This window comes from Actinoplanes sp. NPDC023936, assembly GCF_040639325.1.
Lineage (GTDB): Bacteria > Actinomycetota > Actinomycetes > Mycobacteriales > Micromonosporaceae > Actinoplanes.
This window is the reverse complement of sequence record NZ_JBEZZR010000019.1, coordinates 115,344-161,025: the sequence shown is the minus strand read 5'-3', so window position 1 is coordinate 161,025 and position 45,682 is coordinate 115,344. Positions and strand designations below refer to the sequence as shown.

Sequence of the window (45,682 nt, the reverse complement as noted above, 5' to 3'; positions counted from 1 at the left end):
GTGAGCAGCATGTCCGGGTGATAGCCACGCCGGCCGACCCCGCCCAGCTTCGCCCGGGCGTGGAACGCGGTCGTGTCGAGTTGACCGACCGCTTCAATCACGAACCACACCAGGTGATCCTCGGGGAGCCAGTCCGTCATCGACGGCGGCAGCAAGAACGCTTGGTCACGATCGACCGGCCGATACCACTTCGCCACCCCTAAATGATCACAAACATGGATCAAAGTGGCTAGTCACCCGTAACCACCGTAGCCAAAAAGCAACAGGCTCCATAACCGAGGTGTCGGCGCACAGACCGGATCGGTGGGACCTCATCCATGCCGGCGCGGGCTTCCGTGTGCTTTCACCGCCGTGCCGCACCGCATCGTGCGCCCTCACAAATGCCCCTACCCGAACGGTCCCACCGCAGGGTGTCGACTTCAGATGCCGAGCGCACCCGAGTGCGACCCACGCCGATCGCGAGACGGCGCAGCGGCGCACGGCGCGGACGGCGGGAGCGGGAGCGGCGGGAGCGGCGGGAGCGACGGGAGCGGCGGGAGCGGCGGGAGCGGCGCGGACGGCGGGAAGCAGCGCGGACGGCGGGAAGCAGCGCGGCCGGCGGGAAGCGGCGCGGACGGCGGGAAGCGGCGCGGACGGCGGGAAGCGGCGCGGACGGCGGGAAGCGGCGCAAATGCCCGCGAGACGGCCCGGACGGCGGCGGCGGCGGCGGGAGACGGCTACGCCCCGGCGCCTGTGCGGCGGCCGGGGCGTTGCGTGTTTCGGGGCTGGCGGTGCGCGTTCGGGCTAGAGGCGGCTGACGATCGCGTCGGCCAGGCGGGTGGCCGCCGCCGGGGACGTGCGCAGGAACAGGCTCGGCTCGGTCAGCTCCAGCTCGATCAGCGTGGGCGTCCCGTCCGGCCCGGGAATCAGGTCGACCCGGGCGTAGAGCAACTGCTTCGTGCCACCGGGAATCGCGGCCAGGACCTTCGACGCGACCTCCAGCTCGGCGGCCGACGGCGTACGCGGGCTGATGTGTTCGTCCCCCGGCTGAATGGTGCCGTCGGCGGGGCCGGTCAGCATCGGACCCTTCCGGATGGCGTGGCTGAACGTCAGCTCACCGCTCGCGTCGGGGGTGCAGAGGACCGCGGTCTCGCCGGCGGTGTCCACGGCCGTCAGGTACGGCTGGATCATCACGGTGCGGCCGGCGTCCAGCAGCCGCCGCACGTGTGCCTCGGCGAGCGGGAGCTGCGCGGGCAGCGCGTACCGCCCGGTGTCCTGGCTGCCGGCGCTGATCGTCGGCTTGACCACCCACTCCCCCTCGGACGGCGGGGTCCACGTCGCGCCGGGCGCGACGAACTCGGTGGGGATGGTCGGGATGCCGGCCTCGCTGAGGTCGCGCAGGTAGACCTTGTCGGTGTTCCACTCGACGATGCTCGCCGGGTTCACCAGGCGCGGCACGCGCTGCGCCCAGGCGACGAAGGCGTCGCGCCGCTCCACGTAATCCCAGGGCGAGCGGATCACCGTGAGGTCGTAACGGGACCAGTCCGCGGACTCGTCGTCCCAGCGAACGGCCTCGACGACCACCCCGCGCTCACGCAACGCGTCGCGCAGGGGGTGGTCGTCGTCCCAGAGGTCAGGAAAGGTCGCGCACGTCACGAGCGCGACCTGGCTCACAGCGCTCACTAGCGGGCCATGCTCCGGCGCGCCATCGAGCGCCACAGGTCGTTGCTTGGCCGCATCTGTTCCAGGAGCTCCCGCTCCCACTCGTTCTCCACGGTGACCCCGGCGTGCTCGCAAGCCTCACGTGCGACACCGGTGTCCTGGGCGAACTGGTCGGACCACTCGCCGTCCTCACCCACGAGGACGATACGGGCGCCGCGCTTACCGACGTACTCGATCACCGCCTTGGCGCCGCCGTGCCCGGCGGCGAAAGACTTGATCTCGGAGGTCAGTGTCGTAACGGAACCTTCTGCCATAGGGGGCAGCCTAAGCAGTCCGCCACGACACGCGGGGCACTCCACACTGCTTTTGTGACTCCAATTACCAGCAGGTTTCGAAAATTGGCGCACTGTTATGCGGAGATTTCGTCCGAATTGCCGGATGCAACGAAGTCAATCCAACGGGTGACGGACAGTAGTCGGAAGTGATCACAATCCGGACATCCGGTGCGACGAACCGCCGGTCCGTGACGGTTAGATCAACGCATCGACGGCGACCGCCATGAAGACCACCGTCAGGTACGTGATCGACAAGTGGAACAGCCGCATCGGGTTCACCGGCGAGCCGGCCTTGGTCAGGTAGGCGAGCCGGATCGCCTCGGCGAGGAACGCGGCGCCCATCACGATCGCGGTGACCCCGTAGATCGGGCCGAGGCCCAGCGGCCACGCCACGAACGAGGCGGCGAGGGTCAGCACCGTGTAGAGGACGATCTCGAAGTTCACCCGGTTCATCGAGCGGACCACGGGCAGCATCGGGATGCCGGCCCGCGCGTAGTCGTCCTTGTACTTCACCGCGAGCGCGTAGAAGTGCGGCATCTGCCAGAAGAAGACGACCGCGAAGAGCGCCCAGCCCATCGCGCTGATCGTGCCGGTGACCGCGGCCCAGCCGATGATCACCGGAGCCGCGCCGCAGACGCCGCCCCAGAACGTGTTCGCCGGGGTCCGCCGCTTCAGCCACATCGTGTAGATCACGTCGTAGTAGAAGATCGACGCCGCGGTCAGCGCGGTGGCCAGCCAGTTCGTGAACACGGCCATCAGCACGACCGAGATCACGGCGAGGGTGAGGCCGAAGATCAGCACCGCACGCGGGGTGATCTCGTGGGCCGGCAGCGGCCGCCGCTTCGTGCGCCGCATCAGCTGGTCGATGTCGCGGTCGATGTAGCAGTTCAGCGCGCTCGCCGCGCCGCCCGCCAGCGCACCGCCGATCAGCACCACCGCGAACGTGATCCAGTTCGGCCATCCCCCGGCCGCCAGCATCATCGTCGGCACGGTGGTGACGAGGAGGAGCTCGACGATCGCGGGCTTGGTCAGAGCCAGATAAGCCCTGAGAACCGCGGTCCGGTTGCGTCGAGTCTCACGTGGCGCACGCTCCGCCACGCCGGGCTCCCGTCCATGGACGGGACGCTCGGTGATCATGCTCACGGACAGCCACCTTCCGGCATCGGCTTTATTTCGCGGCCGTTGCCGGGTATTCACCCAGCGGCCCGCCCGGACAGCCTACGCGCAGCCGTCTCCGCTGCTCGGGGCACCCAGTACGGGTGCATACCGTCACACCACTTGATCCGGCGTGTCCGCCCACAGCGTATGTGTCTAGGGCGTTCACTGCGCACGTGTTTAGCCCGACTGGATAGGGTCAAGCCGAAAAGGGTTCCATTATTTTTGCCCGAGGAGCACAACCGACGTGGCTGCCACAGATCCCGCTCTCAACTGGTCCGACCTCGACCGCAAGGCGGTGGACACCACCCGGGTCCTGGCCATGGACGCCGTGGAGAAGGCCGGCAACGGCCACCCCGGTACCGCCATGAGCCTGGCGCCGGCCGCCTACCTGCTCTTCAACCGCGTCATGCGGCACGACCCCACGGACCCGGAATGGGCGGGCCGGGACCGCTTCGTGCTGTCCTGCGGTCACTCGAGCCTCACTCTCTACGTTCAGCTCTACCTCAACGGTTACAGCACCTCGCTGGATGACCTGAAGTCGCTGCGCCAGTGGGACTCGCTCACGCCCGGTCACCCGGAGTACGGGCACACCCCCGGCGTCGAGATCACCACCGGCCCGCTGGGCCAGGGCATCGGCAACGCGGTCGGCATGGCGATGTCCGCCCGCCGCGAGCGCGGTCTGTTCGACCCGGACGCCGCCGCCGGCCAGTCCCCGTTCGACCACCACGTGTACGCCATGTGCTCGGACGGCGACATCGAAGAGGGTGTCAGCCACGAGTCCAGCGCCATCGCGGCGGTGCAGAAGCTCGGCAACCTCACGGTGATCTACGACGACAACGAGATCTCCATCGAGGACGACACCCGGATCGCCAAGTCCGAGGACGTCGGCGCGCGCTACGCGGCGTACGGCTGGCACGTCCAGACCGTCAACTGGCGTGGCGAGGACGGCTACCACGAGGACGTGGAGGCTCTCTGGAACGCGATCCAGACCGCCAAGTCGGTCACCGACAAGCCGTCGTTCATCGTCCTCAAGACGATCATCGGCTGGCCGGCGCCGAAGAAGCAGAACACCGGCAAGATCCACGGCTCCGCGCTGGGCGCCGACGAGATCGCCGCGACCAAGGAGATCCTCGGCTTCGCGAACGAGCCGTTCGCCATCGACGACGAGGTCGTGAAGCACGCGCAGCAGGTCGTCGAGCGCGGCAAGGCGGCGCGTGCCGAGTGGCAGAAGGCGTTCGACGCCTGGGCCGCCGGCAACCCCGAGGGCAAGGCGCTCTTCGACCGCCTCGCCACCCGCACCCTGCCGGACAACTGGCACGCCGCGCTGCCCGAGTTCCCCGCGGACCCGAAGGGCCTGGCCACCCGCGCCGCGTCCGGCAAGGTCCTGGAGGCGCTCGCGCCGGTGCTGCCCGAGCTCTGGGGCGGCTCGGCCGACCTGGCGGAGAGCAACAACACCACGATGAAGGGCGAGCCGTCCTTCATCCCGGCGGAGTACGCCACCAAGGAGTTCCCGGGTCACGAGTACGGCCGCACGCTGCACTTCGGCATCCGTGAGCACGGCATGGGCTCGATCCTCAACGGCATCGCGGTCCACGGTGGCACCCGCCCGTACGGCGGCACGTTCCTGGTCTTCAGCGACTACATGCGCGGCTCGGTCCGCCTCTCCGCGCTGATGAAGCTGCCGGTCGTCTTCGTGTGGACGCACGACTCGATCGGTCTCGGCGAGGACGGCCCGACGCACCAGCCGATCGAGACGCTGACCGCCCTGCGCGCGATCGTCGGCCTCGACGTGGTCCGCCCGGCCGACGCCAACGAGACCGCGTACGCGTGGCGGGGCGCTCTGGAGCACACCGACCGGCCGACCGCGCTGGCGCTGTCCCGGCAGAACCTGCCCACGATCGACCGCAGCAAGTACGCGTCGGCCGAGGGCACGCTCAAGGGTGGCTACATCCTCTCCGAGGCGTCCACCGGCGAGCCCAAGGTGATCCTGGTCGCCAGCGGCTCCGAGGTCTCCATCGCGCTCACCGCGCAGGAGCGCCTGGAGGCCGAGGGCACCCCGACCCGGGTCGTCTCGATGCCCTGCCAGGAATGGTTCTTCCAGCAGGACGTTGCATATCAGCAGCAGGTTCTTCCGCGTGGAGTGAAGGCACGGGTCTCGGTCGAGGCCGGCATCCGGATGAGCTGGGACCGCATTCTCGGTGACGCCGGCGAGGCCGTCAGCATCGAGCACTACGGCGCCAGCGCCCCCGCGAAGATCCTGTTCGAGCAGTTCGGCTTCACCGCGGACAACGTCGTCGCGAAGGCCAATGCCTCCCTCGCCAGGGTCGGCGAGATCACCGGCCACAAGACCGGCAACTGAGACGTTTGTTAAGGAGCAAGGCAATGACGGACAGGCTGGCTGAGCTCTCCGCCCAGGGCGTGGCGGTATGGCTCGACGATCTCTCTCGGGTACGTCTCACCAGCGGCTCGCTGGACAAGCTGCGCCGCGAACAGCACGTGGTCGGTGTCACCACCAACCCGAGCATCTTCCAGAAGGCGCTCTCCGACGCCGACGCCTACGACGAGCAGGTCCGTGACCTCGCCGTCCAGGGCGTCACGGTCGAGGAGGCGATCCGCCTCATGACCGCCAAGGACGTCCGCTGGGCCGCCGACGTGTTCCGGCCGACCTACGACGCCTCCAACGGCGTCGACGGCCGGATCTCGATCGAGGTGGACCCGCGCAAGGCGCACGAGACCGAGTCGACGGTCGCCGAGGCGAAGACCCTCTGGTGGCTGGTGGACCGCCCCAACCTCTACATCAAGATCCCGGCGACGCTGGCCGGCCTCCCCGCCATCACCGAGGTGCTGGCCGCGGGCATCAGCGTCAACGTCACGCTGATCTTCTCGGTCGAGCGCTACCGGGCGGTCATGGACGCGTTCCTGGCCGGCCTGGAGCAGGCGAAGGCGAACGGCCACGACCTCAGCAAGATCGGCTCGGTCGCGTCGTTCTTCGTCTCCCGCGTGGACACCGAGGTCGACAAGCGGCTCGACAAGATCGGCTCGGACTCGGCCAAGGCCCTCAAGGGCAAGGCGGCCATCGCCAACGCCCGGCTGGCGTACGAGGCGTACGCCGAGGTCTTCGGCAGCGACCGGTGGAAGGCCCTGGCCGACGCCGGCGCCCACCCGCAGCGTCCGCTGTGGGCGTCCACCGGCACGAAGAACCCGGACTTCCTCGACACCATCTACGTCGAGGAGCTGATCGCGCCCGGCACGGTGAACACCATGCCGGAGTCGGTCATCTTCGCGTTCGAGGACCACGGCACCACCCGCGGCGACACCGTCAGCGGCAACTTCGCCGACGCCCACAAGGTCTTCGACGACCTGGCCGCGGCCGGCATCGACTTCGCCGACGTCTTCAAGGTCCTGGAGGCCGAGGGCGTGGAGAAGTTCGAGGCGAGCTGGAACGAGCTCCTGGAGCACGTCGCCAAGTCGCTGAAGGTCGGCACCGGCGCCTGATCGGCAGCACCATCTGCGGCCTGTCGCGGGACTCCCGCGACAGGCCGCTCCATCTTCGAAAACCTGGCAGGATGGCAACGTGGGTAATCCGCTGCGTACCGCACAGGACCGTCGGCTTCCGCGGATTCCGGAGCCCTGCGCTCTGGTGATCTTCGGGGTCACCGGTGACCTGTCCCGAAAGAAGCTCATCCCGGCCGTGTACGACCTGGCCAACCGCGGTCTGCTGCCGCCCGGCTTCGTGGTCGTGGGCTTCGCCCGGGCCGATTGGGGAGACGGCGACTTCGAGTCGCTGGCGTACAACGCCGCCAAGAAGGGCGCCCGGACGCCGTGGCGGGAGGACGTCTGGCAACGGCTCAACAGCCAGTTCCACTTCGTGCCCGGCTCGTTCGACGACGAGAACGACTTCGACAAGCTCTCCGAGACTCTCGACGAGCTTCGCGAGCGCAATGGCATCGCGGGCAACACCGCCTTCTACTTCTCGATCCCGCCGGCGGCGTTCCCGCTGGTGCTCAACCAGCTCAACCGCACCGGGCTGGCGGACAACGCGAAGCTGGGCGGCTGGCGCCGGGTCGTGGTGGAGAAGCCGTTCGGCCACGACTACGCCTCCGCTGTCGCTCTCAACGAGCTCGTGGACGACGTGTTCAACCCGAACGAGGTCTTCCGGATCGACCACTACCTCGGCAAGGAGACGGTCCAGAACATTCTGGCGCTGCGCTTCGCGAACAGCCTGTTCGAGCCGGTCTGGAACTCCAAGTACGTCGACAGCGTGCAGATCACAATGGCCGAGGACGTCGGCATCGGCACCCGGGCGGCGTTCTACGACGCTTCCGGCGCCGCGCGCGACGTGCTGCAGAACCACCTTCTCCAGCTGCTCGCGCTGGTCGGCATGGAAGAGCCGACGAGCTTCGACCCGCATGAGATCCGGGCCGAGAAGCTGAAGGTCCTCAAGGCGGTCAGTCTGCCCGCCGACATGGCGAAAGGCTCGGTCCGCGGGCAGTACCTCCCGGGCTGGGTGGCCGGCGAGCGGGCCGTGGGGTACCTGGAGGAGGCGAACATCCCGCCGGGCTCCACGACCGAGACGTACGCGGCGGTCCGCCTCGGCATCCAGAACCGGCGCTGGGCCGGCGTCCCGTTCTACGTGCGGGTCGGCAAGCGGATGCCCCGCCGGGTCACCGAGATCGCGATCCTCTTCAAGCGGGCGCCGCACCTGCCGTTCGACCCGGCGGACGTGGAGATGCTCGGCAACAACCAGCTGGTCATCCGGGTGCAGCCGGACGAGGGCGTGGTGCTGAAGTTCGGCTCGAAGGTGCCCGGCACCGCCATGGAGGTCCGCGACATCGCGATGGACTTCCAGTACGGCGAGGCGTTCACCGAGTCCAGCCCGGAGGCGTACGAGCGACTCCTGCTGGACGTGCTGATCGGCGACCGCACGCTCTTCCCGGACGCGGCCGAGGTGGAGCAGTCGTGGCGGGTCATCGACCCGCTGGAGGCCGCGTGGGCCGGCACCGCCCCGGAGCCGTACCGGGCCGGCGAGTGGGGGCCCCGAGCCTCCGACGAGATGCTGGCCCGCGAGGGCCGTGCTTGGAGGCGAGCATGATCGGCCTTTGGGACACCACCGGCAACGAGGTCGTCAAGGCACTGGCCGCCGAGCGGCGCAGCGCCGGCGGCGTCGCCTCCGGTCTGGCGCTCACCCTGATCTCGGTGGTCGAGGAGAAGAAGGTCCGCGAGGCCGAGGCGGCGGCGACCATCGCCGCGGCCGCGCACCCGTGCCGGCTGCTCATCGTGGTCCGCTCCGACCTGGAGGGCCGCAGCCGGCTGGACGCGGAGATCGTCGTGGGCGGGCGTCTCGGCCCGGCCGAGGCGGTCGTCATGCGGATGTACGGCCGTCTCGCGCTGCACGCCGAGTCGGTGGTGATGCCGCTGCTCGCCCCGGACGTCCCGGTGGTCAGCTGGTGGCACGAGGAGCCGCCGAACATGATCGCCAACGACTTCCTTGGCGTGGTCGCCGACCGGCGGATCACCGACAGCGCGCAGGCGCCCGACCCGGTGGCGGCGCTGCGCCAGCGGGCCATCGACTACTCGCCCGGCGACACCGACCTGACCTGGACCCGGATCACGCTCTGGCGCACCCTGGTGGCCGGCGCGTTCGACACCGCCGAGGCCCGCGTCACCGGCGCCCGGATCGTCGCGCCGCAGCAGGACCCGACCGCCTGGCTGATGCTGGGCTGGCTCAAGTCCCGCCTCGGCATCGAGCCGGTGCTGGAGCACACCGACCGGGCACCCCGGATGCACTCGGTGGAGCTGCAGTGCGCGAACGGCGACTTCGTCCGGGTCACCCGCGAGGAGGGCACGGCGCTGTTCAGCCGGACCGGCCAGGAGGACCGGTACATGCCGCTGCCGAAGCGGCCGGTCGGTGACGAGCTCGCCGAGGAGCTGCGCCGGCTCGACGCCGACCAGATCTACGCGGACGCGCTGGGCGCCATGGCCGGGGTTCCGGACCTGGACAAGCGCAACCCGATGCGCGTACACGTCTGGAAGGACCCGGCGCTGGCGGCTCGTGCGGCAAGCGCCGCCGCCTGATTCTGATCGGATCGACCGGGCCGTCCGCCGCATCGCGGCGGACGGCCTTTATAAGGGAGACGTCAATTGAGTGAGACCGTGGTCGTGGTGGTGCCGGACGCCGACATCCTGGCGTCGACGGTGGCGGCACGGCTCGCCATCAAGATCATCGACGCGCAGGCGGTGCACGGGACGGCGAGCGTGGTGCTGACCGGCGGCCGGGTCGCCGCGAAGGTGCTGCACGCGATCCGCGAGCTGCCCGCCTCCGCCGCCATCGACTGGTCCCGGGTGGACCTGTGGTGGGGCGACGAGCGGTTCCTGCCGGCCGGTGACCCGGACCGCAACGAGACGCAGGCCCGCGAGGCCCTGCTGGACAAGCTGCCGCTGGACCCGGCACGGGTGCACGCCATGCCGGCGTCCGACGGCCCGGACGGCGATGACGCGCTCGCGGCCGCCGCGCGGTACGCCGAGGAACTGGGCGCGCCGCTCCCCCGCTTCGACGTGCTGATGCTGGGCGTCGGCGAGGACGGCCACGTGGCGTCGCTCTTCCCGGAGCACCCGGTGCTCGCCGAGACCGGGACGACGGCGGCCGCGTTCAACAGCCCGAAGCCGCCCCCCACCCGGGTCACGCTGACGCTGTCGACGATCCAGAGCGCCGACGAGGTGTGGCTGATCGCGGCCGGACCGGACAAGGCGAAGCCGATCGGCGCCGTCCACGCGGGCGCCCATCTGCCGGCGGCGAGTGCTACCGGCGTACGCAAGACTCTCTGGCTGCTGGACCGGGCAGCCGCCGCAGAGATCCGCTGAGGTTTTCCGGGGAAGGGCGCCCCGCGCCCTTCCCTCTACACTGGCCGCCGTGATGATCCGCAGCTATCAGTCCAGCGACCTCGACGCGATCTACGACATCTGTGTGCGGACCGGCGCGGCCGGGCAGGACGCCCGCGGACTGCACAGCTCGGACCGTCTGCTCGGGGAGATCTGGGCGGTGCCCTACGTGGTGCACGAGCCGCAGCACGCGTACGTGGTGGACGCCGGCGACGGCGCCGCGGTCGGGTACGTGCTGGGCACGGCCGACACCCCGGCGTTCGTCGAGTGGTACCGCACCACCTGGCTGCCCGCCACCGCGGACCGCATGCCCGCCGGGGATCCGCGCGACGAGGTGATGCTCGGGCTGCACCACGATCCGGAGCGGATGCTCCTGCCGGAGCTGGCCGACTATCCCGCGCACCTGCACATCGACCTGCTGCCCGAGGCACAGGGCAAGGGGCTCGGCCGTGGCCTGATCGCGGCTTTCCTGGGCGGCCTGCGGGCGGCCGGCGTGCCGCGGGTGCATCTCGGCATGGCGCCGGAGAACCAGGGCGCCTACGCGTTCTACAAGCGGCTCGGATTCCACGACATCCCGACCCAGGACACCGGCGCCCTCTTCCTGGGCAGGGACACCGAGATGTAGCCGGCCGCCCCCGTACGGCCGGCTTACGATCACTCGCCGCGTCGCTGGCGCAGCTTGGCGAGCGCCTCGGCGAGGATCGCCTGGGCGTCCTCCTCGCTGCGGCGCTCCTTCACATACGCGAGATGCGACTTGTACGGCTCGACGCGTGACCGGCCCGGCGGGTTCGCCCCGTCGAGGCCGGCCGGCTGCCCGCAGCGCGGGCAGTCCCACGTCTCCGGCGTCGCGGCCTCGGCCGCGAACCAGATCTGGCTGTCGTGACCGGCCGCGCAGAAGTACGTGATCTGCCGGCGCGGTGCGGGTTCGGTGCGCTCGTCGGGCCGCATCGGGCTGGACCCGACCCGGCTGCCGCGGATAGCGCTGCCACTGGACACGGACGTCACTCCTGTCTCGAGGGGCCTCAAGAAGCCGTCCCGGCGGGGGTCTTGTTTCGAGATCACTCAAAACGGACGGGTGGAAACGGCTCGGAAACGGACTGCGGGGACAAAAAACCGCGCGGCCGGAAAAACCGGCCGCGCGGCAGATTGTACGACTGAAGGCGCCAGTCAGGAAGCCAGCGCTCCGTGTGCTGTCATGCCAGCTGAAGCTTGAGCCAGAAACCGAGCCCGACGATGCAGGCGAACCAGATGATGCCCACCAGCACGGTGTACCGGTCCAGGTTCTTCTCGGCGACCGAGGAACCGGCCAGGCTCGAGGTCACGCCGCCACCGAACATGCTCGACATGCCGCCGCCCTTGCCGCGGTGCAGCAGGATCAGCAGGGTCAGCAGAATGCTGGTGATGATCAGCAACACGATCAACGTGTAAGCGAACGCGATCGGCATGGTCGGGATCATTCCTCTCGAAGGGCACAGCAAGCCGTCCCACAATAGCGGGTGCCCGGCCGTTTACCACGGCCGGGCACGCACAGTCTTGACCGAAGATCAGCGGGCGACGTGCTCCGGGAAGCGCACGATGGAGGCGAACTCCTCGGCGTCCAGGCTCGCGCCGCCGACCAGGGCGCCGTCCACGTCCGGCTTCGCCATGATCGAGGCGATGTTCGCCGCCTTGACCGAGCCGCCGTACTGGATCCGGACCGCCTCAGCGACCTCGGCGCCGAACTTCTCGACCAGCCGCGCACGGATCGCGCCGCAGACCTCCTGGGCGTCCTCCGGCGTCGCGGTCTTGCCGGTGCCGATCGCCCAGACCGGCTCGTACGCGATGACGATCTGCTTGACCTGGTCTTCCTTGAGCCCGTCCAGGCCCGCGTCGACCTGCGCCGTGCAGTGGCTGACGTGCGCCGACTCCTCGCGGACGGACAGGCCCTCGCCGACGCAGAAGATCGGGGTCAGGCCGGCCGCGAACGCCGCCTTGATCTTCGCGTTGATCAGCTCGTCGGTCTCGTTGTGGTACTCGCGGCGCTCGGAGTGCCCGATCACGACGTAGGTCGCGCCCAGCTTCGCCAGCATCGAGCCGGCGATCTCGCCGGTGTACGCGCCGGACGCGTGCTGCGAGATGTCCTGAGCGCCGTACGCGATCGCGAGCTTGTCGCCGTCCACAGCGGTCTGCACGGTGCGCAGGTCGGTGAAGGGCGGCAGCACGACGGTCTCGACGGCCTCCAGCTGAGCCGGGGTGAGGCTCGCGGCCAGCTTCTGGACCAGCAGATTCGCCTCGAAGTGGTTGAGGTTCATCTTCCAGTTGCCGGCGATGATCGGCTTACGGGGGGTCGTCGTCATCACTTCTCCAGTGCGGCGACGCCCGGCAGCGTCTTGCCTTCGAGGTACTCCAGGGACGCGCCCCCGCCGGTGGAGATGTGGCCGAACGCGGACTCGTCCAGGCCGAGGGTCCGCACCGCCGCCGCCGAGTCACCGCCGCCGACGACCGAGAAGCCGTCGATCTTGGTGATCGCCTCGGCGACGCCGCGGGTGCCGGCGGCGAACGGGGCGAGCTCGAAGACGCCCATCGGGCCGTTCCAGAAGACCGTCTTGGCGCCGGCCACAGCCGAAGCGAAGAGCTCTGTGGACTTGGGACCGATGTCCAGGCCGAGCCGATCCGCCGGGATGTCCGCGACATCCACGACGTCGTGCGTGGCGTCGACGGAGAACTCCGTGGCGGCCACGACGTCGACGGGCAGGACGATCCGGCCGTCCGCCTGCTCCAGCAGGTCGGCACAAACCGAGATCATCTCGGTCTCGAGGAGGGACTTGCCCACCTCGTGACCCTGCGCCTTCAGGAAGGTGAAGCACATGCCGCCACCGACGAGCAGCTTGTCGACCTTCGGCAGCAGCGCCTGGATCACGGCGAGCTTGTCGGAGACCTTGGAGCCGCCGAGGACGACCACATAGGGCTGCTCGGGGGCCTCGGACACCTTCTTGAGGACCTCGACCTCCTTGAGCACCAGGCCGCCGGCGTAGTGCGGCAGGCGGGCCGCGACGTCGAAGACCGACGCGTGCTTGCGGTGCACAGCACCGAACGCGTCATCGACGTAGCAGTCCGCGAACTTCGCCAGCTCGTCGGCGAAAGCGCCGCGCTCGGCGTCGTCCTTCGAGGTCTCGCCCTTGTTGAACCGCAGGTTCTCCAGGAGCAGCACCTGGCCGTCCTGCAGCTCGGCGACCGCCTGGGTGGCCTCCGGGCCGACCGTGTCGTCGGCGAAGACGACCGACGAGCCGAGCAGCTCGGCAAGCCGGGTCGCGACCGGGCGGAGGGTGAACTTCGGGTCCGGCTCGCCCTTCGGGCGGCCCAGGTGCGACATGACGATGACGCGGGCGCCCGCGTCACGCAGAGCGATCAGCGTCGGCAGCACCGCGCGGGCGCGGCCGTCGTCGCTGATAACTCCCGGGTTCTTCTTGTCGAACGGGACGTTCAGGTCGGCGCGCACCAGGACGCGCCGACCCGAGACCCCCTCGCCGAGCAAGTCGTCGAGAGTCTTCAAGGTAGATCAGGCCCCGACCAGCTTGACCAGGTCGACGAGGCGGTTCGAGTAGCCCCACTCGTTGTCGTACCAGCCGACGACCTTGACCTGGTTGCCACCGATGACCTTGGTGAGGCCGGCGTCGAAGATGCAGGAGGCCGGGTCGGTGACGATGTCGGCCGACACGATGTCGTCCTCGGTGTAGACCAGGATGCCCTTGAGCGGGCCCTCGGCGGCAGCCTTGATCGCGGCGTTGACCTCCTCGACCGACGTGTCACGGGCGGCGGTGAAGGTCAGGTCGGTGGCCGAGCCGGTGGGGATCGGCACCCGCAGCGCGAAGCCGTCCAGCTTGCCCTTGAGCTCCGGCAGCACCAGGCTGACGGCCTTCGCGGCGCCGGTCGAGGTGGGCACGATGTTCAGAGCGGCGGCGCGGGCGCGACGCAGGTCCTTGTGCGGGCCGTCCTGGAGGTTCTGGTCCTGGGTGTAGGCGTGGATCGTGGTCATCAGACCCTTTTCGATCCCGATCGTGTCGTTCAGGACCTTCGCCATCGGGGCGAGGCAGTTGGTGGTGCAGGAAGCGTTCGAGATGATCGTGTGCTTCGCGCCGTCGTACAGGCCGTCGTTGACGCCCATGACGATGGTGATGTCCTCGTTCTTGGCCGGAGCCGAGATGATGACCTTCTTGGCGCCCTTGTCGATGTGCGCCTTGGCCTTGGTGGCGTCGGTGAAGAAGCCGGTCGACTCGATGACGACGTCGGCGCCCAGGTCGCCCCACGGGAGGTTGTTCGGGTCACGCTCGGCGAACGCCTTGAACGTGTTGCCACCGACGGTGATCTCGTCGGCGGTCGCCTTCACCTCGTGGCCCAGACGGCCCAGGATGCTGTCGTACTTCAGCAGGTGGGCGAGAGTGGCGTTGTCGGTCAGGTCGTTGACGCCGACGATCTGGATGTCGGCGCCGGACGCGAGAACCGCCCGGAAGAAGTTACGACCGATACGGCCGAAGCCGTTGATGCCAACCCGGATGGTCACAGGTGGTCTCCTCGTTTCGGTCCGCCGGGTTCTGCGACCGGCGGAGGGTCTGCATGCCCGCCAAGTGGAGGGCTGCGTCCAAGGGCGCCCGGCCGCCGCGCCCGAAGGAGCGTGGAGCGCCGCGACCTGAGTCGGCGGCGTCACAGCGGGGGGTTCGGCCGAACTGCCGGCACCGTCGCCGTCACCAGTGACCCTAGCCGAGACCGGGTACTCGCAACGCAGCGGGGCCGCGACCTGAACGTTATCTAAATCGGGGCCCCGCACGGAGGGCCGAAAGTCACTAGCAGGCCATCATCTCCGGCGTTACGGCCGCTTCGGTGTCGGGAATGCCGAGGTCACGGGCCCGCTTGTCGGCGAGGGCGAGCAGCCGCCGGATCCGCCCGGCGATCGCGTCCTTGGTCAGCGGCGGGTCGGCGAGCGCGCCGAGCTCCTCCAGCGAGGCCTGCCGGTGCTCCAGCCGCAGCCGGCCGGCCGAGGTCAGGTGGTTCGGCGCGTCGTCGGCGAGGATCTCCAGGGCGCGGGTGACCCGGGCCGCGGCCGCGACCGCCGCCCGCGCGGACCGGCGCAGGTTCGCGTCGTCGAAGTTCGCCAGCCGGTTCGCGGTGGCGCGCACCTCCCGGCGGACCCGGCGCTCCTCCCAGGCCAGCACGCTGGAGTGCGCGCCGATCCGGGTGAGCAGGGCCGCGATCGCGTCGCCGTCCTTGATCACCACGCGGTCCACGCCGCGGACCTCGCGCTCCTTCGCGGTGATCCCGATCCGGCGCGCCGCGCCGCGCAGGGCGAGCGCCGCCTCCGGGCCCGGGCAGGTGATCTCCAGAGCGCTGGACCGGCCCGGCTCGGTGAGCGAGCCGTGCGCCATGAACGCGCCCCGCCACGCCGCCACCGAGCAGCACACGTTGCCGTTCACCACGTGCTGCGGCAGGCCGCGCACCGGCCGTCCGCGGACATCCAGCAGGCCGGTCTGCCGGGCCAGCACCTCGCCGTCCTTGACGATCCGCACGATGTAGTGGCTGCCCTTTCGCAGGCCGCCGGAGGCGAGCACGTGCACCTCGCTCGGGTACCCGTACACGTCTGCGATCTCCCGCCGCAGGCGCCGCGCGACAGCGCCGGTGTCCAGCTCGGCCTCGACCACCACCCGCCCGGACACGATGTGCAGGCCGCCGGCGAACCGCAGCAACGCCGCCATCTCGGCCCGCCGGCAGCAGGGCTTGGGCACGTCGACCCGGCTCAGCTCGTCCTTGACTGCTGCCGTCATCGCCATCGTCTCGTCACCTCATGCGCCGGATCTTGAACTGAGCCTCAGTGTGTGCCGCACTACGCCACCAACTGCACTACGCCAGTAACTAACGAGCGGAGCCCAATACTGGCACCAGTGCAACACCCAACGACTCAGGATCATGCCGTGGGCTGCCGTCCGCGACGGCGACGGGGGCCAGGACCAGTTCCGCGCCGAGTGCCTGCGCGGCCGCCCGGACCGGTTCCGGTTCCCCCGCCCACTTGGCGTCCGCCAGCACCGTGTCGACCCGCAGCTCGGGAAGGTACCAGTGCAGGGCGGCCAGATGATCGGCGGTGGAGAGGCCGGACGTCTCCTTGTCCGCGCTGAGGTTGAGCGTGACCAGCCGGCGCGCCGGGCTCGCCACGATCGCCGCGGCCAGGTCCGGCACCAGCAGGTGCGGCAGCACGCTGGTGTACCACGAGCCCGGCCCGAAGATCAGCCAGTCGGCCTCGCGGACCGCGGCGAGCGCCTCCGGACAGGCCGGCGGGTTCGCCGGATGCAGCCGCAGGGCGGTCACCCGGCCGTCCGCCACGGCGACCGAGTGCTGACCACGCACGGTCACCGACTCGCCCGCCGGTCCCACCATGTCCGCCTCGATGCCCACCGCGTGCAGCGCCATCGGCAGCACCCGGCCCCGCGCGCCGACCATCTCGGCGGCGTGGTCCAGCGCCAGCACCGGGTCGCCGAGCATCTCGATCAGGCCGAGCAGCAGCAGGTTTCCCACGGCGTGCCCGGCCAGGCTGTCCACCGACCGGTCGGCGCGCCGCTCGGCCTCCGGCGTCCGCCGCTGCGACGGCATGGCGGCGAACCGGTGCTGCATCAGGTGCGCCGTGCGCTGCGCGGTCGGGTGGTCGTCGGCCAGCGCGGCGAGCGCCTGCCGCAGATCGCCGGGGGGCAGCAACGCGTCGCGCTCCACCCGCAGACGGCCGCTGGAACCGCCGTCGTCACCCACCGTCACTATCGCGGTGATGTCCAGCTCCAGGTCCCGGGCACAGTGCCGCAGCGCCCGCAGCGAGGCGCTCAGGCCGTGCCCGCCACCGAACGCCACCACCCGGATCGGCGCCGCCCCCGTCACTCGCGCCCCAGGTCGCGGTGCGAGGTATGGGCGGAGAGCCGCATCCCGTTCAGCCGCGCGGTGAGCTCCTCGGCGATGGCGACACTGCGGTGCTTGCCGCCGGTGCAGCCGATGGCGACCGTCAGGTACCGCTTGCCCTCGCGCTCGAAGCCCGGCGCGGTCGCCGCGATCAGGCCGGCGTACGTCCCGACGAACTCGCCGGCGCCCTCCTGGCCCAGGACGTAACCGCTCACGCCCTCCTCCAGGCCGGTGTGCTCGCGCAGCTCCGGCACCCAGAACGGGTTCGGCAGGAACCGGGCGTCCAGCACGTAGTCGGCGTCCGGCGGCAGGCCGTACTTGAAACCGAACGACAGCACGGTGATCCGCAGCCGGCGCGAGTCGTCGCCGCTGAACAGCTCCTCGACCCGGCGGCGCAGCTGGTTCACGTTCAGATGGCTGGTGTCGATGATCACGTCGGCCTGGTCGCGGGCCTCCTCGAGCAGCTTGCGCTCGGCCGCGATGCCGTCGGCGAGCCGCCCGTCACCCTGCAGCGGGTGCGAACGCCGCACCGACTCGAAACGCCGGATCAGCACCTCGTCGTCGGCGTCCACGAAGACCACGCGCGGCGAGAAACCGCGCTCCTTGAGCTCCCGGACCGCGCCGGCCAGGTCGGTGGAGAACGCGCGGCTGCGCACGTCCAGCACCATCGCGGTCCGCCGGGCCGCGCCGCCGGCCGCGAACGCCAGCTCCGCCATCTCCAGCATCAGCGCCTGGGGCAGGTTGTCGACCACGTAGAAGCCGACGTTCTCCAGCGCGCGGGCCACCGTGCTGCGCCCGCCTCCGGAGAGTCCGGTGACCACCACCAGGTCGGTACCGGCCTCATCGGGTTCCACTATCTCGTCCACGCACGCCTCCCGCGCCGGTTTCCTGCATCGATCGAGTTTCCGCCCACGCGAGCGCGTCGGTACCGCTCCGGCGAGAGCTCAGGCGAGCGCCTCGCCCGACAACCAAGCGGACACAACATCCTAGGCCGACACCTACCGGGCCGGCCGCCGGACAGCCTGTCCGCTACCGATCCGGGTCGACCGCCGGGCTACCCACCGGGTCGACCGCCGGGCTGCCCGCGGGGTTGAGCGCCGGGCTGCCCGCCGGGTTGAGCGCCGGGCTGCCCGCGGGGTTGAGCGCCGCCAGAACCGTCTCCGCCGTGCGCCGGCCGATGCCGGGCACCTCGGCGACCTCTTCCGGGGTGGCCGCGGCCAGGCGTTTCAGCGAGCCGAAGTGCCGGAGCAACGCCTTGCGCCGCACCTCGCCGAGACCGGCGATGTCGTCCAGCGCGGACGCCGTCATCCGTTTCGACCGGCGCTGCCGGTGGAACGTGATCGCGAAGCGGTGTGCCTCGTCACGGACCCGCTGCAACAGGTAGAGCGACTCCGAGGTGCGCGGCAGGATGACCGGGAAGTCGTCGCCGGGCAGCCAGACCTCTTCCAGCCGTTTCGCCAGGCCGCAGAGCGCCACGTCGGTGATGCCCAGCTCGGAGAAGACCGCGGCGACCGCGTTCACCTGCGGCTGGCCGCCGTCCACGACAACGAGCTGCGGAGGGTACGCGAACCGGCGCGCCTTGCCGGTCAAAGGATCGATGCCGGGAAGCGGGTCGGTGCCGGGAAGCGGGTCGGTGCCGGCAAGCGGATCGGTGCCGGCAAGTGGATCGATGCCGGGAAGCGGGTCGGACGACTCCGGCTCGAGCCCGTGCAGTTTCGCGTCGGCCGCCTCGTCGGCCACGTCCGACTCCGGCTGGTCGCGCGGCGCGTCAGCGCCCGGAACCGCCTTGAACCGGGCGAACCGCCGCCGCAGCACCTCGCTCATCGCGGACAGGTCGTCGGTGGCGCCCCGGACCGCGAACCGCCGGTACTCACTCTTGCGGGGCAGGCCGTCCTCGAAGACGACCATCGAGGCGACCACGTCGGTGCCCTGGATCTGCGACACGTCGAAGCACTCGATGCGCAGCGGGACGGTGTCCATCCCGAGCGCCTCGGCGATCTCCTCGAGCGCCTTGTTGCGGGTGGTCAGGTCGCCGGCCCGGCGCAGCTTGTGCCGTTGCAGCGACTCGGCCGCGTTGCGCGCCACGGTCTCCATCAGCGATTTCTTGTCACCGCGCTGCGGCACGCGCAGGCTGGCCCGGCTGCCCCGGCGGGCGGTCAGCCAGTCGGCGAGCGCGTCCGCGTCGTCGGGCAGAGCCGGGACGAGCAGCTCACGGGGCACGTCGGTCTCGCCGGAGGACTCACCGTACATCTGGGTGCAGAAGTGGTGGACCAGGTCGCCGGTGGTGAGGTCCTCGACTTTCTCCACCACCCAGCCGCGCTGGCCGCGGATCCGGCCGTCGCGGACGTGGAAGACCATCACGGCCGCTTCCAGCGGGTCCTCGGCGAACGCCACCACGTCGGCGTCGGTCCCGTCGCCGAGCACCACCGCCTGTTTCTCCATGGCGCGGCGCAGGGCCGCGATGTCGTCGCGCAGCCGGGCCGCCCGCTCGAACTCCAGCTCCTCGGAGGCCTGCATCATGTCGCGCTCGAGCCGTTTGACGAACGCGTCGGAGCGGCCCGCCATGAAGTCGCAGAAGTCGTCCACGATGGCGCGGTGCTGCTCGGCGTCGACCTGGCCGACGCACGGGGCGGAGCACTTGCCGATGTAACCCAGCAGGCAGGGGCGGCCGATCTGACCGTGCCGTTTGAAGACGCCGGCCGAGCAGGTCCGCGCCGGGAAGACCCGGAGCAGCAGGTCGAGCGTCTCGCGGATGGCCCACGCATGCGAGTACGGCCCGAAGTAGCGAACGCCCTTGCGTTTGGCACCGCGCATCACCTGGAGGCGGGGGAACTCCTCGTCGAGGGTGACGGCGAGAAACGGGTACGACTTGTCGTCCCGGTACTTGACGTTGAAGCGGGGGTCGAACTCCTTGATCCAGGAGAACTCGAGCTGCAGCGCCTCGACCTCGGTGCCGACCGTGACCCAATCCACACTGCCGGCGGTGGTGACCATCTGCTGGGTGCGCGCGTGCAGCGACCAGACGTCGGCGAAGTAGGAGTTGAGCCGGTTGCGCAGGCTTTTCGCCTTGCCGACATAGATCACCCGGCCGGCTGGGTCACGGAAGCGGTAGACGCCCGGGGAGTCCGGGATGGTACCCGGAGCCGGGCGATAAGTGGACGGGTCTGGCACAACTCCAACAGTAGTGCCTGGGACTGACAGAATTGCCCGACCGGAGGTCCGGTGCCGCCGCCACGGCGCCGGATCTCCGGCCTGTGCCCGCGGGCCGGAATCAGGCCGCGACGACCACGTTGTCGCCGTCCAGCTCCACCTTGGTCTCGGCGAGCGGCTGCTGAGCCGGACCCGACGTCGGCGCCCCGTCCTTGACCGAGAAGAAGCTGTTGTGACAGCGGCAGATGATCTGCCCGTCCTTGATCTCGCTGACCTCGCACCCCTGGTGGGTGCAGACCTTGCTGAACGCCTTGAAGGTGCCCTCGGTCGGCTGGGTGACGACCAGCGTGTCGGTGATCACACCGCCGCCGACGGTGACCTTGGAGGCCGCCACCAGCACCTCCGCGCTGCCGCCGGTGTCGCCACCGCCCTCCGAGCCCGCCGCGGTGCTGCCCGCCGGGGCCGGGTTCGCGTCGAAGTCGGAGCCGTTGGGGTTGGTGCCGGTGCCGTCGGTGCCGCAGGCAGCCAGGACCGCGGTAGCGCCGAGCGCCCCGGCGCCGACCAGGATGCAGCGCCGTGTCGACGTCGGGCCGGTGCTCGCGCACTGGTGCGTGGTCTCGGCCTCGGTCCTCGTCTGCACGTCGGTCATGTGTAGCCCTCCCAGTACTGGTTTCCGCTCGGCAATCACGCGGAGTCGCCCTTGGATACGCGGCTGGGCAGTTGATCAGTTCAGGGTTACCGCCGAATAGTGCCCTCATGGCCGCCGGGCCGAGACTAGTTTCCCGACCTGGCGGCGTCCCTATGAGCCGTCTAAAGATTTGCTAAGTCACACCGCGGCCTTGGCCCGCGTCTTGCGGGTGGCGGCGCCGGTGCCGTTCGCCTTGGCGGCGCGGCTCACCGCGGCCGCCGAGCCCTTCGGCTTGCCGGTGAGGCCGAGCCCCGGCCGCAGGAACTGACCGGTGTGACTCTCCGCCACCTCGGCGATCTCCTCCGGGGTGCCGGTGGCGAGGACGAGCCCGCCCTTGCTGCCGCCTTCCGGGCCCATGTCGATCAGCCAGTCGGCCGTCTTGATGACGTCCAGGTTGTGCTCGATCGTGATCACCGTGTTGCCCTTGTCGACCAGGCCGTTGAGCACGAGCAGCAACTTGCGGATGTCCTCGAAGTGCAGGCCGGTGGTCGGCTCGTCGAGCACGTAGACGGTCCGCCCGGTGGAGCGTTTCTGCAGCTCGGACGCGAGTTTCACGCGCTGCGCCTCACCGCCGGAGAGCGTCGTGGCGGGCTGGCCGAGCCGCACGTAACCCAGGCCGACGTCGACCAGGGTGCGCAGGTGACGGTGGATCGCCGGCAGCGCCGAGAAGAACTCCGCGGCCTCCTCGATCGGCATCTCCAGCACCTCGGAGATGGTCTTCCCCTTGTAGTGCACCTCGAGGGTCTCCCGGTTGTACCGAGCGCCCTTGCACACCTCGCACGGGACGTAGACGTCCGGCAGGAAGTTCATCTCGATCTTGATGGTGCCGTCACCGGAACAGTTCTCGCAGCGGCCGCCCTTCACGTTGAACGAGAAGCGGCCCGGACCGTACCCCCGGACCTTGGCCTCGGCGGTCTCGGCGAAGAGCTTGCGCACGTGGTCGAAGACACCGGTGTAGGTGGCCGGGTTGGAACGCGGGGTCCGCCCGATCGGCGACTGGTCGACGCCGACGACCTTGTCCACGTTCTCCAGGCCGGTGACCTTGGTGTGCCGGCCCGGCACCTGGCGCGCCCGGTTGATCTGGTTCGCCATCACGGTGTGCAGGATGTCGTTGACAAGCGTCGACTTGCCCGAGCCGCTCACCCCGGTGACGGCGATGAACTGGCCGAGCGGGAACGGGACGGTCAGGTTGCGCAGGTTGTGCTCGCGGGCGCCGTGCACGACCACCTCACGGCCGGGCGTCTGCGGGCGGCGGCCGGCCGGAACCGGGATGCTCTTGCGGCCCGAGAGGTACGCCCCGGTGGGCGATTTCTCGTTCGCCAGCAGGCCCTCGACCGTGCCGCTGTGCACGATCTGCCCGCCGTGCTCGCCGGCGCCGGGGCCGATGTCGACGATCCAGTCCGCGGTCCGGATGGTGTCCTCGTCGTGCTCCACCACGATCAGCGTGTTGCCCAGGTTGCGCAGCCTGACCAGGGTCTCGATCAGCCGGTGGTTGTCCCGCTGGTGCAGGCCGATCGACGGCTCGTCCAGCACGTAGAGCACGCCGACCAGGCCGGAGCCGATCTGGGTGGCGAGCCGGATGCGCTGCGCCTCGCCGCCGGAGAGCGTGCCGGCGCCCCGGTCCAGCGAGAGGTAGTCGAGGCCGACGTCGACCAGGAACCGCAGCCGGGCGTTGATCTCCTTGAGCACCCGCTCGGCGATCATCGTCTGCCGGTCGTCGAGCACCAGCCCGGCCAGCAGATCGGCGCACTCGCCGACCGAGAGGTTGCAGACCTCGGCGATGCTCTTGCCGGCCACTGTCACCGCGAGCACCTCGGGCTTGAGCCGGGCCCCGCCGCAGACCTTGCAGGGCACGTCGCGCATGTAGCCTTCGTACTTCTCGCGCGACCAGTCGCTCTCGGTGTCGTTGTGCCGCCGCTCGATCCACTGCACCACGCCCTCGAAGCCGGTGTAGTAGGAGCGCTCGCGACCGTACTTGTTCCGGTAACGGACGTGGACCTGGTCCTCCGCCCCGTACAGGATGGTTTTCTGCACCCGGCTGGAGAGCGCCCGCCAGGGTGTGTCGACGCTGAAGTTCTCCGCGGCGGCGAGGGCCTCCAGCAGGCGCAGGAAGTACTCCTGGGTGGTGCCGCCGGACCACGGCTGGATCGCGCCGTCGCGGAGGGTGGCATCCTCGTCCGGGATGATCAGCTCGGGGTCGACCTCCTTCTTCGTCCCGAGGCCGGTGCACTCGGGGCAGGCGCCGTAGGGCGCGTTGAAGGAGAACACCCGCGGTTCCAGGTCCTCGATCGCGAGGGGGTGGTCGTTCGGGCAGGCCAGGTGCTCGGAGAAGCGCCGCTCCCGCTCCGGGTCGTCCTCCGGCAGGTCGACGAAGTCGAGCAGGACGATGCCGCCGGCCAGGCCGAGCGCCGCCTCCACCGAGTCGGTGAGCCGCTGCTTGCTCGACGTTTTCACGCTGAGCCGGTCGACCACCACCTCGATGGTGTGCTTCTCCTGCTTCTTCAGCTTCGGCGGCTCGGTGAGCGGATGCACCGTGCCGTCGACCCGGGCCCGCGCGTAACCCTTGGCCTGCAGCTCGGCGAAGAGGTCGACATATTCCCCCTTGCGGCCGCGGACGACCGGGGCGAGCACCATGAACCGGGTGCCCTCGTCCATCGCCAGGACCCGGTCGACGATCTGCTGCGGGGTCTGCTTGCTGATCCGCTCGCCGCAGACCGGGCAGTGCGGCGTGCCGGCCCGGGCGAACAGCAGGCGCAGGTAGTCGTAGACCTCGGTGATCGTGCCGACGGTCGAGCGGGGGTTGCGGTTCGTCGATTTCTGGTCGATCGACACCGCCGGGGACAGGCCCTCGATGAAATCGACGTCGGGCTTGTCCATCTGGCCGAGGAACTGCCTCGCGTACGACGACAGGGACTCGACGTAACGCCGCTGCCCCTCCGCGAAGATCGTGTCGAAGGCGAGGCTCGACTTGCCCGAGCCGGACAGACCGGTGAAGACGATCATGGCGTCGCGGGGCAGGTCCAGGTTGACGTCGCGCAGGTTGTGCTCGCGCGCGCCACGAATAGTCAGTCGGTCGGCCACTGCCAGCCTCTCCGTACAGGTGTTTGAAGTCAGCCAGCCATGCTAGCCGTGGGGTACGACAATTTCTGGCGACCCTGTTGCAGCGCCTGGCAGATGGCGAACATTCCCGGTCAGTCTTTCGGGGGAACCGGGAGGCCTCTCAGGTCCCAGATCTCCACACCACCGACGAACTGCGGCTCACCGAGCGCGTCCACCAGCACCGCACGCTGCGCGGCGGGGTTCCGGCCACCGGGGACCAGCACCACCACCCCCGCACGCCAGTACACCAGGTCCGCGGTGATGCGCGCCCGGTCGGTGTCGGTGAGCACCGGCACCTGGCCGTACTCCCGGACCCGCCAGAGCAGGTCGGAGGTGAACCGACGCGGCGCGTTCCACGATCCGGTGTCGTCGCGCGGCGGGTCGGCCGGCCCCATGAAGTATCCGCGCGGCGTCGGGTAGTCGAGGTTCATCAGCGTCGCCCAGCGCATCCCGGTCCGCCCGGTCGTGACCTCCGGGAGCGGGACGGTGACCAGGGTCCGGTCGCCGGCCACGTACTGCTGGTAGGTGCCCTCGGTGAGGAACGCCGGCAGTGGGTCGCCCTGGACCACGGGCAGCGGCTTGGGAATCAGCGGCACGAGGGCGAGCACCATGCCGATCCAGAAGAACCGCCGCCTTTTAAGCGGATATGTCCCGATCTTGTCGGCGGCCAGCGCGAGCAGCACCCCGGCAATCGTCGCCGGCACCATCGCGAACCGCGTCACACTGACCAGGTCGATGATCGGCACGTGGCTGATCAGCCCGAACGGCAGCGGGACCCCGGTGTCGTGCCCGAAGACCTTGAGCACCGGCCCGAGCGACATGAGCAGCAGCACGAGACCGGCGATCGCGGCGGCGCGGGCCGCGGCCGAGCGCCACAGCATCACCACCGACACCACGATCATGACGAAACCGATCGGGCCGAAGAACGTGTTGTCCTCGGTCGCGCTGACGCTCATCTCCCTGGTCAGGGCGGCGTTCCCGGCCAGCGACTGCCGGGCGAAGCCGACCAGCGAGGCCAGGTCGGTGACGTACATGTCCGGCTCGAACGGCTGACCGTGGTAGTTGCCGGGCGCGAAGAACTGGTACCAGAGCGGATACGCGAGCAGCGCGCCGGCGGTCGCCGCGGCCACCCCGAGACCGGCCAGGAACCGTTTCCACACGGCACGGACGACATCCGGGCGCATGATGCCGTAGGCCACCACGAAGACGCCCAGGGTGAGCGCCGTGAAGAGCAGCGTCTCCTCGTTGATGAAGCACTGCGCCACGATCAGCAGACCGAGAATGATCCCGCCGCGCCGGATCCGGCCGGGCTCACGCAATCGCAGCACCTGCCACACGATGAACGGCACCAGGTACTGGTTGACGAAGTTCACGTGCCCGTTCGCGTGCGACACCATGGTCGGCGCGAACCCGCAGAACGCGCCGCCGATCGCCGCCGCTACCCGGCTGCGCACCAGGTGCCGGGAGAGCACCCAGTACCAGGCGGCCGCCGTGCCGGCCAGGCCCAGCGTCAGCAGGACCGCCACCGACACGCCACCGCCGAGGAAGTGCGTGACCGGGGCGAGCGGCAGGCTCAGCGCCAGGATCGACGTGTTCGCCATCATGTTCACCCCGACCGGCGCGTTCAGCCGGTCGGTGAAGAACGGCGCGGCCCCGTCGAACACCACCCGCTCGGCGTGCGCCAGCACGAACAGGAAGACGCCGTGGTCGTCGTCGTTGCTGGCCAGCACCCGCCCGTTCGGGTCGATCCAGAGCGGCAGCAGCACGACGACGGCCAGCAGCAGGAAAGCCGCCGGCACCCAGAGATCGATCCGCCGGAGCCACCACGATCCGGCCCGCGCGGGGTCCTCCCCCACGGTCGCCGCCGGCTCCTCGGTCATCTCTTCTGCCACACGCACCGGCTGAATTCTGCCAGAGCCCTTTTTCGGGTACGGGCTCAGCGGTGTCCCGTGCCTACCGACACCTGACGGCACCCTCCGCCGGCGCGACCCGCCGCCGGCCCCGGCGTGCCCTCCCGCGGGCACGGCGCGCCGTCATCAGACACGGCGCGCCGTCATCGGGCGCGGCGCGCCAGCCGGGCCGACCGGCGCCCGCTCTCCACGGCGACCTCGCGCTGGAGTTTGCGCCAGCTCGCCAGCCTGCGGGCGGCGAGCTCACCGGCGGCGAGTGCCTCCCGCACCGCGCAGCCGGGCTCCGACTCGTGCTGACAGTCGTCGAAACGGCACTGCGCGGCCAGCACGGTGACATCGGCGAAGGCGCGGTCCAGCCCGGCCGCGGTGTCCAGCAGGCCCACGCCTCTGATGCCCGGGGTGTCGATCACCGCACCGCCGCCGGGCAGCGTCACCAGGTTGCGGTACGCGGTGGTGTGCCGGCCCTTGCCGTCCGCGTCGCGGATCGCCTGCACCGGCATGACCGCCGCGCCGGCCAGGGCGTTCGTCAGGGTCGACTTGCCGGCGCCGGAGCGGCCCAGCAACGCCAGCGTGCGGCCCGGACCGACATGGGACAGCAGCTCGCCGACGCCGTCGCCGGTCCGGACGCTGACCGGGAGCACCGTGACGCCCGGCGCCAGCTCGGCGAGCTGGCGGGCGACAGCGACCGGGTCGGACGTGGTGTCGCATTTGGTCAGGACGAGCAGCGGCCGGGCGCCGGACTCCCAGGCCAGCGCCAGCAGGCGCTCCACCCGGGCGTCGTCGGGCTCGGGATGGATCGGCTCGACGACCGCCACCAGGTCCATGTTGGCCGCCAGCACCTGGCCGGTGGAGTCCTTGTCGGCGGTGCGGCGGATGAGTGTGGTGCGGCGGGGCAGCACGAGTTCCAGGGTGGTGCGCCGGTCCGGCCATTGGCGCAGCACCACCCAGTCACCGGAACTGGGCAGGCCGGCCGGGTCGCGGGCGCCCTCGATCAGGACGCCACCGCCCAGGCTGGCCCGGGCCGGGCCGTCAGCGGTGAGCACCGTGCAGATGCCACGGTCGGCGCGCAGAACCCGGCCCGGTAGCGCGTCGGCGCGGTCGAACGGCCGGTACGCGGATGCGAAAGTCTCGTCCCAGCCCAGCTGGGACAGGTCGTACGACATGTGAACCCTTTACGGTCGTGGGGTAGCAAAGGCCCCCGGGTGAAGAAACGCGACGTTGACGAAGTGCACGTTCCTCACCTCCTCCGCCGGCTCTGCCGGGATTCGACTCCGCCGGGATTCGATCGATCTACGCGGCTGGCACCGACGGTACGGTCAGCGTGACCGGGGCGAAAGCGATTTCCGATAGGGTCGTTGCGTGACCATGGATCCGCTGGTCCTGATGACCGACGTGGAAGAGTCGACCGAGGCGCTGCTGCGCGAGGCGGACGGCTGGGACGACGGCGTGATCGCGGCGCCGTCCGCGCTGCCCGGCTGGACCACCGGACACGTTCTCACGCATCTGGCGCGCAACGCTGACGCGTTGACGAACCTGCTGGTGTGGGCCCGCACCGGGGTGGAGACACCGGCGTACGCGGGGCCGGACGCCCGGGAGCGGGACATCGAGGCAGGGTGCCGCCGCCCGCTCGCCGAGCAACTGGCGGACCTGCGGGCCGCGCACGAGCGGTTCGCCGACGCGGCCGCCGCGATGCCGGCCCCGGCCTGGGTGTTCCCGCTGCCCGGGATCGGTCAGTCGGCGGCCTGGGTGCCGTGGGCCCGGCTGCGCGAGGTCGAGGTGCACCGGGTCGACCTGGCCCGGGAGTACACGCCGATGGAGTGGTCGGACGCGTTCGCGCTGCGGCTGCTGCGGGAGATCGTGGCGAGTCCGCCGCGGGACACCCCCGCCATGGTGCTGCGCCCGCTCGGCCTGGAGCATCCGCTGACGATCGGCGACCGGAGCGGTCCGGTGGTCGGCGGACCGACCAAGTCGCTCGTGGCGTGGCTGACCGGCCGGGGCGACGGCGCCGACCTGACCGTCTCGCCGGACGGCGAGCTACCCCAGCCAGCGAGGTGGAAATGAGCAAGGATCTCGGCGGCGGCCTCACCATGACCCAGGTGTCGGTCGGCCCGATGGACAACAACGCGTACCTGTTGAGCCACGGCGGCGAACGGATTCTGATCGACGCCGCGAACGACGCGGGCACCCTGCTGGAGCTGATCGGCTCGGGCGGCCTGCGGTCGGTGGTGACCACGCACCGGCACCAGGACCACTGGATGGCTCTGGAGGAGATCTCGCTGGCCACCGGCGCGGCCTCGCTGGCGCACGCCGACGACGCCGACGGCATTCCGGTGGTGACCGGCACGCTGCGCGACGGTGACGTGGTCGAGGTCGGCGGCGTCACCCTCGACGTGATCCATGTCGTCGGGCACACGCCGGGCTCGATCGTGCTGTCCTACCAGGGGAAGCATCTGTTCACCGGGGACAGCCTGTTCCCCGGCGGCCACGGGAAGACGACCCGGCCCGAGGACCACGAGCGGATCATGGACGATCTGACGGCCAAGATCTTCGATCGGTTCGGCGACGACACGGTCTTCTATCCGGGGCACGGCAAGGACTCGACGCTCGGGGCCGAGCGCCCGCAGCTGCCGGAGTGGCGAGCGCGGGGCTGGTAGACAGGAGGAGGGGAGACCGGGGCACCTCAACTGCTCCGGTCTCCCCTTTTCTACCGCCGTCGGCTGATCAGCCGACGCTCTTGGTGGCGTTGTCGTTCACGTGGATGCCGGCGGCGAACTCGAGCACCTGCTTCTCGCCCCAGCCGAGGCCGTCCCAGACCTGGATCACCAGGTGACCGCGGTCCGGAACCTTCAGGAACAGCGTCGAGCCGTCGGTCTGGTCGAGCATCTTGGTGAGCACGCCCGGGTTGCCGCCCACCTCGACCTTCTTGCCGCCCAGGTCGGCCGGCGCACCGGCGTCCTGCAGCATCACGGCGATCTTGCCGACGTAGCTGTGCGGGTCGCTGTTGGCGACGCCGGCCGGGCCGGTGGACGGGTCGGCGAGCGGGCCCTCGGGCGCCAGGACCAGGCTGCTCTGGTCGGAGCCCTGGAGGACCCAGCCCTCCGGCACCTGGTCGATCTCGAAGCCGTCGGGCTGCCCACCGGTGTAGGCGACCAGCTTCACGGCCGGCGCCTGGGTGCTGCTGGAGGTGGTTCCCTGTGCCAGCGGCGGCGGGGTCGGCGAGGCGGTCCCGGTGGTGGCGAACGCGACGGCCGCGGCCACCGCGGCGATCGCGAACGTGGAAGCCCCACCGGTCTGGAAGATCCGGCGCCGGCGCAGCGCGGTACGGCCCCGGGCCAGATCGGCCTCGATCTGCTCGGCGGTCGGCTCGGCACCTGGTCCGGCGAGCCGGTTGAACCCTTCGTAGAGATCAGTCATCACAACTCCTGGTCAGCGCAGTGCTAGGGACGGGTTCTGGCCGATGACCGCGCGAAGCCGGTCGAGCGCCCGGGCGGTCTGGCTCTTCACCGTTCCCTCGGAGCATCCGAGGGCGTCGGCGGTGTCGGCGACATCGAGGTCGTAGAAGTAGCGGAACACCAAGGCCGCCCGCATCCGTGGCGGCAGCTCCTTCAGAGCCGCGCGCAGCCCGTCCGAGATGTCCGCGCCGGGGATCTCCGCCGCGGCCCGGTCGGGAAGCTCGGCCATCGACCGTTCCCGCCTGCGCCACCAGCGCCGCCGCTCGTCGGTCAGCGCGTTCACCAGAGTTCGCCGCACATATCCGTCCGGGTTGTCGGCTCGCTGGAACGCCGGCCAGGCCACGTAGAGCTTGGTCAGCGTGGACTGGACCAGATCCTCGGCCAGGTGCGCGTCACCCGCCGTGAGCAGTGTGGCCGTCCGCACCAGCCCGGCGCGCCGGGTCACCACGAATCGGTGGAATTGTTCGTCACGCTCGTTCTTCACACGAGCCCCTCTCTCACTCTCACGCCCCCTTGACGAGCCGCGGGCGCGACAGGTTGCACGATCGGGGTGTTTCGGCTGTCCATCCGTCGACGCGACGCGTTCCGAGCCGTTCGGGCGATCCCCACCGGGGACATCCGCCTGGAGATCAACACCCTTCGGCCGAACCTGGCATTAGTTCAGGGTTTGAGCAAATTGCGCGTGCGAGGGTTGGCTCCGCCGATCATGTCGGCATCCCCTCTCGAAAGCGAAACGGAGCACCAGCAGTGAATATCGAGACTGCCCTCAAGGAAGCGATGGGTATCGAGGGTGCGATCGGTGTGGCACTCGTCGACTACACCAGCGGCCTCACCCTGGGTGTGCTCGGCGGCGGCCAGACGATGGACATGAACATCGCCGCGGCCGGCAACACCGACGTGATCCGGGCCAAGGTTCGCACTCTGGAGATGCTCGGCCTCCAGGACGGTATCGAGGACATCCTGATCACGCTCGACACGCAGTACCACCTGATCCGCCTGGTGCAGAACAAGCGCCACGCCGAGGCGTTCTTCCTCTACCTGTCGCTGGACAAGGGCCGCGCCAACCTCGGCCTGGCCCGCCACCAGCTCCGCAAGATCGAGCGGGAACTGGACGTATGACCCACCCCGCCGACCCCTACAAGCCGATCTACGCCGAGCTCGCCGGCCTGCGTTACCAGGTGCCCGGCGTGCTGGCCTGCGTGGTGGCCGGCGTCGACGGCCTCCTCATCCTGCACGACAACACGACCGGCCCGGAACCGCACGACGTGGCGGCCCTCGCCGCCGGGGCGCACGGCATCAGCCGCACCACCGGCGGGGTCCTCGGCCAGGGCGGCTTCGCCGACGTCACGATCCACAACCAGAACGGGTACCTCTCGGTCTACGCGATCGGCGACCTGGCGCTGCTGGCCGTGATCGGCGACGGTGGGCTCAACATCGCGCGCCTGCACCTGGAGGCCCGCCCGGTCACCGCCCGGCTCGCCGGCCTGCTGCAGATCCGCAGCGTGTAGCAGTCGGCGCCCGCCGGCCCGGGCGGCGGGCGGGCGCCGCTCGGCCCCGGTTCCCGGCCCCCGGTTCCCGGCCCCCGGTTTCTGGGTCCCCGTTTCTGGGTCCCCGTTTCGGTCTCCCGGCTTCGGCCCCGTTTCGGCCAAGAGCGGAACAGGCATCGATGCCTCGGTTCGCTGACTAGGCTGGCGGGAACCCCCGAGCACTGGAGGTAGCGGTGGACAACCGGCATGATCCGAACCGGTGGGGTTTCCCGCCGCACACGCAGCCCGACTGGCAACCTCCGCACCTGCCCGGCTCCGGCCCCGGCCTGCCCGGCTGGCTCGAGGAGCGCCTCTTCGACCAGCGGATCGTGATGCTGCGCGGCCAGCTCACCCCGGACGTGGCGACCGGGACCGTGGCGGCGCTGCTGACCCTCGACTCGGCCGGCCCGGACCCCATCCACCTGCACGTGGCGAGCTCCGGCGGCGACCTGAGCGCGGCGCTCTCCATCATCGACGTGATCGACTCGCTGACCGCCCCGGTGCAGGCCCTGGTCACCTCGGAGGCGGGCGGCGCGGTCCTGGCCGTGCTGGCCGCCTCGGACCAGCGCGCGGCGTACCGGCACGCCCGCTTCAAGCTGGCCGAGCCCCGTGCCGCCGGCGTGACCGGCACCGCCGACGAGGTGGCCGCCGCGGCCGGCCAGCACCTGCGCGAGCTGGAGGAGGTCGTGGTCCGGCTCGCCGAGGTGACCGGCCAGCCCCGCAGCCGGGTGGAGGACGACCTCTCCACCGGCCGGAGCCTGAGCGCCACCGAGGCCCTGGAGTACGGACTGATCACCGAGCTGATAACGCCCAAGCCCCGCTGATCCGCAGGGACGCGAACAGAGCACACGGCAGGGACACGAACAGAGCACACGAAAAACGGGCCCCGGCATCAGCCGGGGCCCGTTTCTCAGGCGCTTCAGGCGACCTTGACACCCATCGAACGGGCAGTGCCCTTGACGATCTGGATGGCGGCGTCGAGGTCGTTCGCGTTGAGGTCGGGCAGCTTGCGCTCCGCGATCTCCTTGACCTGGGCGTCGCTGAGCGTGCCGACGGTCGTGGTGAGCGGGTTGGCCGCGCCGGACGGAATGCCGAGGCTCTTCTTGATGAGGAAGCTGGTCGGCGGCGTCTTGTAGGCCAGCGTGTGGCTGCGGTCCTCGTAGACCGAGACGATGACCGGGATGATCTCGCCACGGTTCTTCGCGGTGGCCTCGTCGTACTCGACCTTGACGGCGCGCATGTTGGCACCGGTCGGGCCGAGCATCTTACCGAGGTCGACCATCGCGGCGTTACCCGCCTCAAGCGCGAGGGTTACCTCATGGGTCTTCTTCTTGGGAGGCATCGGGTAAGGCTCCTTAGGGTGAGCTGCGGGCCGAGACAACGCAGCTCGCCAGCATCAACGACACACGACAACCCCGAGACCCTACTACTGCTCTGACTCAAGGGTCAAAACGGCTGAACACAGGGGGTCTCGGGTTCTACCACCAGTGTAGCTCGCAGGCCGAACAGCCCCGCGTCCGGGCTGGTCAGTACTTGTCGCAGTAGCAGGATCGCATCAGGTTGCGGACCACGCCGACGTACTCCGGGTTGACCAGCTCCTTGTTCGCGTAGCCCTCGTCGACCGAGCCGCGGCCCATGTTGTAGCCGGCGATGACCATGTTCAGCAGGCAGAGCGAGGAGTCGGACTTGCACTTCGAGGCGCTCAGGCTGTAGTTGCCCTTGAAGTACTGGTCACCGAACGCCTTGGTCAGCCAGGCCAGATAGTTCGCGCCGATCACCGCGTTCTGCCGGTAGGCATGCGAGTCGTAGGACTGCTCGAAGCGCTGGTTGATGAACGACTCGGTGTCCGGCATCACCTGCATCAGGCCGAATCCGCCGTCGCAGTTGACGATGTTCGACGTCCAGCCGCTCTCGTGCCACGCGACGGCCCGGACCAGGTCGGCCGGCACCTTGAGCTTCGGCGCCGAGGTCGGCCAGTACGTCTTGGCCGCGGCCGCGTTCAGCGCGGTCTTCGCCTTGGCCTTGGAGACCTCTTTGCCCTCGAACTCGGCGCAGGCCGGCGGCTCGAAGTTGTTCGGGTCCTCGGTCGGCGTGGCCGGCGTCTTCGACGACGGGGATTTCTTCGAGACGGGCTTCTTCGAGGCGGGCTTCTTCGAGGCGGGTTTCTTCGACGGAACCGGCGAGGGCGACTCCTCGGCGACCGGCTCCTCGGTCACCTCCGGCGACGGCGACTCCTCCGTGGTGGCGATCACCGAGGGAGCGGGCGCCGCCTTCTCCTCGGACGCGCCGGCCATACCGCAGCCACCGGCCACGACAAGCACGACAAAACCGGCTAAGAGCCTGGTCCGTACCACCGCGTTCATCGACGAAACCTTCCCCCGAAAGACATCGAGGATGGACGCTAACAGTTGTCAGACCATTGACACAGTCCCGAAAACAGGACAGATGACCACAAGTTCTGGGACTTGACCCCGTGTCACGAACGGCAACCTGAGCCGGGGACAATGGGATCCATGCAGACCCGCACCGACCTACGCAACGTCGCCATCATCGCTCACGTCGACCATGGCAAAACCACCCTGGTCGACGCCATGCTGCGCCAGGGCAGCCAGTCCCACGCGCGCGGCGAGATGGCCGACCGCGTCATGGACTCCATGGACCTGGAGCGGGAAAAGGGCATCACCATTCTCGCCAAGAACACGGCGATCAGCTATAAGCCCGCCGAGGGCGAGCCGGTCATCATCAACATCATCGACACCCCCGGCCACGCCGACTTCGGCGGTGAGGTCGAGCGCGGCCTCACCATGGTCGACGGCGTCGCGCTGCTCGTCGACGCGTCCGAGGGTCCCCTCCCGCAGACACGCTTCGTGCTGCGCAAGGCCCTCGCCGCGAAGCTGCCGATCATCCTGATCATCAACAAGGTGGACCGTCCCGACGCCCGGATCAAGGAGGTCGTCGACGAGACGTACGAGCTCTTCCTCGACCTCGACGCCGACGAGCACCAGATCGAGTTCCCGATCGTCTACGCCTGCGCCCGGGACGGCATCGCCTCGCTGACCCAGCCGAAGGACGGCACCGTCCCGGAGGACAGCGACAACCTCGACGTGTTGTTCAGCACGATCCTGGAGACCATCCCGGCCCCGAAGTTCACCGAGGGCGCCCCGCTCCAGGCGCACGTCGTCAACCTCGACGCGTCGCCGTTCCTCGGCCGTCTCGCGCTCTGCCGCGTGCACGAGGGCACCATCCGCAAGGGCCAGACCGTGGCCTGGTGCAAGACCGACGGCACGATCAGCAACGTCCGGATCTCCGAGCTGCTGGTCACCGAGGGCCTGGAGCGCAAGCCCGCCGAGAGTGCCGGCCCCGGCGACATCATCGCCCTCGCCGGCATCCCGGACATCATGATCGGTGAGACCCTCGCCGACGCCGAGAACCCGGTCCCGCTGCCGCTGATCACCGTCGACGAGCCGGCCATCTCGATGGTCCTCGGCACCAACACCTCGCCGCTGGTCGGCAAGGTCAAGGGCGCCAAGGTCACCGCCCGCATGGTCAAGGACCGCCTCGACAAGGAGCTGATCGGCAACGTCTCGCTCCGCATCCTCCCGACCGACCGCCCGGACGCCTGGGAGGTGCAGGGCCGTGGTGAGCTGGCCCTGGCCATCCTGGTCGAGCAGATGCGCCGTGAGGGCTACGAGCTGACCGTCGGCAAGCCGCAGGTGGTCACCAAGGTCGTCGACGGCAAGGTGCACGAGCCGGTCGAGCGGGTCACCATCGACGCCCCCGACGAGTACATGGGCGCCATCACCCAGCTGCTCTCCACCCGCAAGGGCCGGATGGAGGAGCTGATCAACCACGGCACCGGCTGGCTCCGCATGGAGTGGCTGGTCCCGGCGCGTGGCCTGATCGGCTTCCGCACCGAGTTCCTCACCGAGACCCGCGGCACCGGCATCATGCACCACCTCTACGAGCGCCACGAGCCGTGGTTCGGCGAGCTCCGCACCCGCCAGAACGGCTCCCTGGTCGCCGACCGGGCCGGCGCGGTCACCGGCTTCGCGATGATCAACCTGCAGGAGCGCGGCCAGCTCTTCGTCGAGCCGACCACCGAGGTGTACGAGGGCATGATCGTCGGCGAGAACTCTCGCGAGGACGACATGGACGTCAACATCACCAAGGAGAAGAAGCTCACCAACATGCGGGCCGCGAGCGCGGACAACACCGAGAAGGTGATCCCGCCGCGCAAGCTGTCCCTGGAGCAGTCCCTCGAGTTCTGCCGCGAGGACGAGTGTGTCGAGGTCACCCCGGATGCGATCCGCATCCGCAAGGTCGTCCTCGACCAGAACGCCCGCGGCCGGGCCGCCGCGCGCCGCAAGCACCAGTAACACCAGCACTCCCGCGCCCTGTCCGGCTCACCGCCGGGCAGGGCGCTTTCTTTCACCCCCATGGGGTACGGCCGCAGCCCGCTCACCGGGGTCGCCCTCCGGGGCCGCCCTCCGGGGCCGCCCTCCGGGGCCGCCCTCCGGGGCCGCCCTCCGGGGCCGCCCTCCGGGGCCGCCCTCCGGGGCCGCCCTCCGGGGCCGCTCACCGGGGCCGCTCACCCGGACGGCGACGGGCCCGGGCGAGTGACTCGCCCGGGCCCGGCCCGTGTTTCGGACGCCTCTCGGGTGCGGTGCTCCGACCGTACCCAAGCAGGGTGTTGATCTTTAGTTGTTGATCAGTTCTCTTTTGCGGTCCCGGGAGGACTTGATCAGGCTGGCGACGGTGGCGATGCCGAGAGTGCCGAGGATGACCAGCAGGGAGAGCCAGATCGGGATCTCCGGCGCCCAGTGGAAGCCGTGCCCGTCGTTGAGGAACGGCAGGGTGTTGGTGTGCAGGGCCTCCAGGAAGAGCTTCACACCGATGAAGGCGAGCACCACGGCCAGGCCGATGTTCAGGTAGACCAGGCGCTGCAGCAGGCCGCCGAGCAGGAAGAAGAGCTGGCGCAGACCCATCAGCGCGAACACGTTCGCGGTGAAGACGAGGTACGGCTCCTTGGTGATGCCGAAGATCGCCGGAATTGAGTCGAGCGCGAAGATCAGGTCGGTGGTGCCGATCGCGATCGTCACGATCAGCATCGGAGTGAAGAGCCGCTTGCCGGTCTCGGTGACCACGCTGAACCGGCCGTCACCGAACGTCGAGGAGATCGGCAGGGCCCGCTTCGTCCAGCGGATCAGCAGGTTCTCCTTGAAGTCCTCCTCGTCGTTCTCCCCGCCCTTGACCAGCGTGATCGCGGTGTAGACGAGGAACGCGCCGAAGATGTAGAACACCCAGGAGAACTGCGCGATCAGGGCGGCGCCGGCGACGATGAACGCGCCACGCATCAGCAGCGCCAGCACGATGCCGATCAGCAGCACCTTCTGCTGCAGATGCCTCGGCACGGCGAACCGGGCCATGATGATCACGAAGACGAAGAGGTTGTCGACGCTCAGCGAGTACTCGGTCAGCCAGCCGGTGTAGAACTCACCCGCGTACTGCCCGCCCGAGGTCACCCAGACACCGATGCCGAAGAGAACCGCCAGGCCGACGTAGAAGCCGACCCAGCTTCCCGCTTCCTTCATGCTGGGTTCGTGTGGTCTGCGCCCGATGATCAGAAGATCGACGGCGAGGACGGCCACCAGCGCGACGAGGGTGGCGACCCAGACCCAGACAGGAACGTTCAACGAGGACCTCCGGCAGACACGGGTCGTCGCTGCGCCCACTCATGGCCGAATCTCATACCGAGAATTGCTACCCGAGTTCCGAGATCGAGATTCGCGGACTCAGGTGAGTGAGCCACGACTGACCGGAACCCGACACCGGGCCTCAGCGGCGGGTCTCGTGCTGGAGAATCGGTGACACTTTCCGGTCACCGACACCCGAGCCCGAGACTCGTCTGCGGAGGCTCGGCCAGCAAGACTCGACTGGCGAGACTCGTCGTCCGAGCGAAGGTTGCGACGTGCGACTGTCGGAGGTCTCTTCCGCCGCGAGCATGCCCGCGACCACCGGCCCCGGGCGCGCCGAGGGGCGGCGTTCCGTGTTGACGAGACCGGAGCAGGGGAATACTCCCCTCCCACGGGACCCATTGTTGCGCATCACGTCCCGGATCGGCACACCGGGAGACCCAAGAGTGAGGGGACTCGCGGTCCAAAGCGCGCATCCGGGGGCGTTCAGCCGCTTCTCCTGACAAGTCGCGTTTTGTTCAGGGCCTTTCGTTCAGGGCCTTCGTTTACGGCCTTCGTTTGCGGCTTTTGCTCAGGCTATCTCCGGTGACAGTCAGTTTTCGGGCGAACCCTCACAGTTCCCGAAGCATCCTCGTAAGTCAGCCATGTAACGCGTATGGGACGCTTGCCGCATGGTTCTCGAAGTCATGCTGATCGACGTTCTGCCCGGCCGGGAGGACGACTTCCTGAACGCCTACGAGGCCGCCCGCCCGATGTTCGCCAGCACACCGGGGTGCCGGTCGGTGCGCGTCAAGCAGGGTGCGGAGTCGGTCACGAGGTTCCTGCTGCTGGTGGAGTGGGACAGCATGGAGGCGCAGGAGCACGGCTTCCGGGGCACCGAGAGGTTCGCGCAGTGGCGGGCGTTGATCGCGGCGAGTATCGCGCAGCCGCCGCTGTCGGAGTTCTTCAGCGAGGTGGGGTCTGCTGGTCTGCGCCCCGGTCCGGAGCGAGACTTCTTCACCGCTTGAGGCCCTGCGGCGGGCTGTAGTGGCCGCTCGGTCGCCCGGTTGCTCGGTTGCCCGGTCGCTCGGTCACCTTCAGTTTCGCCCGCTGGGTGCATGAGTCGCCGCGTCTGCGTCCCGGAAGCCATGCCGAGCCCGCTTCGCCTCACGATGCGTTACGGGCGATGGTGGAGCGCTGCGGCTTTGCGTCATTCTGCGGGGCCCGGAGCGTCCGCGGCTTTCCGCGAAGCGCAACCTTTACCCCGGATTCCAGCACCCACGGTCACGGTCACGGTCACGGTCACGGTCACGGTCACGGTCACGGGCACGGTCACGGGCCGGCGGGCGCCCACTCTCGCTCCCGCACGGCATCGCGCCAAGGTCGACACACGTTGATCACGTCGGCCGCCGGGATAACGGCGACAAGTCCGGCATGCGATCGGGCGACACGTTGGTGTGCCACCGAGCGGTGAGCGCACACGAACAGCCCCGCGTGCGGTGACCGCCCTCAGGAACCCGTCCCGGGGACTCGCCACGCGAGGCCACGCGAGCCACGCGGACTCGAGCGGTGCGCCCGCGTGGGTGGGCCGCACTGTGGCGACACGGGCAGCCCGCACTGTGGCGACACAGGCGCCCGCACCGTGGCGGAACGGGCAGGCCGCACCGTGGCGACACAGGCAGCCCGCGCCGAGATCCGCGCCGCCGCTAACGCGGCCATGGTGTGGGGTTGCGGTTACTTCACCCCTGCCATGTCCATGCCTCGGAGTTCCTTCTTCAGTTCGGCCACCTCGTCGCGGATGCGGGCGGCCAGTTCGAACTGCAGCTCGCGGGCTGCTGCCAGCATTTGGTCGCTCAGGTCCTGGATCAGCTGGGCCAGCTCGGCACGCGCCATGCCTTCGCGGGCCGGGCCCGCGCCTGCTCGCGCCTTGGACCGGGTCTCCGGCACCGGGGCCTTGCCGCGGGACATCTGACGGCCTCCGCCGCCGACCATCGGGCCGGCGACCGCGGAGTCGGTGTCCTCGGCCTCGCGGTAGATGTCGTCCAGGATGTCGTGGATCTTCTTGCGGAGGGCCTGCGGTTTGATGCCGTTGGCCTCGTTGTGGGCGATCTGCTTGGCGCGGCGGCGGTCGGTCTCCTCGATCGCGTCCCGCATCGACGGGGTGATCTTGTCGGCGTACATGTGGACCTCGCCGGAGACGTTACGCGCGGCGCGGCCGATGGTCTGGATCAGCGAGCGGCCGCTGCGCAGGAAGCCCTCCTTGTCGGCGTCCAGGATCGCGACGAGCGACACCTCGGGCAGGTCGAGACCCTCGCGCAGCAGGTTGATGCCGACCAGCACGTCGTAGTCGCCCTTGCGCAGCTCCTTCAGCAGCTCGACGCGGCGCAGCGTGTCGACCTCGGAGTGCAGGTAGCGCACCCGGATGCCGTTCTCCAGGAGGTAGTCGGTGAGGTCCTCGGCCATCTTCTTGGTCAGCGTGGTGACCAGGACCCGCTCGTCGCGCTCGGTGCGCAGCTTGATCTCGTGCATCAGGTCGTCGATCTGGCCCTTTGTCGGTTTCACCACGACCTCCGGGTCGACCAGGCCGGTCGGGCGGATCACCTGCTCGACGAACTCGCCCTGGGCCTGCCCCATCTCCCACGGGCCGGGGGTCGCCGACAGGAACACCATCTGGCCGACCCGCTCGAGGAACTCGTCGAACCGCAGCGGCCGGTTGTCGGCGGCGCTGGGCAGCCGGAAGCCGTGCTCGATCAGGATGCGCTTGCGGGAGGCGTCCCCCTCGTACATCCCGCCGATCTGCGGGATCGTCACGTGCGACTCGTCGATGACCGTGACGAAGTCGTCGGGGAAGTAGTCCAGCAGCGTGTAGGCCGGCTCGCCGGGTGCGCGGCCGTCCATGTGCATCGAATAGTTCTCGATGCCGTTGCAGAAGCCGACCTGCCGCATCATCTCGATGTCGTAGGTGGTCCGCATCCGGAGTCGCTGTGCCTCCAGCAGCTTGCCCTGCCGCTCGAACTCGGCGAGCCGGTCGGCCAGCTCGGCCTCGATGTCGCGGATCGCCCGCTCCATCCGCTCCGGGCCGGCGATGTAGTGCGACGCCGGGAAGATGATCAGCTCGTCGACCTCGCGGACCACCTCGCCGGTGAGCGGGTGCAGGTAGTAGAGCTTCTCCACCTCGTCGCCGAAGAGCTCGACCCGGATGGCCAGCTCCTCGTACGCCGGGATGATCTCCAGCGTGTCCCCGCGGACCCGGAAGGTGCCGCGCTGGAAGGCCATGTCGTTCCGCGTGTACTGAATGTCGACCAGGCGGCGCAGCAGCTTGTCGCGGTCGATCTCGCCGCCGACCTTGACCCGGACGGCACGCTCCACGTATTCCTGCGGGGTGCCCAGACCGTAGATCGCGCTGACCGTGGCGACCACGATCGTGTCACGGCGGGTCAGCAGCGACATCGTCGCCGAGTGCCGCAGGCGCTCCACCTCTTCGTTGACCGACGAGTCCTTCTCGATGTAGGTGTCGGTCTGCGCGATGTACGCCTCGGGCTGGTAGTAGTCGTAGTAACTCACGAAGTATTCGACGGCGTTGTTCGGCAGCAGCTCGCGGAACTCCTTGGCGAGCTGGGCGCAGAGCGTCTTGTTGGGCGCGAGCACGAGCGCCGGACGCTGCAGCCGCTCGATGAGCCAGGCCGTCGTGGCGCTCTTGCCGGTGCCGGTGGCGCCGAGCAGCACGGTGTTGCGATCGCCGCGGCGGACGCGCCGCTCGAGCTCGTCGATCGCGGCGGGCTGGTCACCCGCGGGCTGAAATTCGCTGACGACCTCGAATCGGCCGTCCAGTCGTGGGATGTCGAGCGCCATGTTCACACCGTACGTCGGGGGTACGACAACTTCCGGCCGCCGGGGTTCAGCCCAGAACGAACCGGCGTGCCGATGGTGCACATTCACCCCGGGCAGCGGCACTGGGCGGGGTTGAACCGGCCACCTACCCTTGGCGAGGTAGGCCGCTCGCGGCGGCCGCGGGCACCGGGCGTCCCATGACGCCCGCCGTGCCGCACCGTGGTCGATGCGCCCCGGCGATTCCGGGCAGCGCACCCTCGGTGGGTCGTGCCATGCGCAGACCGGCCGCCGCGAGAGCCATTCCGCACGAGCCAGCGCCGCACGAGCCGCACAACACGAGCCAGCGCCGCGGAAGCCAGCGCCGCAGGAGCCGCACAACCACGGCCGCCGGAAAGCCGCGCGACCGCGGCGGGACCCGTCAGACGGGCGGCTGCCAGCCGGTTTGCTCCGCCCAGTCGTCGGCGGCCTGCGCCTCCTGGTCGAACCACGGCTCCTTCGCTTCCGCGTACCCCGCCCGGTCCTCGAACCGCACCTCCCACGCGGCCCTGGCCGCGGCATAGGCGTCTCGCGCCTCCGGCACCGCGCGCAGGTGGTCCCGCATCAGCAGCGCGAAACGCCAGCCCGGCGACCCGGCCACCCGCACGTGCAGATTGACCTCGTACCCCGGATCGGCACACCCGTGGAACCGCTTCGGCCAGGTCAGACCGGGCACTTTGCGGGTGTTGTCGAACCACTCCCCCGGCCGCCGCGGGAAGCCGATCTCCGCGAGCCGGCCGGCGAGCGCGTCCGCGTCCTCCAGGGTGCGGACGCTCAGCATCAGGTCGATGACGCCTTTCGCCGGCAGGCCGGGCACCGCTGTCGATCCGATGTGATGCACCTCGGCGCGATCACCGAGGCCGTGCCGGATCCGGGCGATCAGCCGGTTCGCCGCCGCCGGCCATTCCGGGTCGAACGGGACCAGCCGCAGATTCTGATTTCTCGGCGCCGAGCGGCCCATCCGCAGGTTCCGCTCGAACTCCACGATCCGGTCGCGCCACAGCTCGTCGACGCGGGCGTGCAGCGTGGCGAGATCGGCGTCATTGGTCAGGATCGCGTCGGCGGTGGCGCGACGGCGCTCGTCGTCGGTCTGCGCGCCGATCCGGGCCGCGGCTTCCGCCGCCGACATGCCCCGCAGCTGCGTCAGCCGCTGGACGCGCAGGTCACGGCCCGCGAGGACGATCACCACCAGATGGTACGAGGGAGCGAGCCCCGCCTCGACCAGGAGCGGCACGTCGTTGACCACTATCGCGTCCGAGGCGGCGCCGAGGGTCAGTTCGGTGGTCCTCGCCCGTACCCGGGGATGAATGATCTTCTCGAGCGTCCGGCGGGCCGCCTCGTCGCCGAAGACCTTGGCACCGAGAGCCGGCCGGTCCAGCTCGCCGTCCGCGGTCAGCACCCCGGCCCCGAACGCCTCCACGATCTCCGCAAGCCCCTCGGTGCCGGGCTGGACGACCTCGCGGGACAGCACATCGGCATCGATGATCACCGCGCCACGCTCCGCGAAGCGCTGGGCCACGGCGCTCTTGCCGGCCCCGATCCCACCCGTCAGACCCACCCTCAGCATGGGAACCAGTATCCCGGTGCTCTTGATCGGCGTCGCTGCCCGGCCGCCAACAAAGCGGGAAAAGCGAAAGGCCGCCCCGACCTGAGTCGGGACGGCCTTTCCGGGTACTACCGGTCGACTAGCTTCCGGTCACCAGCTGGGTCAGCTCTTGCCGCCGGCCAGCTTCTCGCGCAGAGCGGCGAGAGCCTCGTCGGTGGCCAGCGTGCCGGCCGGCTCCTCGGTGGAGCGCGCCGGGGCCGACGAGCTCGTGGAGGAGGACGACGAGGACGAAGAGGTCACGCCGCCGGCCGGAACCGGGTTGAGCGCGGCCTCGGCGTCGGCCTCGCGGCTCGCCTGGACCTGCTTGGTGTGGGCCTCCCAGCGCTCGCGGGCGTCGGCGTACTGCTTCTCCCACGCCTCGCGCTGCTTGTCGAAGCCCTCGAGCCACTCGCCCGTCTCGGGGTCGAAGCCCTCCGGGTAGATGTAGTTGCCCTCGGCGTCGTACGTCGCGGCCATGCCGTAGAGGGTGGGGTCGAAGTGCTCCTCGCCCTCAACGAAGTTCTCGTTGGCCTGCTTGAGCGACAGCGAGATCCGGCGACGCTCGAGGTCGATGTCGATGACCTTGACCAGAACGTCCGAGCCGACCTGGACGACCTGCTCGGGCAGCTCGACGTGACGCTCGGCCAGCTCGGAGATGTGGACCAGGCCCTCGATGCCGTCGTCGACGCGGACGAACGCACCGAACGGAACGAGCTTGGTGACCTTACCCGGCACGATCTGGTTGATCGCGTGAGTCCGGGCGAACTGACGCCACGGGTCTTCCTGGGTCGCCTTCAGCGACAGCGAGACGCGCTCGCGGTCCAGGTCGACGTCGAGCACCTCGACCTCGACCTCCTGGCCGACCTCGACGACCTCGGACGGGTGGTCGATGTGCTTCCAGGAGAGCTCGGAGACGTGCACCAGGCCGTCCACGCCACCCAGGTCCACGAAGGCGCCGAAGTTGACGATGGAGGACACGACGCCCTTGCGGACCTGGCCCTTCTGCAGCTTGTTGAGGAACTCGGTGCGAACCTCGGACTGCGTCTGCTCGAGCCAGGCGCGGCGGGACAGAACCACGTTGTTGCGGTTCTTGTCCAGCTCGATGATCTTCGCCTCGAGCTCGCGGCCGACGTAGGGCTGCAGGTCACGGACGCGGCGCATCTCGACCAGCGAGGCCGGGAGGAAGCCACGGAGGCCGATGTCGAGGATGAGGCCACCCTTGACAACCTCGATGACCGAGCCACGAACGACGCCGTCGTCTTCCTTGATCTTCTCGATGGTGCCCCAGGCGCGCTCGTACTGAGCGCGCTTCTTCGAGAGGATCAGACGACCTTCCTTGTCCTCCTTGGTGAGGACGAGGGCTTCGATGTGGTCTCCGACCGACACCACTTCCGCGGGGTCCACGTCATGCTTGATCGACAACTCGCGCGAGGGGATGACGCCCTCGGTCTTGTAGCCGATGTCGAGCAGGACCTCGTCCCGATCGACCTTGACGACGGTGCCTTCGACAATGTCGCCGTCGTTGAAGTACTTGATGGTCTCGTCGATGGCGGCGAGGAATGCTTCCTCGGACCCGAGATCGTCGACGGTGACCTTGTTGGCGCTCGAGGTGGCCTCGATGCTGCTCGTCATGTGGACAGTTGCTCCGAACGGATGGATTCGTGGTGTCTCTCGCGCTCGACGGAACTGCCACCGGAAGCGGCACGAGCGAGCGTCAGAACCAACCCGAGAGCCAGTCTGATCGATGCAGTCGATCATGCCGAGACCGGCGACCACGGAACCTGCTCCCTGCCGAGGCACACGATCCGCGAGCGCATCGACTAGCTTACCGTGCGCATTACCACAGGTTGCAAGCCCTCCTGAGGACCGCGGCACATTGCCCGCCCGGAACCGGCCAGGATGCACCATATAGTCCGAATCGTGACAGCCGACACGCCTGCCGTACGGTTGCCGGGTGACAGAGATCGCCACCAGGAAGACCGTGTCCGAGACGGAAGCCCGCCGGGCGAACCGCGCCTGGTGGGATCTCGATGCCGACGACTACCAGGACGAACACGGCACCTTTCTCGGTGACGTGGACTTCGTCTGGTGCCCGGAGCGGTTGCGTGAGGCGGAGGCGGGACTGCTCGGACCCGTACCCGGGAAAAAAATCTTGGAACTCGGAGCCGGCGCCGCGGCGGCCTCCCGGTGGTTGCGCCTGCAGGGCGCCTCGCCGGTCGCCCTCGACCTCTCCGCGGGCATGCTGCGGCACGCGAGCGAGGCGGCCGGGCGCAGCGGGGTGCACGTGCCGCTGGTCCAGGCGGACGCGCTCGCCCTGCCGTTCGCTGACGACGCGTTCGACATCGTCTGCACCGCGTTCGGCGCGATCCCGTTCGTCGCCGACTCGGCCGCCGCGATGCGCGAAGTGGCCCGGGTGCTGCGGCCGGGCGGGAGCTGGGTGTTCTCGGTGACCCACCCGATGCGGTGGGCGTTCTGGGACGAGCCGGGCGAGGACGGGCTCACCGTGCGGAATTCGTATTTCGACCGCTCCCCCTACGTCGAGCGCGACGAGCAGGGCCGGGTCACCTATCTGGAGCAGCACCGCACGCTCGGGGACCGGATCCGGGAGCTGGTGGCGGCCGGGTTCGTGCTGCGTGACCTGGTCGAGCCGGAGTGGCCGGAGGGGCACAACGGGATCTGGGGGCAGTGGAGCCCGCTGCGCGGGCGGCTCTTCCCCGGGACCGCGATCTTCGTGTGCGACCTGCCGGCCGCCTGAGGTCCCACCGCACCCCAAGTCGACACCGCCGGCTGGCGCCGAGCCCAGGTCCTGCCCCGGCGGTCCGGGCCCGGAGCCAGCCCAGCCGGGCCGGAGGCGAGCCGGACCGGAGGCGAGCCGTCGGTTATGCAGGTCATCTGGCTAGTTGACCTGCGTAACCGACGGCTCGAGCCGGTCTGCCGTAGGCCACGCAGGTCATCGGGTCCGGGCGGATTCGCGAGTGGGGCGGACTCGCGAGCGCGAGGCGGACTCGCGAGCGCGCGGGCCGACTCGCGAGCGCGGGGGCCGACTCGCGAGCGCGGGGGCCGACTCGCGAGCGCGCGGGCCGACTCGCGAGCGCGCGGGCCGACTCGCGAGCGCGCGGGCCGACTCGCGAGCGCGCGGGCCGACTCGCGAGCGCGGGCCGTGGACGAGGGTGGGTGAGGGCACACGCAACGACATCGTGAGCGCTCACCCCTGCCAGGGCGCAGGTGAGGGCTCACGCACGGCTTCGGTGTGCTGCTGTCTCTGCTGGCGCGGGCTTCGGTGTGCTTCCATCCCCGCGCCTGAATCCCAACGTGGGCCCTGACCTCCGCGCAGGAGGGGCATCGGCCTCGCGTCGTTTCTCTCCGCCGTCGCCGGGTATGCCCGGGACCATGAGCAGTGCAGACAAAAGCCTGAAAAAGGGCGACAAAGTGGCCTGGCGGAGTCATGGGGAGAACGTCCACGGCACCGTCGAGCAGAAGATCACCGAGCGCACCGAGGCCGCCGGCCGTACCGTGGCCGCCTCACCGGACGAGCCGCAGTACCTGGTGAAGAGCGACAAGACCGGCCGCGAGGCGGTGCACAAGCCTGGAGCGCTGCGCCATGGCTGACACCGATGTGTACGCCGAGTTCCGTGCCGCCGTGAACATGACCGCGGCCGAGCTGCGGGACTGGCTGGCCACCGACGAGTCCAGGGACGCCGGCCAGAAGTCCTCGCCCGGCGCCGAGTCAGTCGGGCACGACTCCGGCCGGAAGATCGTCAAGCTCCTGGACACGAAGAAGGCCGACCTGACGGGCAGCGACGAGGAGCAC

The 45,682-nt window shown here is 69.7% G+C and carries 40 protein-coding genes and 1 pseudogene (1 of these 41 running past the window's edge); 16 read left to right on the top strand and 25 right to left on the bottom strand.

Annotated features, from left to right (window positions below; all coding sequences use genetic code 11):
* The 4 genes and pseudogenes from AB0F72_RS24295 to AB0F72_RS24280 all read right to left on the bottom strand — a co-directional run.
* Nucleotides 1-140, bottom strand: a pseudogene (locus AB0F72_RS24295) (IS5/IS1182 family transposase); the annotation flags it as partial.
* A gap of 643 nt (nt 141-783) precedes the next feature.
* Entirely contained in the window at nt 784-1,662 is an 879-nt protein-coding gene (locus AB0F72_RS24290; RefSeq protein WP_360435333.1) for a hypothetical protein, read from the bottom strand.
* Nucleotides 1,662-1,955: a hypothetical protein gene (locus AB0F72_RS24285; protein WP_360435331.1), complete on the bottom strand. Its 294-nt coding sequence runs from the start codon at nt 1,953-1,955 to the stop codon at nt 1,662-1,664. Before AB0F72_RS24285 ends, AB0F72_RS24290 begins: the two co-directional genes overlap by 1 nt.
* A gap of 216 nt (nt 1,956-2,171) precedes the next feature.
* Nucleotides 2,172-3,113, bottom strand: coding sequence for a heme o synthase (locus AB0F72_RS24280; protein WP_360435354.1), 942 nt, complete (start codon nt 3,111-3,113; stop codon nt 2,172-2,174).
* A gap of 265 nt (nt 3,114-3,378) precedes the next feature.
* Between AB0F72_RS24280 and tkt the strand changes: the two genes are divergently transcribed.
* The 6 genes from tkt (at nt 3,379) to AB0F72_RS24250 (ending at nt 10,638) form a co-directional block, all read left to right on the top strand.
* On the top strand, nt 3,379-5,493 hold the full coding sequence (tkt, locus tag AB0F72_RS24275) for a transketolase (RefSeq protein ID WP_360435330.1): 2,115 nt from the start codon (nt 3,379-3,381) through the stop codon (nt 5,491-5,493).
* Nucleotides 5,494-5,516: 23 nt separating this feature from the next.
* On the top strand, nt 5,517-6,629 hold the full coding sequence (gene tal, locus AB0F72_RS24270) for a transaldolase (RefSeq protein ID WP_360435328.1): 1,113 nt from the start codon (nt 5,517-5,519) through the stop codon (nt 6,627-6,629).
* 79 nt (nt 6,630-6,708) lie between these two features.
* Complete coding sequence (zwf, locus tag AB0F72_RS24265) at nt 6,709-8,226, top strand: glucose-6-phosphate dehydrogenase (protein WP_360435326.1); 1,518 nt, start codon at nt 6,709-6,711, stop codon at nt 8,224-8,226.
* On the top strand, nt 8,223-9,209 hold the full coding sequence (locus tag AB0F72_RS24260) for a glucose-6-phosphate dehydrogenase assembly protein OpcA (protein WP_360435324.1): 987 nt from the start codon (nt 8,223-8,225) through the stop codon (nt 9,207-9,209). Before zwf ends, AB0F72_RS24260 begins: the two co-directional genes overlap by 4 nt.
* A gap of 66 nt (nt 9,210-9,275) precedes the next feature.
* The gene (pgl, locus tag AB0F72_RS24255) at nt 9,276-9,995 is read left to right on the top strand and encodes a 6-phosphogluconolactonase (protein ID WP_360435322.1); all 720 of its coding nucleotides are present in this window, start codon (nt 9,276-9,278) and stop codon (nt 9,993-9,995) included.
* A gap of 52 nt (nt 9,996-10,047) precedes the next feature.
* A complete protein-coding gene (locus tag AB0F72_RS24250; protein ID WP_360435352.1) occupies nt 10,048-10,638 on the top strand; it encodes a GNAT family N-acetyltransferase in 591 nt (196 codons plus the stop codon).
* 29 nt (nt 10,639-10,667) lie between these two features.
* Here the strand turns inward: AB0F72_RS24250 and AB0F72_RS24245 are convergent, their stop codons facing one another.
* The 13 genes from AB0F72_RS24245 to rsgA form a co-directional block, all read right to left on the bottom strand.
* The gene (locus AB0F72_RS24245) at nt 10,668-11,009 is read right to left on the bottom strand and encodes an RNA polymerase-binding protein RbpA (RefSeq protein WP_014441731.1); all 342 of its coding nucleotides are present in this window, start codon (nt 11,007-11,009) and stop codon (nt 10,668-10,670) included.
* A gap of 197 nt (nt 11,010-11,206) precedes the next feature.
* Nucleotides 11,207-11,458 carry a preprotein translocase subunit SecG gene (gene secG / locus AB0F72_RS24240; protein ID WP_041829622.1) on the bottom strand — a complete coding sequence of 84 codons (252 nt, stop codon included), beginning with the start codon at nt 11,456-11,458 and terminating at the stop codon, nt 11,207-11,209.
* Nucleotides 11,459-11,557: 99 nt separating this feature from the next.
* Nucleotides 11,558-12,349 (bottom strand): triose-phosphate isomerase, encoded by a 792-nt coding sequence (tpiA, locus tag AB0F72_RS24235; RefSeq protein ID WP_360435319.1) that lies wholly within the window; start codon nt 12,347-12,349, stop codon nt 11,558-11,560.
* On the bottom strand, nt 12,349-13,545 hold the full coding sequence (locus AB0F72_RS24230; RefSeq protein ID WP_360435317.1) for a phosphoglycerate kinase: 1,197 nt from the start codon (nt 13,543-13,545) through the stop codon (nt 12,349-12,351). Before AB0F72_RS24230 ends, tpiA begins: the two co-directional genes overlap by 1 nt.
* Nucleotides 13,546-13,551: 6 nt before the next feature.
* Nucleotides 13,552-14,553 (bottom strand): type I glyceraldehyde-3-phosphate dehydrogenase, encoded by a 1,002-nt coding sequence (gene gap / locus AB0F72_RS24225; protein ID WP_360435315.1) that lies wholly within the window; start codon nt 14,551-14,553, stop codon nt 13,552-13,554.
* A gap of 280 nt (nt 14,554-14,833) precedes the next feature.
* Nucleotides 14,834-15,814: a DNA-binding protein WhiA gene (gene whiA / locus AB0F72_RS24220; RefSeq protein WP_014441726.1), complete on the bottom strand. Its 981-nt coding sequence runs from the start codon at nt 15,812-15,814 to the stop codon at nt 14,834-14,836.
* A gap of 82 nt (nt 15,815-15,896) precedes the next feature.
* Nucleotides 15,897-16,904 carry a uridine diphosphate-N-acetylglucosamine-binding protein YvcK gene (yvcK, locus tag AB0F72_RS24215; RefSeq protein WP_360435313.1) on the bottom strand — a complete coding sequence of 336 codons (1,008 nt, stop codon included), beginning with the start codon at nt 16,902-16,904 and terminating at the stop codon, nt 15,897-15,899.
* Nucleotides 16,901-17,788, bottom strand: coding sequence for an RNase adapter RapZ (gene rapZ / locus AB0F72_RS24210; RefSeq protein WP_360435311.1), 888 nt, complete (start codon nt 17,786-17,788; stop codon nt 16,901-16,903). Before rapZ ends, yvcK begins: the two co-directional genes overlap by 4 nt.
* Before the next feature lie 163 nt (nt 17,789-17,951).
* Complete coding sequence (gene uvrC / locus AB0F72_RS24205) at nt 17,952-20,093, bottom strand: excinuclease ABC subunit UvrC (protein ID WP_360435309.1); 2,142 nt, start codon at nt 20,091-20,093, stop codon at nt 17,952-17,954.
* A 100-nt stretch (nt 20,094-20,193) separates the two neighbouring features.
* Nucleotides 20,194-20,721: a Rieske (2Fe-2S) protein gene (locus AB0F72_RS24200; RefSeq protein ID WP_360435307.1), complete on the bottom strand. Its 528-nt coding sequence runs from the start codon at nt 20,719-20,721 to the stop codon at nt 20,194-20,196.
* A 177-nt stretch (nt 20,722-20,898) separates the two neighbouring features.
* Nucleotides 20,899-23,841 carry an excinuclease ABC subunit UvrA gene (gene uvrA, locus AB0F72_RS24195; protein WP_360435305.1) on the bottom strand — a complete coding sequence of 981 codons (2,943 nt, stop codon included), beginning with the start codon at nt 23,839-23,841 and terminating at the stop codon, nt 20,899-20,901.
* Nucleotides 23,842-23,951: 110 nt separating this feature from the next.
* Nucleotides 23,952-25,757: a hypothetical protein gene (locus tag AB0F72_RS24190; RefSeq protein WP_360435303.1), complete on the bottom strand. Its 1,806-nt coding sequence runs from the start codon at nt 25,755-25,757 to the stop codon at nt 23,952-23,954.
* A gap of 155 nt (nt 25,758-25,912) precedes the next feature.
* Nucleotides 25,913-26,932, bottom strand: coding sequence for a ribosome small subunit-dependent GTPase A (rsgA, locus tag AB0F72_RS24185; protein ID WP_360435301.1), 1,020 nt, complete (start codon nt 26,930-26,932; stop codon nt 25,913-25,915).
* A 196-nt stretch (nt 26,933-27,128) separates the two neighbouring features.
* On the opposite strand from rsgA, the gene AB0F72_RS24180 reads away from it, so the two are divergent.
* Together AB0F72_RS24180 and AB0F72_RS24175 are read left to right on the top strand one after the other, a co-directional pair.
* Nucleotides 27,129-27,830 carry a maleylpyruvate isomerase family mycothiol-dependent enzyme gene (locus tag AB0F72_RS24180; RefSeq protein ID WP_360435299.1) on the top strand — a complete coding sequence of 234 codons (702 nt, stop codon included), beginning with the start codon at nt 27,129-27,131 and terminating at the stop codon, nt 27,828-27,830.
* Nucleotides 27,827-28,423: an MBL fold metallo-hydrolase gene (locus AB0F72_RS24175; RefSeq protein WP_360435297.1), complete on the top strand. Its 597-nt coding sequence runs from the start codon at nt 27,827-27,829 to the stop codon at nt 28,421-28,423. The genes AB0F72_RS24180 and AB0F72_RS24175 overlap by 4 nt, the downstream gene beginning before the upstream one ends.
* Nucleotides 28,424-28,490: 67 nt before the next feature.
* Here AB0F72_RS24175 and AB0F72_RS24170 read toward each other — a convergent pair whose 3' ends face one another.
* A complete protein-coding gene (locus AB0F72_RS24170) occupies nt 28,491-29,183 on the bottom strand; it encodes a hypothetical protein (RefSeq protein ID WP_360435295.1) in 693 nt (230 codons plus the stop codon).
* A gap of 12 nt (nt 29,184-29,195) precedes the next feature.
* On the bottom strand, nt 29,196-29,705 hold the full coding sequence (locus tag AB0F72_RS24165) for a SigE family RNA polymerase sigma factor (RefSeq protein ID WP_360435293.1): 510 nt from the start codon (nt 29,703-29,705) through the stop codon (nt 29,196-29,198).
* 293 nt (nt 29,706-29,998) lie between these two features.
* On the opposite strand from AB0F72_RS24165, the gene AB0F72_RS24160 reads away from it, so the two are divergent.
* The 3 genes from AB0F72_RS24160 (at nt 29,999) to AB0F72_RS24150 (ending at nt 31,571) form a co-directional block, all read left to right on the top strand.
* Nucleotides 29,999-30,340: a hypothetical protein gene (locus tag AB0F72_RS24160; protein ID WP_360435350.1), complete on the top strand. Its 342-nt coding sequence runs from the start codon at nt 29,999-30,001 to the stop codon at nt 30,338-30,340.
* Nucleotides 30,337-30,729: a roadblock/LC7 domain-containing protein gene (locus AB0F72_RS24155; protein ID WP_360435291.1), complete on the top strand. Its 393-nt coding sequence runs from the start codon at nt 30,337-30,339 to the stop codon at nt 30,727-30,729. The genes AB0F72_RS24160 and AB0F72_RS24155 overlap by 4 nt, the downstream gene beginning before the upstream one ends.
* 212 nt (nt 30,730-30,941) lie before the next feature.
* Nucleotides 30,942-31,571, top strand: coding sequence for an ATP-dependent Clp protease proteolytic subunit (locus AB0F72_RS24150; protein ID WP_360435289.1), 630 nt, complete (start codon nt 30,942-30,944; stop codon nt 31,569-31,571).
* 95 nt (nt 31,572-31,666) lie between these two features.
* Here AB0F72_RS24150 and AB0F72_RS24145 read toward each other — a convergent pair whose 3' ends face one another.
* Both AB0F72_RS24145 and AB0F72_RS24140 read right to left on the bottom strand, forming a co-directional pair.
* Nucleotides 31,667-32,089 (bottom strand): 50S ribosomal protein L11, encoded by a 423-nt coding sequence (locus tag AB0F72_RS24145; RefSeq protein ID WP_360435287.1) that lies wholly within the window; start codon nt 32,087-32,089, stop codon nt 31,667-31,669.
* 184 nt (nt 32,090-32,273) lie between these two features.
* Nucleotides 32,274-33,110, bottom strand: a complete 837-nt coding sequence (locus AB0F72_RS24140) for a transglycosylase SLT domain-containing protein (RefSeq protein WP_360435285.1) — start codon at nt 33,108-33,110, stop codon at nt 32,274-32,276.
* Between the two features lie 150 nt (nt 33,111-33,260).
* Between AB0F72_RS24140 and typA the strand changes: the two genes are divergently transcribed.
* Nucleotides 33,261-35,123 carry a translational GTPase TypA gene (gene typA, locus AB0F72_RS24135; protein ID WP_360435283.1) on the top strand — a complete coding sequence of 621 codons (1,863 nt, stop codon included), beginning with the start codon at nt 33,261-33,263 and terminating at the stop codon, nt 35,121-35,123.
* A 321-nt stretch (nt 35,124-35,444) separates the two neighbouring features.
* Here the strand turns inward: typA and AB0F72_RS24130 are convergent, their stop codons facing one another.
* Nucleotides 35,445-36,440: a TerC family protein gene (locus AB0F72_RS24130; protein WP_360435281.1), complete on the bottom strand. Its 996-nt coding sequence runs from the start codon at nt 36,438-36,440 to the stop codon at nt 35,445-35,447.
* A gap of 671 nt (nt 36,441-37,111) precedes the next feature.
* On the opposite strand from AB0F72_RS24130, the gene AB0F72_RS24125 reads away from it, so the two are divergent.
* Nucleotides 37,112-37,447, top strand: coding sequence for an antibiotic biosynthesis monooxygenase (locus tag AB0F72_RS24125; protein WP_360435279.1), 336 nt, complete (start codon nt 37,112-37,114; stop codon nt 37,445-37,447).
* A gap of 706 nt (nt 37,448-38,153) precedes the next feature.
* On the opposite strand, the gene uvrB is transcribed toward AB0F72_RS24125, so the two are convergent.
* The 3 genes from uvrB to rpsA form a co-directional block, all read right to left on the bottom strand.
* Nucleotides 38,154-40,271 (bottom strand): excinuclease ABC subunit UvrB, encoded by a 2,118-nt coding sequence (gene uvrB, locus AB0F72_RS24120; RefSeq protein ID WP_360435277.1) that lies wholly within the window; start codon nt 40,269-40,271, stop codon nt 38,154-38,156.
* 397 nt (nt 40,272-40,668) lie between these two features.
* A complete protein-coding gene (gene coaE / locus AB0F72_RS24115) occupies nt 40,669-41,853 on the bottom strand; it encodes a dephospho-CoA kinase (protein ID WP_360435275.1) in 1,185 nt (394 codons plus the stop codon).
* Nucleotides 41,854-41,994: 141 nt separating this feature from the next.
* The gene (gene rpsA, locus AB0F72_RS24110; protein ID WP_360435273.1) at nt 41,995-43,503 is read right to left on the bottom strand and encodes a 30S ribosomal protein S1; all 1,509 of its coding nucleotides are present in this window, start codon (nt 43,501-43,503) and stop codon (nt 41,995-41,997) included.
* A gap of 322 nt (nt 43,504-43,825) precedes the next feature.
* On the opposite strand from rpsA, the gene AB0F72_RS24105 reads away from it, so the two are divergent.
* From AB0F72_RS24105 to AB0F72_RS24095, 3 genes are all read left to right on the top strand, one after another.
* Complete coding sequence (locus tag AB0F72_RS24105; RefSeq protein ID WP_360435272.1) at nt 43,826-44,626, top strand: methyltransferase domain-containing protein; 801 nt, start codon at nt 43,826-43,828, stop codon at nt 44,624-44,626.
* A 635-nt stretch (nt 44,627-45,261) separates the two neighbouring features.
* On the top strand, nt 45,262-45,480 hold the full coding sequence (locus AB0F72_RS24100; protein WP_360435270.1) for a DUF2945 domain-containing protein: 219 nt from the start codon (nt 45,262-45,264) through the stop codon (nt 45,478-45,480).
* Nucleotides 45,473-45,682, top strand: partial view of a DUF3140 domain-containing protein gene (locus AB0F72_RS24095; protein WP_360435268.1) — the 5' portion only. Its footprint extends 120 nt past the window's final position; only the first 210 of its 330 coding nucleotides appear in the window; it begins with the start codon at nt 45,473-45,475; the stop codon falls past the right edge of the window. Before AB0F72_RS24100 ends, AB0F72_RS24095 begins: the two co-directional genes overlap by 8 nt.

Coding starts and splice junctions, on each gene's coding strand:
- AB0F72_RS24285 (WP_360435331.1), bottom strand. CDS start 1,955: ATGGCAGAAGGTTCCGTTACGACACTGACCTCCGAGATCAAGTCTTTC.
- AB0F72_RS24280 (WP_360435354.1), bottom strand. CDS start 3,113: ATGATCACCGAGCGTCCCGTCCATGGACGGGAGCCCGGCGTGGCGGAG.
- tal (WP_360435328.1), top strand. CDS start 5,517: ATGACGGACAGGCTGGCTGAGCTCTCCGCCCAGGGCGTGGCGGTATGG.
- AB0F72_RS24260 (WP_360435324.1), top strand. CDS start 8,223: ATGATCGGCCTTTGGGACACCACCGGCAACGAGGTCGTCAAGGCACTG.
- AB0F72_RS24250 (WP_360435352.1), top strand. CDS start 10,048: ATGATCCGCAGCTATCAGTCCAGCGACCTCGACGCGATCTACGACATC.
- secG (WP_041829622.1), bottom strand. CDS start 11,458: ATGCCGATCGCGTTCGCTTACACGTTGATCGTGTTGCTGATCATCACC.
- tpiA (WP_360435319.1), bottom strand. CDS start 12,349: ATGACGACGACCCCCCGTAAGCCGATCATCGCCGGCAACTGGAAGATG.
- whiA (WP_014441726.1), bottom strand. CDS start 15,814: ATGGCGATGACGGCAGCAGTCAAGGACGAGCTGAGCCGGGTCGACGTG.
- AB0F72_RS24200 (WP_360435307.1), bottom strand. CDS start 20,721: ATGACCGACGTGCAGACGAGGACCGAGGCCGAGACCACGCACCAGTGC.
- rsgA (WP_360435301.1), bottom strand. CDS start 26,932: ATGTCGTACGACCTGTCCCAGCTGGGCTGGGACGAGACTTTCGCATCC.
- AB0F72_RS24175 (WP_360435297.1), top strand. CDS start 27,827: ATGAGCAAGGATCTCGGCGGCGGCCTCACCATGACCCAGGTGTCGGTC.
- AB0F72_RS24170 (WP_360435295.1), bottom strand. CDS start 29,183: ATGACTGATCTCTACGAAGGGTTCAACCGGCTCGCCGGACCAGGTGCC.
- AB0F72_RS24160 (WP_360435350.1), top strand. CDS start 29,999: ATGGGTATCGAGGGTGCGATCGGTGTGGCACTCGTCGACTACACCAGC.
- AB0F72_RS24155 (WP_360435291.1), top strand. CDS start 30,337: ATGACCCACCCCGCCGACCCCTACAAGCCGATCTACGCCGAGCTCGCC.
- AB0F72_RS24145 (WP_360435287.1), bottom strand. CDS start 32,089: ATGCCTCCCAAGAAGAAGACCCATGAGGTAACCCTCGCGCTTGAGGCG.
- AB0F72_RS24140 (WP_360435285.1), bottom strand. CDS start 33,110: ATGAACGCGGTGGTACGGACCAGGCTCTTAGCCGGTTTTGTCGTGCTT.
- typA (WP_360435283.1), top strand. CDS start 33,261: ATGCAGACCCGCACCGACCTACGCAACGTCGCCATCATCGCTCACGTC.
- AB0F72_RS24125 (WP_360435279.1), top strand. CDS start 37,112: ATGGTTCTCGAAGTCATGCTGATCGACGTTCTGCCCGGCCGGGAGGAC.
- uvrB (WP_360435277.1), bottom strand. CDS start 40,271: ATGGCGCTCGACATCCCACGACTGGACGGCCGATTCGAGGTCGTCAGC.
- coaE (WP_360435275.1), bottom strand. CDS start 41,853: ATGCTGAGGGTGGGTCTGACGGGTGGGATCGGGGCCGGCAAGAGCGCC.
- rpsA (WP_360435273.1), bottom strand. CDS start 43,503: ATGACGAGCAGCATCGAGGCCACCTCGAGCGCCAACAAGGTCACCGTC.
- AB0F72_RS24100 (WP_360435270.1), top strand. CDS start 45,262: ATGAGCAGTGCAGACAAAAGCCTGAAAAAGGGCGACAAAGTGGCCTGG.